The organism is Halorubrum lipolyticum DSM 21995, from assembly GCF_000337375.1.
GTDB classification, from domain to species: Archaea; Halobacteriota; Halobacteria; order Halobacteriales; family Haloferacaceae; genus Halorubrum; species Halorubrum lipolyticum.
On sequence record NZ_AOJG01000034.1, the window covers coordinates 1 to 55733 of the forward strand.

The window sequence follows — 55733 nt, forward strand, 5'->3', positions numbered from 1 at the left end:
CGCTCAGAGATGTGTATAAGAGACAGGCCTCCCGCTTCGCGTCCCGCGCCAGCGCCGCGATCATCGTTCGGTCGTCGTTGCCGGGGGGCGCGCATGTGTCTTGCCCTCCGGACGCACCGCGCCCGAAGACCTCTTCGCCGTGCCGCTCGTCCCGCGTTCGCGAGGCGGGACGCTTACGGACTCCCGGCGCGTCTCTCCGGGTATGACCACGGTCACGCTCATCGGCACGCGGCTCGCGGACACGGGTCGCGAGTTCGTCTATCAGGGGGAGTCGCCCGACTGCGAGGGGTGTCCCTACCGGAGCCAGTGTCTCAACCTCTCCGAGGGAACCCGGTATCGCGTGACCGGGATCCGCGAGAACGCGCAGACGCTCGACTGCGCCGTCCACGACGCCGGCGTCCGCGCGGTCGAGGTCGAGCCCGCGCCCGTCCCCGCGAACGTCCTCTCGAAGCAGGCGTACGCCGGCGGGCGCGTGTCGCTCGCCGGCCCGTGCCCGCACACCGAGTGCCCGAGCCACGGGTACTGCGTCCCCGACGGCGCCGACTTCGACGACGAGCGCGTGATCGACCAGGTGCTCGGCGAGCCGCCCCACGACACCTGCGCGCTCGACCGAGACCTGACGCTGGTGGAGTTCCGGGCGGAAGAGTAACCGACTCTCGCGATCGACGCCTACAGCGCGGTGACCGCGTTCAGCGTGATCAGGATCGCGCGTTCGACGTTGTCCTTGGCCTTCTCCGGTAGCTCGTCGTCCGAGTCGGCGCCCTTCTGGCTCCCGGCGACGAGGTTGCCGTCGACGGTGCAGATCGCGCCGGCCCGCAGCCCCTTGCGCCGCGCGAGCGCGAAGACGGTCGCCGCCTCCATCTCGATCGCGAGCAGGTTCGCGTCGTTCCAGTCGTCGACGTACGCGTCGCTCTCGTTGTAAAAGGCGTCGTCGGAGACGATCGGCCCGACGTGGATCTCCTCGTCGTTGTCCTCGGCGGCGCCGACGAGCTCGGTGAGCGCGTCGTAGTCGGGGACCGCGGGGTACTCGACCGACTCGTAGCGCTTGCTCGTGCCCTCCTCCTTGGCCGCGCCGGTCGCGACCACCATGTCGCCGACCTCCATGTCGGCCTGCAGCGCGCCGCAGGTGCCACACCGGAGGAACGTCTCGACGCCGACCCGCGACAGCTCCTCGACCGCGATCGCGGCCGACGGGCAGCCGATCCCGGTCGAGCAGATCGTGAGGTCCGTCCCCTCGTAGCTCGCGTTCACGACCTTGTACTCGCGGTTCTGCGCGACGAGCTCGCTCTCGTCACACAGGTCCGCGATCCGGTCCACGCGCCCCGGGTCGCCGGGGATGACCGCGATCTCGTGGACGTCGCCCTCCTCGACCAGCAGGTGCGGCTGTTTCGCCATACGCGCGGAGACACCCGCCGCGCGCAAAAACGGACCGGTCGGGAGTCGGGTTCGCGACCGCGATCCCGATTTGATATCGCGGAATTCGATTTATGCCGTGGGACCACCGATCGCTTTGGCGACCGCGACGACTCGACCGTCGCCGTCAGATCGCCCGGTTTATCGCTCGGGCGCGCCAGATTCGGCCATGAGCGACTCCGACGAACCCGCTGTCTCTCTCGCGTCGTCGATCGGCGCGCTCGTTGTCACGTTCCTCGTCGTCACGCCGGTCTCGGGGACGCTGCTCGGATTCAACTGGACCCAAGCCGTGTTGATCGGCGGGTTCGCCGGCTCCGTCGCCGTCGCGTCGGCGTGGCTGACGGCGCGACGGGCGGGCGGGAGCGACTGAACGTCGGGCCGGATTTCGGCCTCGATGGCCCGAGTGGTTATCGCGACTGAGAGCCCGGACGGAGGATTTTATATCCGTTCGGCGTCGACATCTCGTAATGCGCTTCAGTCGCGACCGTCGGGGCCAGTCGGTCGTGATCGGGACGGTGATCCTGTTCGGTTTCCTGATTCTGGCGCTCTCGCTGTATCAGGTGCAGGTGGTGCCACAGGAGAACAGCGACATCGAGTTCGATCACAGCCAGCAGGTCGAGGGCGAATTCCTCGACCTGCGGAACGCGGTCTTGAGCGCGAGCCGCACCGGTGCCGGTCGATCGACCTCGTTGAAACTCGGAACGCGGTACCCACAGCGGACGTTCGCGCTGAACCCGCCGCCGGCCTCGGGCCAGTTATCGACGACCGACCCCCGTGAGCTGCGTATCGAGAACGCCACGGTCGAGGGGGACGAGAACGTCGTCGCCTACTGGAACAATCGGACCGAGATGGACGACGCGATCGCGTTCGACACGCGCTCGCTGCGCTACTCGCCGGGGTACAACGAGTTTCGGAACGGTCCCGACCTCGTGTACGAGCACTCGCTCGTCGTCGCCGAGTTCGAGAATACGGTCCTCTCCCGGACCGGGCAGACCGCGGTGGACGGCGACAACCGGATTCGGCTGACCGCGCTGGACGGGAGCGTGGACGAGTCGGGCGTCGAACGGACGAGTCTGGATCCGGAGACGCTCTCGCAGAGCCGGCGTTCGGTGACACTGAACTCGACCGGAAACGACCCGATCGTCCTCGAACTGCCGACCGACGTGTCGACAGAGCGGGCCGGGGATCTTGAGTCAGAGTGGCGCGACCGACTTGGCGAAGACGATGCGACGATCGAGGATGTCACCGTCGCGGGCGGCACGGTTCGAGTCGAGCTTACCGGTTCATCGACGTACCGCCTCGAGCTTGGCAAGGTCGGACTCGGAGCCGGTGCGACCGCAACCAACGAATCGAACGGGTACATTACGAAGGTCTCGACTGAGAACCAAGCCGCGGTCGCGGAGGTTCGTGATCAGTTCAACAACCCGGTAGCGGGGGCAGCAGTCCAAGTCAACGTCAGCGGAAACGTCTCCTCACGACTCACCGACGACGACGGGCAGGTATCAGTCACACCGGAAGGAAGTCCGCGGGTGGATATGTCGATCAACGATGGTGCGGAGAACTGGGAAACAACCGTCTTTCAGGCTGGTACCGTCGGTAGCGGTAATAACGGTGACAGTATCAATCCAAGTGGGGAAACGGATGTGACGCTCACTGATGTCGGGTTGGATGGTAACGATGTTGCCCAGTTACAATTTAGAAACCAAGCGGATGAAGATAGAACGTTCCAATCGATGGAATTCACTCTGTACTACAGACCACAAGGAAACACTCGTGAGAATTTCAATATAACCGATCCCGGCGACGGGACTCAACGGTTAGAGCTCCGCAGTGGATTTCAGGAGCTCGAGACACCGATCAACATCCCCGCGGGTGCGACCAAAACGGTGACACTTGAGTTCGATAAGACCGTCAACGGTGACCTTCTCGGAGTTAGCTTCGAAGATGATCTCAACCGGCGATCATTGTATCTCGCGGGGCTTGAAGGAGAGATCGACCAACCAGATGGTGGCGGTGACGGCAGTACTAGTACCTCTGATATCGCAATGCGGGTTGACGATGTGACCCGAAGAAACACTGACAACCCGGAATTCTACGTGTCTTACGATACCGATGTCACATTTGACAATATAGAGGTATCTGCCACAAGTACGACATCAACCGCGAGCGACTCCATCTCGTCGACGGCCGGTCGCAATGGTGTCTTTCTGAGTCCCACTTTCGGGCAAGGACAAGAGTTTGAGATCACCGTGGAAGCACTGAACGGAGGTGAAGTCGTCGCTAATCGGACGATACTCACCACTGCCGACACGCAAAATCCGACTGAAAACGACGACCTCTCACAGGGAGGGAGTGCCGTTCTCGACTCATCAACGATACAAGATCGTACTCAGACGAATCGCGATAATGTGAGGTATCGGTTCACGTACGACGTGTCTGAAAATGGACCCTTCTCCGAAGTGCAACTCTACGCACTCAACAGGAACAATGACGGAGCGTCTGCGTCGGAAGCCCGCACAGGTCGGAGCGAAAATAATGTTGATGTGGAACCCGGCTTCGGTGCTAATACAGAATATAAACTCGCGATACTCGTCGTCGACGCAGATGGTGCCGTCATCGATGCCAGAATTATCGACGATCCTGCCGACGGCACCGATCCGGTTTGATTTGAGCGAAACTTTCCACGATCGACGTAAACGACCATCGACAAAACCATATGCCGGCCGCATGAACAACCGTTCATGACTGAAGTCGGCATCGACGCCGTCGAGATCTGGACCGGAAAGCTCAAGCTCGACTTGCCGGGCACGTTCGCGCCGGAGAAGGGCGACGACCCGGAGAAGTACACGAAGGGGCTCGGGCTCAACAACTCCTCGTTCCCGGACGTGTACGAGGACATCGTCACGATGGGCGCCAACGCCGCGAAGGGGCTGATGGACCGCAAGGGACTGGAGCCGGCCGACATCGGGCGGATCGACGTCGCCACCGAGTCGGCGTTCGACCACTCGAAGCCGGTGTCGACGTACATCGCCGGCTGCCTCGAACAGGTGTACGACGGCGACTTCACCCACGCTAACAAGGGCGAGCGCAAGTTCGCCTGCCTCGCCGGCACGCAGGCCATCGACGACGCCTACAACTGGATCCGGGCGGGGCGGAACCGCGGCCGTCCGGCGATCGTCATCACGACGGACACCGCGCTCTACGCCCGCGGCGACCCCGGAGAGGCGACGCAGGGCGCCGGCGCCGTCGCGATGCTGATCGACGAGAACCCCTCGATCGTCGCGCTCTCGACGGATCAGGGGTACGGATCGAAAGACGAGACGGACTTCCTGAAGCCGAACCAGCAGTTCCCGAGCGTGGACGGGAAACGCTCCGTGCAGGTGTATCTCTCCCGGATGCGCGAGGCGCTCGAAGACTACGAGTCGGTCACCGGCGACATCGAACTCGACGACTTCGAGTACGCCCCGTTCCACACGCCGTTCCCGGGCATGGTCCGGAAGGCGGCTCTGCTCGCGTACCGCCACGTCATCCGGGACACGGAACACGAGGACGCGCTCGCCGGCGAGATCGGCCGGCAGCCCCGCGAGGCCGACTTCGCCGACCGCGAGGCGTACGAGGGGGCCATTCGCGACTACATGGACGAGCTGAAAACCACCGAGCAGTACCAGACCTGGTACGACACCGTCGTCGAGCCGACGCTCGGGCTCTCGCGAGAGGTCGGCAACTGGTACACCAGTTCGGTCCACATCGCCCGGATCAGCGCGCTGCGAGACGCCCTGACCCGCGACCGCTCGTTCGTCGGCGACACCCTGCTCGTCGCCTCCTACGGCTCCGGCGCGCAGGCGGAGATCCACTCGGAGACGGTCCGCGAGGGCTGGCGCGCGGAGATCGAGGAGCTCGATATCGACGACCGGCTCGCCGCGCGCTACGACCTCACGTGGGAGGAGTACGAGGACGTCCACGACGTTCACGAGTACGATATGGACGTGGAACGCGAGATCGAGGAGTTCACGCAGCCGGAGGCGGAGTTCGTCTTCACCGGCTGGGGTCGGATGAACGAGCGGAAGTACGAGTACGTCGAGTGACCGGCGGCCGGTCGCGTTCGGTGGGGAGTCGACAACGAGATTTCGCCCCGCGATTCCGTTTCTGCGGCTCCGCTGCCCCGTGAAAACGGGTCACACGACGCTTCTCGAATACGATGGGTTTAAACGACGTTAGGCTGAAAATCACTGCAATGGTAACCATCTACGACGTGCCGGCCGACGCCCTCATCGAGGAGGTCGCCGCGCGACTCGAGGACCGGATCGACGAGCCCGAGTGGGTCGAGTTCGCCAAGAGCGGCGCCGGCAAGGAACTCCCGCCGGAACAGGAGGACTTCTGGTACGTGCGCTCCGCCAGTCTCCTCCGGAAGGTCGCCCAGAACGAGCCGATCGGCATCGAGCGGCTCGCCACCGAGTACGGCTCGAAGAAGCGCGGCTCGAACCGCTACTCCGTCCGTCCCGGCGAGCACGAGGGCGGCTCCCGCAAGCTCATCCGCGCGTCGCTGCAGGCCCTCGAAGACGACGGGCTCGTGACCACCGCCGCCGGCGAGGGACGCCGCGTCTCCGACGAGGGCGAGGCCTTCCTCTCCGAGGTCGCCGCCGACGTCTTCGAGGACCTCGACCGGCCGGAACTCGAACGCTACGCGTAGATCGCGATTCGCTTTTTCGCTTCGTCCGCCTCGTTGAGCTGCGCATCTCGATGACGCTGGGTTCGCCGAACTTCGAGCGAGTAGTACCCTTCTTCCGGCAGGTCTGCCAGCTGGTAGCTCACGACGGATCCGTCTGAATATATCCCATACCGCTATACGAAATGTGCTCGCGGAGTTTGTCTTTGTATTGAGTATATATCACTATTGTACCGTAACCTCCGACATAGCAGAATGTATATTTATTTACGGAAAATATATAATCTCTTTAAATAGCCTCCGCCAGCCGAACGTGATGGCAGATAAGACACGCCGTCGCGTGCTGCAGAGTACGGGCATAGGACTTACCGCCGGCCTCGCGGGATGTAGCTCAGACAGTTTGGGTGGATCCGAAGACGGATCTGCTGACGGGTCCGATAGCGATTCCGGTGCGACTGTGGGATCAGCGAGCGACGACTACGAGCCGGTCACGTTCCTAGAGACGCCGGGTGAGACTCCCGGAGACACCGAGGCGATGTGGGAGCCGTTCTCGGAGTATCTCCAGTCGGAAGTCGACGGGCTGGAACTGGACGTCGAATTCGCAGACAGCACCTCGGGAATCGGTCAATCGCTCCTCAACGACCAAGCCGAGTTGACGCGCAGCGACATCGTCATGCTCGCGAATCCCGAGGAACTCGACGTCGTCGGCATCGTCGAAGAGGGTGGTGCTGCGGTGTATTACGCCGGAATTGCGACGCGCCCGGAGTCCGATATCGAGGAGCTTGCCGACATCGAAGGGGAGAGCATCGCGTTCGCCGACCGACTCTCGACGAGCGGGTCGCTGTATCCCAACTACATGCTTCACCAGGCCGGACTCGACACCGGAGAGGCCCCGTACGGCGATCCGGTCGACTACGACGGCACGTGGACGAGCGGCCAAGCCGGCGCGATAGACTCATTCCTCAATCGGGACGAGTTCGTCGCCGTCGGCTGTGACATCGCGGTTCTCCTGGAGTACATCTCGGAAGACCAGTGGCCGGACCGAGTCCGCGAACAGTCCGGCCGATGGGACGAGGACGTCGGGTCGAGTTCGACGGAACTGGAACTGATCGAAGCGTCGCAATCGCTCCCCTTCTCGCCCATCATCGCGCGCAGCAACTGGGAACACCCGCTGCGCTCCGACATCGAAGAGGCGATCGTCTCGATCGAGGAGGGGACGCTTCGGGAGCCGGAGGGGGACGTGGACAACCCGATCAGCGCGGTCACACCGGGGAGTCAAGAGGATTACCAGCCCATTCTCGACGTGATCGATACGTTGGGCGTCGACCTGGGAGACCTCTAACCGTATATGGGCCTCCGTATACAGGATTTGACGAAGGAATACGGGGACACGACAGCCCTGTCAGGCGTGTCCTTCGAGATCCCCGACGGGAGCTTCGCTGTCGTGCTCGGTGAGTCCGGGGCTGGCAAGTCGACCCTGTTGCGGATCCTCAACGGGTTGACCGAACCCACCTCGGGGGGCGTGTATCTCGACGGTCAGGAGATCACCAACTCGCGGTCGGACGTCGGGATGGTGTTTCAGCAGCACAACCTCGCCGATGAGCTGAGTGCCTACGATAACGCCCTGACCGGGACGTTCAATCGAACCGGATTCGTTCGGAGCCTGCTCAACTTACAGCCCGTCGAAGATCGAGAACTCGCACTGGAGGCACTGGAGACGGTCGGGTTACTCGACGAGGCGGGCCAGAGGGTCGACCGGATGAGCGGTGGCCAGCAACAGCGCGTCGGGATCGCGCGCGCGCTGGTCCAACAACCCGCGCTCCTCCTCGCCGACGAGCCCGTCGCCAGTCTGGACCCTGCCAGCGCCGAGGCGGTGATGACGTGCTTTCGTGAGACCGCTAAGAAGCGCGATCTCACGACGCTGGCGAGCCTCCATCAGGTCAACATCGCCCGAGAGTTCGGCGAGCAGTTTATCGGTTTAAAAGACGGCGAGGTGATGTTCGTCGGTTCGCGCTCGGAACTTACGCCCTCGATTCTCGAGGAGATCTACGGTGAGATCCAGACGGAGGAACTCCGCGAAGGAACCGAGACTCCCGACTCGAACGAACCCACACAGACCAACGCGAGCGACATTGGTGCCAGATTATGAGTACGGATCCCGATCCCCTCGGCGAGAGACTCCGTCGACGATTCGTCGGCGGTAGCCGAGAAGATTCCGCCGTCAAACGACGGCACGGCGAGTTGAAGCGTGCCCGACTGGTGCGTCGACTGTCTCAATCGGCCCTCCTGGCTGGTATTGCGGTACTGTTATTCTGGTCACTGAACGCAGCCGGGTTCTGGAGCACCGAATGGGTACAGTACTGGCCTCAGTTCATCGACGCGCTCGCGCTGTACTTCCCGCCGAAGCTGTACTTCGACCTCGTTCCCTTCGTCGATGTCGGTCGCTACTACCAGTTCATGGAGGAGGCCGGACTGGTAGGGGAAGCAGGAATCACGCTGGCGATCGCCCTCGCGGGCACGATTATGGGCGCGCCGCTGGCGCTGCTGTTCGGTATCCTCGGCAACGAGCGGGTCACGCCGTTCCCACTCAATTTCCTCTTCCGGGGCGTGATGAGTATCATCCGGTCGATCCCGGCGCTCGTCTGGGCGCTGATATACGTCCCCCTGGGCGGTATCACTCCGGTAACCGCAACGCTCGCTCTCGGTACGGACACGATCGGAGAACTCGGTCGACTGCTCACCGACGAACTTGAAGAGGTCGATGACGGACCCATCGAAGGGATCAGGAGTACCGGCGCAGGCAAGCCACAGATAATCGCGTTCGGGATGATTCCTCAAATGGTCCGACCGTTCATCGCGTGGGCGATGTTCGTCCTGGAGAACAACGTCCGGTCCGCCGTCAGTCTCGGCATCATCGGTGCGGGCGGTCTGGGAGTGACGCTAACGATCGAGCAGCAAACCTTCCAGTTCACGAATATGATGGCGACGATTCTGTTTATCGTGGGACTCGTTATCTCCGTCGAGATGATCAGTCAGCGAACGCGGTCCTACCTCCGTGAAGGCGACGACGTGGAACGACTGAGCGTCTATCAGCTAGTCGTCGGCTTCCCGAGACGGATGTCCGACTCGCTGTTCAAGTGACATCCTCCTCGGCGTAAACGGCGAGGGGGATGTCACCCCGTGTTCTTCATCCCGGCGGCGATTCCGTTGACGGTGAGCCGGAGGGTTCGCTCCTCCTCTTCGGTGCGGTGGGTCCGCCCGAGCAGGTTCGCCTGCAGCAGGTTCAGGGGGTCGACGTAGGGGTTCCGTCGGTCGAGGCTCTCTTCGAGCCACTCGCGACGGATCAGGTCGTCGCGACCGCTGATCGCCAGGACGAGCTCGCGGCCGCGCTCGTACTCGCCGATCAGCTCGGGGAAGAAGCGCTCGCGGAGCTCCTCGTCGGCGAGGTCGGCGTACTCGGCGGCGATCTCGGGCTCGGTACGGGCGAGCGCGAGCGCCGCGTTGTCGAGGGTGGTCCGGAAGAACGGCCACTCCGCGTACATCTCGCGGAGGGTCTCGAAGCCCTCCTCCTCGCCGACCTCGTCGAGGTAGACGTCGATGCCGGACGCGAGCGAGTACCACCCCGGGAGGATGAGCCGGGTCTGCGTCCACGAGAACACCCACGGGATGGCGCGTAAGTCCTCGACCGTGCGCTCGCCGGAGCGCGAGGCGGGCCGGGAGCCGAGGTTGAGGTTCTCGACGACGGAGATGGGCGTCGCCTGCCCGAAGTAGGAGACGAAGCCGTCGGTGTTCAACAGGTCCCGGTACGTCTCGCGGGCCGCGGGCGCCATCGTCTCCATCGCGTCGACCCAGCTCTCGGGCACGTCCTCGGTGGGCTCCTCGTTGGCCTCCTGACGCGCGCGGATCTGCGCGTCGAGCATCTGCTCGAGTTCACGCTCGGCGATCCGCGGGTTGGCGTACTTCTCGGCGATCGCCTCGCCCTGCTCAGTGAACTTCACCTGTCCCGTGACGGTCTCGTTCGGCAGCGCGAGCAGCGCCTCGTTCATCGGGCCGCCGCCCCGCGAGATGGAGCCGCCGCGCCCGTGGAACAGCCGGAGGGTGACGTCCTCCTCGCGGCAGAACCGCGCGATCTGGCGCTGGTTCTCGTAGAGGTCCCAGTTCGCGGCGAGGAAGCCGTTCTCCTTGTTGGAGTCGGAGTAGCCGAGCATTACTTCCTGGATCTCGCCGCGGACCTCGAGGGCCGTCGCGTACGCCTCGTTGTCGAACAGCCCCCCGAGAATGCGCTCGGCGCCGTTGAGCGCGGACTCGGTTTCGAGCAGGGGGACCACGTCGAGCCCGCAGTGGTCCGGCAGCGAGACGACGCCGACCTGATCGGCCAAGAAGAGCACTTCGAGCACGTGGCTCGGCTCCTCCGTCATCGAGATGCAGTAGGTGTCGATCGCCTGCGCGCCGTACTCGTCCTGCCACTCGGCGAACTCCTGGAACCGGCGGAGCACGCGCTCGGTGGTCTCGGAGACGTCGCCGGGCTCGTCGGCGTCGACGACCGGGTCCTCCTGTAAGATTGCCTCGGTGAGGAACTCCTGACGGGCGTCCTCGTCCATCTCCCGGTAGTCGACGCCCTCGACGGCGACCGCCTCGGCGACGGCCTCGGTGTGGTTCTCCCGGTGGTCACGGAGGTCCAGCGACGCGAGCGTGAACCCGAACGTGTCCACCTGTCGGCGGAGCGGTTCGACGAACGATTCACGCACCGCGTCTTGGCCGTCGGTCGCCAGCGAGTCGGCGATCACGTTCAGGTCCGCGAGGAACGCGTCGCCGTCGGGGTACTCGCCGGGCCGCACGTCGTCGACGCGGTCGAGCCGCTCGCGCATCAGGCGGAGCTTCTGGCGGTACGGCTCGTCGGGGTAGCGCTCGCGCGCCTCCTCGACGACCGTCGGGAACCGATCGGCGTCGGCCGCCAGCGACTCGGCGAGCCGGTCGTCGACCGCGTAGCGCTCGCCGTCCTGGCTCAACACGGCCGAGAGCCGCTTGCAGCGGTCGCGGTACTTCTCGATGGCGACCTCGCGCTGGCGCGCCAGCGTCTCGTCGGTGACCTCCGGCGTGACGAACGGGTTGCCGTCGCGGTCGGAGCCCGCCCACGACCGGAACTCGAAGAGCTTGGGGCAGTCCACGTCGTCGTACTCCTTCGAGATGGTCTCCTCGAACTCCTCGTAGGCGTCGCCGACCACGTCGAAGAGGGTGTTCTCGAGGTACCACTGAACGTTGCGCGCCTCGTCTTCCGGCTCGGGGCTGCGCTGGCGCACTTGTCGGGTGCCCCAGAGGCTTGTCACCTCGGCGGTGACGTCGCGCCAGATCCCGTTGCGCTCGCGCTCGGTGAGGTTGCGCTCGTCGAGCGCTTCGAGGTGGTTGGCGATCGACCGGAGCTTCGCCTTCACGGTGGCGCGCCGGGCCTCGGTCGGATGGGCGGTGAACGTCGGCTCGATGAGCACGTCCTGTAACAGCTGCCGGAGCTCGTCGGCCTCGACGCCGGCCTCGGAGAACTCGGCGACCGTGGCGTCGAAGGAGTCGTGGAGCGACCCCTCCTCGTCGGCGTCTCGGATGGCGCGGACTCGCTCGCGCTCCTCGGCGAGGTTGATGAGTTCAAAGTACGTCGTGAACGCGCGAGCGACGATCCCCTCCCGAGTTGTCGACAGCTCGTCGACGGACTCGTGGAGGGCCTCCCGGCTCGCGGCGTCGCCGCGTCGGTAATCTATCGCCGCGTTTCGGAGGTCCTCGACGGTCTCGTACGCCTCGGTGGAGGCCTGCGCGGCGAGGACGTCTCCCACGAGCGCGCCGAGCTCGCGCACGTCCGTCCGCACGTCTCGGTTGTGCAACACCATACCACAGACACACCCGTCGGGACGGGTTAAAAGCGATGCCCGAACGAAGGTTTGCCTCGGTTTCGAGTAAACGTCTCGATCGATCGTTCGACACCGCTCGACCGGGTCGGGCCGTCGCCTCGGCCGCTGTCGTATCCGGCCGCTACCGCGTCGTCTCCCCGGTGACCCGCTCCGTTCTCGCTCGGGTGGAGGGTTCGTCACCCTTTTTACCGGTCCAACCCGAACGGCGAGTATGAGTGAGTCCGACAAGTATCCGGCCGAGTCCGGCCGGCGCCGCTTCGTGAAAGGCGTCGTCGGCGGCGCGGCCCTCGCGGGGGTCGGCGCGATGGGGTCGGCGACGGTGAACACCCTGACGACCTCGGGCGGCATCGGCGGGGGTCAGACCCAGGCGATGTCGATCGCGAAGACCGGCGGTCCGGCGCCGCGCGGCCTCCCGCAGATCCCGGTGGAGGTCACCGAAGACGGGTATATCCGCGGGATCTGGCCCGAGACGCAGACCGAAACTCAGGAGGGCCAGGAGATCGAGGTCGCAAAAGAGCAGCTCGGCGGCAAGATCTACACCGGCGCGTGGTTCCAGTACTGCGGCGTCGAGTCGCAGGAGAACCTCTCCCCGGGCTACGAGTCCGACAACCTGTTCCGCGCCGCGCCCGGGAAGTACGACTGGCAGGACGAGACGTACGACGCGGGCGACCAGATCCACGTCGACGATTTCGACGACTACACCGAGTGGGGTAACGGAATCGGCGACGACGGCGTGGGGAAGCCGGCGTCCGTCACGTGGCGGTCGCAGGACGCCGAAACCAACCTGAACGCGATCGTCATCCGCTCGCCGCGGATCGAGGAGGCCGTCGCGAACTCGAACAACGAGTGGCTGGAAGCGTCCACCGACCAGGGGTTCATCGCGTACCTCAACGTCTGTACGCACTTCTGTTGTATCCCCGATTACAAGGTCCTCGAGGAGTCGGCCCGGTACGACGCCGCCAACGGGACCTACTGCGTCTGCCACCAGTCCGTGTACGACCCGTTCACCCTCGAGGAGTCGCTGTTCATCGCTCGGCCCCGCCCGGACGAATAATTCGACCCGCGCGCGCAGACGGGCGCCGCGCTTTTCTCTCCGCTTCGCGTACGCGTTCCCATGAGCGACGACGAGGGTCCCGCAGACGGATCGGCAGCCGACGACGCGTTCGCCGCGGAGGTCGCCCGCGCCCGCGACCTCCTCGACGGGGAGGAGATCGAGGCGGTCCACGTCGGCGTCGTCCGCGACGGCGAGGTGGACACCACCTTCGCCCAGCGGAGCGACGGCGACGCGGAGAACGAGGGGCTCCGGGCGCTCGCGCTGCTGGCCGCGCACGTCCGGTTGGTGGCGAACGAGGCGGGCGCCGAGGCCTCCACCGTCGCGGGCGACGCGGCGACGCTCGCGGGACGGGTCGAGCGGATCCCGGCTCGCACCGACGACCTCCCCGAGGAGTAGACGCCGTCGGCGGTGCCCCGACCTCCGTCGCGTCGCTACTCGGACGCGTCGCCGCCCCGCTCGCTCCGGCGGATCCGGTAGAGCTGGTGAGCGACGCCGGCGAGCGCGACGAGCAGCACCGCGAGGTTGAACGCCGCGAGCGCGACGGGCTGGTAGGCCGGGTCGAGCCACGTCCGGATCGCCCGGCCGGCCTGACTGTAGAACCCCCAGCCGGCGATCAGCGCGAGCAGGAGCAGCGCCGCCAGCCCGATCCGGTCGATGAGCCCGCGGAGGTCGTCGGTGGAGAGGCGGCCGAACCGGCCGTCGCTCTCGGTCGCGTCGCCCTCGGAGTCGCCTCCGTGGACCTCGCGGTCGGTCGTGCGCGATGCGCGGTCGTCGGCGGTGTCGTCGGTGGCGGTGTCGGTCATGGGTTCGGTGGGTGTGTCGGTGGTGTTGTCGGGGCCGTCACGTGCATCCGAGGGAGCGCCGTCCGGGGGGTCGTTCCATCCCTCGCGGTCGCGCTCGTCGCTCATGGTCGCCTCCGCGCGACGAGGGCCGCGGCGGCGAGCGCGACGAGCGCGGCGAGGGGACCGAAGCCGGGCGTCGAGTCCCCGGCGCTGTCGCCGTCGGCGCCCCGGTCGGATCCGTCGGCGCCGTCCGCCGCGTCGTCGCCGCCCCGCGTGAAGTCCTCGACGGAGAAATCCACCTCTTCGACCGTCTCGTCCGCGCTGATCGTCTCGCGGGGGTTCAGGTTGGCGACGCCCTGCGTCTCGTCGATCAGCACGTCGTCGCTCCACAGCGCGGCGTCGACGTAGTAGTTGTAGTTCGCGGGCACCTCGACGGTCGTCGTCACGGTGTCGGTCCGGCCGGGCCGGACCTCGCCGACGGTCTCGCTCGCCTCGTCGGCGATCACGTTCGACTCCGACTGCCGGAGCAGCACGCGGAGGTCGAGCGGCTCCGAGACGGCGTCGCCGCGGTTCGTCACCGAGAGCGACACCGACAGCGTCGCGGTCTCGTTGTCCGCCTCGCGCACGCTGACGGCGACGGTCGGCCAGACGTCCCCCTCGGTGAAGCCGACGCGCGAGTCGGCGTAGTCGGGGGTGAGCGCCGCGACGCCGCCGACGCGGGTCGTCTGGCTCGTGCGCCGCTCGCCGTCGGCGAAGACGACGGTCTCGATCCGGTAGCCGCCCTCGCGCTCCACGTCGACGGAGCCGTTCACCGTCCGCTCGCCGCCGCCGTCCACGTCGCCGACGTCGACCGTCGTCTCGTCGACGAGCAGTCCCGATTCGGCGCCGATCGCGCGGTGGCGGACCGTGACGTTCTCGACGGTCGAGCCCCGGTGTCGGAGGTCGACTCCGAGCCGGAGCTCCGCCGTCTCGCCGCGCACCTCGCCCGGCGAGACGACCGTGTCGACGATGCGTACGTCGCCGGGGCGCTCGTCGGCCTGTCGGGGGTCGACGATCGCGTCCGGCGCGGCGACGGCGCCGATCGCGCCCGCGAGCAGGAGCGCGGCGGCGGCCGCCAGGAGGGCAGTTCGCGTGTCCATACCCGACACGTCTGAACGACGGCATAAGTGCTTTGTCGACGGATCGGCGGGGGAACCACCCCTCGGGTCGACTCCTCAGAGCGCCCGGTAGCGCCCGCCCGACTCGGAGAGCTCCCCGCGGCGCGCGAGCCGCGTCAGGATCTCTCGGGCCGTCTCGGCCGGGACGCCGCGCTCGCTCGCGTGCGCCACGACGTTCGCTTCGGTGGGGTCGTCGACCGCCGCGACCGCGTCGCGGACGATCTCGGTCCGGCTCCGCGAGCCCGACCCGCCGCCCTCGGCGCGGGCGCCGGCCTCGTCGACGGCGTCGGCGTCGATCCCGGACGACTCGAGGTACTCGCGGTCGTCGATCCCCGCCTCGTCGACGGCGCGTTCGAGCTCCGAGACGTGGTCGATCTCGGCGAACGCCGCGCTCTCGTCGCGCTTCTTCGCGAGCAGCGCGGCCCGGGCCTCGCGGGCCGCGTCGCGGTCCTCCGACTCGAAGAACCGCTTGAGCTTCGCCGTCCGGTGCGTCTTCCCGCAGCGGGGACACCGCGCGCTGTCGCTCGTCCGCGGGTCCGTGAGGAGCCACATCGCCGCGCACTCGTTGCAGCCGACGACCGCGTACATGCCGCGCGGTTCGTCGGCCCCGGATTTGAACCCTCGGACCCGCCTCGGATCGATCGGGGCTCGCTTTGATGCGCCACGCGGTATTGTGTCTTTCATCCAAAACCATTATCCGCGTGGAGCGCGTCGGACGAAGTGATGAGCTCAACCGACGCCGTCCCCACGGAACCGATTCAGCTGGCCGACCCCGACGAGTTCGACGACTACGTCGCCGACCACGACGTGGTCCTCGTCGACTTCTACGCGGACTGGTGCGGTCCGTGTCAGATGATGGAGCCGGCCGTCGAGGCGGTCGCGAGCGACACCGACGCGGCCGTCCTGAAGGTCGACGTCGACCGGCATCAGGGGCTGGCCGGCGAGTACGGCGTGCAGGGCATCCCGACGCTGCTCGTGTTCGCCGGCGGCGAACTCGCGGAGCGGATGGTCGGCGCGCAGACGGAGGCGGCGCTCGCCGGCGCGGTCGAGGAGCACACCGCCTGAATGACGGTGTCCGAGGCCGCTCACGAGATGACCCCGCGCGAGCTGCGCGCAGACGTGCCGGCGCTCGGCGAGGCCGCGTACTTCAACTTCGGAGCGCACGGCCCGAGCCCCGAGTACGTCGTCGAGGCCGCGTCCGACTACCTCGCCGACCACGAGTACGGCTCGGCGACGACGGACCCGTACGGCCGCGCCTTCGGGACGTACGAGACGGTCCGCGAGCGCGTCGCCGAGTTCGTCGGCGCCGAGCCCGAGGAGATCGCCCTGACCGAGAGCACGACCGACGGGATCACCCGGGTCGCGGGCGCGATCGACTGGGAGCCCGGCGACGTGGTCGTTCGGACCGACTTGGAGCATCCGGCGGGCGTCCTCCCGTGGAAGCGGCTCGAACGCGAGGGCGTCGAGGTGCGCGTCCTCGAGACCGAGGACGGCAGGGTGGACCGCGAGGCGTACGCCGAGGCCGTGGCGGACGCGCGGCTCGTCTGCTTCAGCGCGATCACGTGGACTCACGGGACGCGGCTCCCGGTCGCCGACCTCGTCGAGATCGCGGACGAGGCGGGCGCGTTCACGCTCGTCGACGCCGTCCAGTCGCCCGGACAGGTCGCGATGGACGTGTCGGCGTGGGGCGCCGACGCGGTGGCGGCGGCGGGCCACAAGTGGGTTCTCGGTCCGTGGGGGGCCGGGTTCCTCTACGTCGACCGCGAGGCCGCGGCCGAGCTGGCGCCGCGCGCGGTCGGCTACCGGAGCGTCGAGGACCCCAACGCCGACGAGATCGCGTTCAAGGAGGGCGCGAAGCGCTTCGAGGTCGGGACGACGACCCCGGCCGCACACGTCGGGCTCGTCGAGGCGCTCGACGCGATCGACGCGGTCGGGCTCCCGGCGATCGAAGACCGGATCGCGTCGCTCACGGACCGGTTCAAAGAGGGCGTCCCCGACGACCGCCTGCTGAGCCCGCGCGAGTACGAGTCCGGGCTCGTCACGGTCGACATCGACGACCCGGAAGCGACGGTCGAACGCCTCGCCGACGAGGGGATCGTGGTCCGCTCGCTCCCGCATCCGAACGGGGTCCGAGCGTCGATCCACGCCGTCTCCACCGAGTCGGAGGTCGACCGGTTGGTCGACGCCCTCGCCGCCGACTGGTGAGCCCTCGATCGGACGCGTTTTAGTGGTTCGCGCACAAGACCGCACATGGGATTTCACACGTTCGACGCCGAGAAGGCCGAGCAACTGGAGCGTCCCGGGGTCCGGTACCGCTGGGTGTCCGCCGAGGAGATCCTCGGCGCGCTGACGGCCGAGCGCGACGACCGCGCCGCGGCCGTCGTCGCCGACCTCGGGAGCGGCACCGGCTTCTACACCGACGACGTCGCCGCTCACGTCGAGCGCGTCCACGGCGTCGACGTGCAGGCCGAGATGCACGCGTTCTACCGCGAGAAGGGCGTCCCCGAGAACGTCGACCTCGTCGAGAGCGACGTGGCGACGCTCCCCTTCGACGACGGCGAGCTCGACGCCGCGTTCTCGACCATGACGTACCACGAGTTCGCGAGCGACGACGCCGTCGCGGAGCTGGCTCGCGTGATCCGGTCCGGCGGTCGGCTCGCCGTCTTCGACTGGTCGGCCGCGGGCGACGGCGACCACGGGCCGCCGGCCGACGAGCGGTTCGCCGCGAGCGACGCGGTCGAGGCGCTGGAGGCGGCGAGGTTCGAGGTGCTCTCCGCCTCCGAGCGCACCGAGACGTTCGCCGTCGTCGCTCGCGCGCCCTAGGGACGAACGACGCTCGCTGGAGGAGACGGGGTGTCGTCGATTTTGTTTACGCGGCGTCCAGTTCGTCCCGCAGGTCGCCCATCGTGACCTCTCGCTCGGCGTGGGCGTTGTGCTGGTGGATCGACTCGTCGTTCGACTGCTTCATGTGGATCACGGCGTCGTCCGGGAGGTGGTCGAACTCCTCGATCGTGCCCTCGGCGAGCGCGCGGACGCAGTCCTCGACGAACTTCGCGTCGGCGTGGGCCTCGTAGGTCATGTGGTCCTCGTCCGGCCGCTTCGCCATGTTGTAGATCCGGGCGCTCATCGAGTCGCGGGCGACGTCGATCAGGTCGCGGAGGTCGATGTCGGGGTGGCCGTCGGTGGTGACGGTCAGGGTGGCGTGGCCGCGCTGGGAGTGGCCCGGCTGCGGGACGGCCTCTAAGAACGCCTCGGTCGTCTCCTCGTCGACGCCCAGGTCGACGAGCTTGTCGCGGGCGCGGGACTCGCTCATCCCCTGCGAGCAGGGACAGACGGTCATGCCCGTGACCTCGGCGCCGATCTCCTCGCGGGTGCCCTCCTCGGTCGCCGTGGCGCTGGCGACGATCGTCGCCGTGCTCTGCGTCTCGATCCCGGACGCGGGGGTGTCCTCGCGGGTGACCAGCTCCGCCGACATCGACACCTCGGCGGTGGTGGTGTAGTCGTGCTTCTCCAAGAGCCGCTCCGCGGCGTCTCCGCAGACGTCTTCGACGCGGTACGCCTCCTCGCGGGTGATGTCCTCGAGGATCTCGTCGACCGTCGCGAGGTTCCGCGACATGTCGATCCCCTTGCGACCGCTCGGGAGGTCGACGAACACCTCGAACTCCGCCATGAGGACGATGGGTCGCTTGTCGCCCCGCGCGAGCTTGACGAGCTTCTCGACGCCGGTGACGCCGACCTGCGAGAGCCCGACAGAGACGTCGGGCGCCGACGCCTGGACGTCCGGCAGCTGGTGACTCATTACGAGTACGCTAGGGAGTCACGGGATTAGCACTTTCGAAAGGGGGAGTCGCGTGGGGTTGTTTGCGGGTCCCGTGCGGAGGCGGGGCCGGCGTCGGTGTGGTACCGGCTCTCGGTCGAAGGCCGTAACGCACCATTTATAACCGCGGCAGCGGAAGGACGCCCAAGACCATGCCGAGTTCCAATGGGCCCCAGAAGGCGACCCGCGACAAGCTCTCGAACAAACCTCGCGACCGCGGCACGTCGCCGCCGCAGCGAGCGATCCAGGAGTTCGACGAGGGGTCGCAGGTCCACCTCAAGATCGACCCGAGCGTCCAGAAGGGCCGCTTCCACCCGCGGTTCGACGGCCGAACCGGCACGGTGGTCGGCAAGCAGGGCGCCGCGTTCAAAGTCGAGATCCCGGACGGCGGCAAGACGAAGACGCTCATCGTCACCGCCGCCCACATGAGCGCACAGCACAACTGAACCGAGATGACGATATTTAAAGAGAAGATCGACGAGGAGTACGTCACCACCTCCGAAGCGAAGGAGATCCTCGTGGACATCGAAGCGGAGCGCGCGGACGACGAGGACCGCGACCTCCGCTACGAACTCGCCCGCGCGATCGAGCACGTCAACCGCTTCGCCCACCTCGACGCCGAGGAGTCCCGCGAGCTGGTCGAGGAGCTGACCGAGCTCGACCAGATCGACGTGCCGACCGCGGTGAAGATCGCGGACCTCCTGCCCGAGGACCGCACCGAACTGCGCTCGGTGTTCGCACAGGAGCGCTACTCCCTCGACGGCGACGAGCTCGACGACGTGCTCAACGTCGTCGCGAAGTACGCCTGAGACGGGTTACGGTTTCGGCGCACCGGTTCGGTTCTCCCGCTGTCTCACTGGTTCTCTCGCTGTGTCACTGATTCTCCGACAGTCACCGGTTCCGATAGCGTCGCTCACGGATCCACACGGGTGAGACCGCGGTTTCAATCGCGACTCGTCCGGTTCGGCGGAGTCGAAACCGCGCCGTCAGTCGTCCGCCGTCACCACTCCGTCACGCTCCCGTCGTCGTTCCGCCAGACGGGGTTGTGCCAGTCGACCGACTCTTCGGCCTGCCGTTTCACGTGCGCCTCGTCGACCTCGATCCCGAGTCCGGGTCCGGTCGGCAGGTCGACGTAGCCGTCGTCGTACTCGAACACCGTCGGGTCGGCGAGGTAGTCGAGCACGTCGCTCGTCTCGTTGTAGTGGATGTCCAGCGACTGCTCCTGGATGAGCGCGTTCGGCGAGACGGCGTCGACCTGCACGCACGCGGCGAGCGCGATCGGGCCGAGCGGGCAGTGGGGCGCCAGCGCCACGTCGTACGACTCCGCCATCGCGGCGATCTTCGTCACCTCGGTGATCCCGCCCGCGTGCGAGAGGTCCGGCTGGATCACGTCGACCGAGCCGTCCTCGAAGATCTCCTTGAAGTCCCACCGCGAGTACATCCGTTCGCCCGTCGCGATGGGGATGCTCGTCCGCCGGGCGATGTCTCCAAGTTCGTCGTTGTGTTCCGGCAGGACGGGCTCTTCGATGAACATCGGCTCGTACGGCTCCAGCGCGGTCGCCAGCCGCTTCGCCATCGGCTTCGAGACGCGGCCGTGGAAGTCGACGCCGATGTCGACCTCGTCGCCGACGCTGTCGCGGACCGCCGCGAGCCTGTCTTTCGCGGCCTGAACGGCCGCCGGATTATCGACGCGGCGGAGCTCCGACGTGGCGTTCATCTTCAGCGCCGTGAACCCGCGGTCCACCATCTCGGCCGCGGCGTCGCCGACGTCGGTCGGCCGGTCGCCGCCGATCCACTGGTACACGCGGATCCGGTCGCGGCAGCGCCCGCCCAGCAGTTCGTACACGGGCGCGCCGAGCTGTTTCCCCTTGATGTCCCACAGCGCTTGATCGACGCCGGCGATCGCGGACATCAGGACCGGGCCGCCCCGGTAGAACCCGCCCCGGTACATCGTCTGCCAGTGGTCCTCGATCCGGCTCGGGTCCTCGCCCAGCAGGTAGGTGTCCAGCAGCTCCTCGACGGCGCTTCGGACCGTCTTGGCGCGTCCCTCGACGACCGGCTCACCCCACCCGACGGTCCCGTCGCTCGTTTCGATGCGCAGGAACAGCCACCGCGGCGGAACCTCGTACAGATCGTAATCGACGATTTCGGTCATGGTAACTCAGTCGTGCCGCGCAGTCGACCGCCGGAGTGTGCACCCGGCGGAGACACGGATCACGTGGGTGATTCTCCCAGACACCACCTGATAAAATCACCGTCATCCCGGGTCTGCGTCCGGGTCACCGGCTCACCGGCGGTCGGCGATTCGGCGGAACGCCTCGGCGTTCTCGGTCAGTCGCTCGAAGTCGCCGTCGGCGACGGCCTCCGCGTCCACGAGCGAACTCCCGACCCCGAGCGCCGTCGCGCCGGCGTCGAAGTACGCCTCGGCGTTGTCCAGGGAGACGCCGCCCGTCGGCACGAGCGGGACGTGACCGAGCGGTCCGCTGACGGCTCGGAGGTGGTCGACGCCGCCGGTGGACGCGGGAAAGAGCTTCACGGCGTCGGCCCCGGCCTCGTACGCGCGGACCACCTCGGTCGGCGTGTACGCGCCGGGGAACGAGGGGGCGCCGTAGCGGTTCGCCAGCTCGATGACGTCGGGGTTCACCGTCGGCGTGACGACGAACTCCGCCCCGTTCGACAGGACCGCCTGCGCCGTCTCCGGGTCCAGTACGGTCCCCGCGCCGAGCAGCACCTCGTCGCCGAACGAGTCGCTCACGTCCCTGAGCAGTCGGGTGACTCCGTCGGTGTCGGCCGTGATCTCGACGACGTCGACCCCGCCGCGCACGAGCGCGTCGACGGTCTCGACGATCGCGTCGGCCGAGGAGCCGCGGACGATGCCGACGATTCCGCGATCGGCGATACGGGCCGCCAGGTCAGTGGATGCCATGATACACCCCTCGACCACCGCGTTGTTAATACCGCACCATCGTCGACCGATCCCCGGAACCCCTTTGAATTGGGGCGACGACTCTTCGGGTATGATCGACGAGACGGTCGCCGAGATCCGGGCGATGCGGACCCACAGCACGTCGGCGGTGGCCGTGAAGGCGACGCGGTCGCTCGCGGAGCTGCTCGACCGCGAGTACAGGACGGTCGACGAGTTCGAGCGCGACCTCGAACACAACGCGGGGGTGTTGCGGCGGTCGAACCCCTCTCACGCCGCGCTCCACAACGCGATGCGCGACGTGGAACGCTCCATCGTCGGCGAGGCGACCGGCGTCGAGGACGGCAAACAGCTGCTCGAAGAGACCATCGACCGCGTCGTCGACGACATCGAGACGGCGAAGGGAGAGGCCGCCGCTAACGCGGCCGAACACATCGAGGACGGCGACACCCTGCTGGTCCACGACTACTCGACGACGGTGCTGGAGTCGATCGAGAACGCGGCCCGCGGCGGCGCTCACCTGACGGTGTACGTCACGGAGGCGCGCCCGCGCACTCTCGGCCGGAAGACGGCCCGCGTCCTCGCCGGCATGGCGCGGGTCGACACCCGGATGGTGGTCGACAGCGCGATGGGGTACGCGCTCCGCGACTGCGACCGCGTCCTCCTCGGGATCACGTGTATGACCGGCGGAACGTACTACAACCGCGTCGGGACGTTTCCGGTGGTCGTCACCGCCCGCGAGCTCGGCGTGCCGGTGACCGCGGTCGGGTCGGGCGCGAAGCAGATCGAGGAGTTCCGGTTCGAAAACGAGTTCCGCGACGCCGTCGAGGTGATGCGCGAGCCCGTCGAAGACGTGACGATCGAGAACCCGAGCTACGACGCGACCCCGATCGGCATGATCGACACCGTGATCACCGACGACGGCGTCGTCGAGTAGCCGATCCCCGGGCCGGGAGACCGCGTCTCGGACCGCGCCGAACCGCCGCGATCGCCCGATCTCGGAAACCGTCGTATCAGGGACCGAGATCCGCCACAAGCGCTTTGTACGTGTGCCGTGTTAGCGCATACAATGAGCGCGAGACAGGGGGCAGGAATCTTCCGGATCCAGAGCGCGGAGCCGGCGGCGACGGAGTGTACTACCCTCTCCTGTGATCTCGCCGCTATCGCGAGCGAACCCGGCGCCGTCACCGCGGTCGTCCTCGCCGGGGTCGTCGCGTTCGTCGCGCTGGCGTACGTCCGGGACGCCAAGGCCGACTGTCGCGGCGAGCGGCGGCGGGTCCTCGACGAGCGCGACGCCTTCGAGGAGTTCGCGGACCGCGTCTCCGGGCTCGACCCCGCGCCCGCCTCGTCGACCGCGTCGTCGCTCGACGGGCCGGCGACCGCGGTTCGCACGGCCTCCGTCGTCAACGGCGGGAACGGGGCCGACGACGTCCGTCTCCGGCGCGTCCTCGTGGCGTACCGAGACACGGTGATGGCGCTGCCCCACTACAGGGAGGAGTACGACGAGACGGTCCCCGAGAGCCTCGCCGCCGAGCTCGGCCCCGACACGACCGCCGCGCTGGCCTCGAACGGGACCCTCTCGACCGGAGCCAAGTCGGCGCTGGTGCGGCGAAGCCGGCGAGCGGTCGACGCCCGCGAGTCGCTGGCGGACGCGATCGACGCGGAGATCGACGCGCTGTCCCGGTACGAGACCGATCTGAGCCGCATCGACCGTCGCCGCCGACGACTCCTCGAACACCTCGACGGTGTGAGGGGAGCCGGAACGGACGCCGCGATCGACGTCTGGGGGCGCCTCGACGAGCTCGAGTCCGAGTGCGACGAGGTCGCCGGCGAGCGCCAGCGCGCGCTCGACGACCCGCCGATGACGGTCGAGGCCCCCGCCGAGGCTCCCGGCGACGGGGAAGATCGTCGTCCGTTCCACGGGTACCTGTACGGGGCGACCGACGGGCCCCGCTACCCCGTGCTGGCCCAGGTCGCGGAGATCGCCGGGCGGATCCGGGCCGACCGCGACCGCGTCGCGAGCCGGGTCGCCGGTGGGGAGTGAGCCCCGCGCTTTCATCCGTCTCCGCCGCGTGACCACGCCATGGGCAGAAGCTGGCTGTTCGCGTGGGGTCTCGCGGCCGTGGCGTTCGGCGGCGCATCGCTCGTCGTTCCCCTGTACGTCGTCGAACTGGGCGGCGGCGCGGCCGTCCTCGGCGCGCTCTTCGCGACGGCGTCGTTCGTCGGCGTTCCGGGCGCCCTCGTCTTCGGCAACCTGGCGGACAGGACCGGGAAGCGCCGGCCGTTCGTCCTCGGGGCGCTCGCGGTCGCGACCGTCACGACGGCCGTCATTCCGACCCTCGAGAGCGTTCCCCTCGTCATCGCCGCCAACGCGGCGCTGTGGCTCGGGTTCGCGGCCGCGGGGCCGGTGCTCACGCTGCTCGCGGTCACCGGCGAGCCCGAGGACCGGTGGACGGCGGTCATCGCTCGACTGAACGAGTACCAGGGAATCGGCTGGGCGGCCGGCCTCGGACTCGGGTTCCTCGTCACCGCCGCCGTGTCGCTGCGGTACGACGCGATCACCGCTCAGCGCGCGTTCCTGTTCGTGTGCGCCGCGAGCGCCGCCGCCGGCCTCGCGCTGGCCGCGCGGTCTCTCCCGCCGGACTCCGGGTCGGCCTCGGAGCCGAGTCCCGCTCGGCTCCGCCGTCGAGTCCGGGAGGCGGCGCGGTTCAACGTCCGCGGCGCCGCCTTCCCGTTCACCCTCGCCCGGTTCGACCCGCGGGGGCTCCACCCCCGGGCGCTCGTCGACCGCTTCTCGCCGGCGCTGGCGACCTACTTCGCGGCCGTCCTCGTCGTCTTCACCGGTTTCGGCGTCTTCTTCGCGCCGCTTCCCGCGTACCTCGCCGGCGTCGGCTACGGGTCGAGCGAGACCTTCGCGCTGTACTTCGCGCTGAACGCCGCGGCCGCCGTCTCCTACGGTCGCGCCGGTCGCCTCGCCGAGGCGTACGGCGTGTACGAGGTCCACGCCGGCGCGCTGCTCGGGCGAGGTGTCGCGCTGCCGACGGTCGCGGTCGTCGGCGTCGCAGGCGGTGGGACCCTCCTGGCGCTCGGCGCGACCGGCGCCGTCTTCGCGGTGATCGGCCTGACGTGGGCCGCCATCGCGGTGACGGCGGCGGCGCTCGTCACGCGGCTCGCGCCGCCCGCGATACGGGGCGAGGCGCTCGGCGCGTACGGCGCCCTCGTGGCTGTCGGCGGCGGACTCGGCGGGATCGTCGGCGGGTGGCTCGCGTCGTCGGGGTACCCGGTCACGTTCGCCGCGGCCGGGGGGACCGTCGTCGTCGGAGCGGGGATCGTCGCCGCGCTCGCGCGACGGACGGAGCCCCGATCGGAGCGGCAGTCGGATCAGCGGCACGGGACCGGCGAGGGGACGGGGCAATGACCGATCCCGACGCGGGAGAGCACGAGGGCCACGCCAACGCCGGCTTCCGGCGCCTGTTCGGCGACGACGGGCTCACGCTCGGGCTCGGATTCCCGCTGACCGGCGAGCGGCGCGGCACGCCGGACCCGGCCGAGGAGGTCCGGCTCGCGGAGCGCGCCGAGACCCTCGGCTTCGACGGGCTCTGGGCGCGGGACGTGCCGACCTACTGGCCCGCGTTCGGCGACGCCGGCGGCGCGTTCGACCCGTGGGCGCTGCTCTCGCACGTCGCCGCACACACCGACGAGGTCGCGCTCGGCACGGCGAGCGTCGTCCTCCCCCTCCGACACCCGATCCACCTCGCGAAGTCCGCCGCGACTCTCGACCGCCTCTCCGACGGGCGAGCCGTCCTCGGCGTCGCCTCCGGCGACCGCGACCCCGAGTACCCGGCGTTCGGCGTCGATCCCGACCGCCGTGGCGAGATGGTCCGCGACCGGATCGCGGCGATGCGCGCGTGCTGGCGCGAGGAGTTCCCGGAGATCGACGGCGAGTGGGGAGAGCTCGCCGGCGACCTCGACGTGCTCCCGAAGCCGACGACCGAGACGCTCCCGGTGCTGCCGACGGGCAACGCGCGGCAGTCGACCGAGTGGATCGCCGAGCGCGGGGACGGCTGGCTGTTCTACCACCTCCCGGACGAGACGCTCCGGAGCTACGTCTCGGAGTGGCGCGAGCTGGCGGGCGGGAAGCCGTTCGCCATCGCCGTCGGCGTCGAGTTCGCCGACGACCCGACCGCGGAACCCGAGCACCGCCACCTCGGCTACCGCGCCGGAGCCGAGTGGTTCCGCGACTACTTCCGGCGGCTCGACGAGTTCGGCGTCGACCACGTCGTCGTCGGACTGCGCGATGACGACCCCGAGGCGGCGATGGAGACGTTCGCGGAGGAGGTGAGCGGGGAGTTTTGAGTCCGGAGTCGGACGCCGTCCGCTCCATCGCGGGAGGTTTATACCCGACGACGGCCACGCTGCAGACGGTGGCCATGACGACGTGTTACCCCCACTGAGCCCCTTGTGACGAGGGTTTTCCACCGAGCCACCACTTCCGAAATCCCGAGCGACGGCGCTCTCGCTTCCCCCGGACCCGGCTGCGGACGGAGAGCGCCGTGTGTCGGGTCGCGGTGAAAGTGTATCCGAGTCTCGAGAAGTCTCCGCAGTCCGGCGGTCTCGACGAGAAACGGGCGGGTCGACCCGTCAGTACGACGCGGCGCGCTTGTCGAGGCCGGCGGCCTCGATGTCCTCGCCGTCGACGGAGGTCCGGAGAACGTCCATCCCGTCGTCGCGGTCGATATCGAAGTTGCGCGCGTACAGCTCGTCGACGCGGTCGTACTCGGCCTCGGAGAGCGGCGGTACGTCGCTCGCCGCGCTCCACGCGGCGATGTCGTCGCCGTCGCGGAAGGTCGGCGTGACGGAGGCGACCTCGTCGTGCGCGAGCAGCCAGCGGATCGCCGCCTGCGCCATCGTGCGGGTGCCCTCGCCGTGGTCGGGTTCTTCGAGGAAGCGGATCGCCTCCACCTTCTCCCAGCCGGTCTCGTACCACTCCTTCGGGCGGTGCGAGCGGTGGTCGCCGTCCTCGAGGACGGTGTCGGGCGTCACCTGCTCGTTGAGCAGCCCGGAGGAGTGCGGGACGCGGGCGATGACCGAGGTGTCCGAGCCCGTCTCGCGGATGGTGTCGACGAAGTGGCGCCCGGGCTCCTGCTCGAAGAGGTTGAAGACGGTCTGGACCGCGTCGAACTCCTCGTACTCGACGGCGGCGTCGCCCTCGGCGAGCCAGCCGATCGAGGGGCCGAGCGCCCAGCCGAGCGCGCGGACGCGCCCGTCGGCCTTCCACTCGCGGAGGAGGTCGCGGACCTCGGGCGTGACGTCGTCGACGTTCGCGTTGTGGAGCTGGAGCAGGTCGACGTAGTCGGTGTCGAGCCGGTCGAGCGAGCGCTCGAACGCGGTCTCGAGGTACTCGCGGTCGAGCTCCTTCGGGAGCTCGCCGTGGCCCGCCTGCGGGTTGTTATAAAAGTCGTACCCGATCTTCGTCGCGAGCGTCACTTCGTCGCGCCGGCCGGCGATCGCGCGGCCGATGATCTCCTCGCTGTCGCCGTGGCCGTACACGTCGCCGGTGTCGACGTAGGTGACGCCCGCGTCGAGCGCGTCCTCGACCATCCCGACCGCCTGTTCGTCCGAGCGGTCGCCCCACCAGTCGGTGCCGACGACCCACGCGCCGAAGCCGATCTCAGAGACCTCGACGCCGGAGTTCCCGAGTTCGCGGTGCTGCATACCCCGAATTGGGGATCGGGACACTTAGCGAGTGCGGTCTCCACCACGCGGTGGGACCGAGACCGGAATTTATAAGATCGACGGCGAGCGCGGAGCGCCCCGGTCAGTGGCTCAGCGCCCACGGGTAGCCGCCGTCGCGGCCGCCGCCGCTTCCGCGCCCGTCGCCGTGGGCGTGAGCGTGACCGTCGCCGTGGCCGTGGCCGTCGCCGTGAGCGTGGCCGTGACCGTCGCCCCCGGAGTGACCGGTCCCGCGGTGACCGTCGCCGTCGGCGCCGGATCCGTCGATCGGCTTCGCGTCCAGCGTCTCGTCGACGCGCAACACGAGCCCCGCGGTCCGGACCGCGGTCTCGAGACAGCGCGCGGGGACCGCGACCGGTTCGACGACGCCCGCGTCGAACATGTCGCGGACCGCGCCGGAGCGGGCGACGCCGGCCGCCGTCTCCCCGTCGTGGTGGCGGTTGCGGAGCGCGACCAGCGCGTCGATCGGGTCCGCGCCGGCGTTCCTCGCGAGGGCCCGCGGGATCACCGTCACCGCCTCCGCGAACGCGTCGAGCGCGAGCGCCGAGCGGTCGTCGACGCTCGACGCGCGGTCGGCCACGGCGCGGAAGACGGCCGTCATGCCGGCGCCGCCGCCCGGAACGACGCCGCCCCCGCTGGCGGCGTGGCGCGCGACCGCGAGGCAGTCCTCGACGATCCGTTTGGTCTCCTCGGCGACGTGCGGCGTTCCGCCGCGCAGGAGCAGCGACTCGTGCGACTCGCCCGGGAGCCCCGAGAGCTCGACCACGGTGCCGCCGCCGACCGATCGACGGCGAACCGATCCGGCCCTTCCGAGCTCGTCGCGCTCGAGGTCGGCGACCGCGGTCACCGGGGTCGCGTCCGCGGCGCGGGCGATCGCGTCGAACTCGTCGCGCCTCGTTCGCTCGACCGGGAGCACGCCGGCGCGCGCGAGCTCGGTCTTCGCCGCGTCGTTGATCGACTTCTGACACACGAGCACGTCGACGTCGCGGTCCGCGATCGACCGGACCAGCTCGCTCTCGGCCGCCCGTTCGTGCTCCCTGACGGCCGCGAGGTCGTCGGGACTCCGGACCGTCACGGTCCCCGACGCCTCGGCGGTGGGAGTCGTCACCTCGCCGTCGACGAGCGCGACGGTCGGGTCCGCGAGCGTTCGGCGGCCGTCGGTCCCGAACCCGTCGACCGTCGTCGACGACCCGTCGAGGTCGACGAGGATCCCGGTCACCCGCTCGGAGTCGGCCAGCTCGCCGCCGGGGTACGCGTGAAGCGTGAGCCGGGCGGCGTCGAAATCGACCGAGCGCAGCGCGTCGACGGTGATGTCGGCGAACCGCCGGGCCGACGCCGCGTCCCAGCGCCCGGTGACCGCCGTCGACGCGACCTCGCGGACCCGCTCGTCGCCCGGATCGACCGGCACGGTGAGTTCGTCGAGCGCGTCGCGGGCGTGCGACATCGCGCTGGCGTACCCGTCCACGACCGAGGTCGGGTGGAGCCCCCGCTCGACGAGCCCGTCGGCCGCGTCGAGGAGTTCGCCGACGAGCAGCGCCGTCGTGGTGGTCCCGTCGCCGACGTGCCGCGCGTGCGTCCGGATCGCGTCCCGGATCACGCGACCGATCGGAGCGTCGATCTCCAGTCCGTCGAGGACGGTCGCGCCGGTGTTCGTCACGACGACGCTTCCGCTCCGGTCGATCACCATCTTGTCCAGCCCGTTGGGGCCGAGCGTGCCCCGGAGCGTCGCCGCGATCGCCCTCCCCGGTCCGAGAAGATCGTCGGCTCCTCGTTCGGTACTCGATTCCTCGGTCGCTTCGGTCGTGAATGCCATATGGTATCGTGTCGCGTCGATCGCAGCGCGGCGCGCCTCTCGGAATCGATCTCGACGGGTCGGTCGGCCCGATCGGTCACCCGAGCGGGTCGTCGGTGACGACGAGGTCGCCGCGGTCGGCCCGGTTGTCCAGGTTTCCGGGGGAGATGTCGAACTCGAAGACGCCCTTCGGGACCGCCAGCGTCGAGCACGCGTTCGGCACGTCGACGACGCCGCTCTGGCGCCCCTCCGCGGGGACGGTCCCGAGGATGTGAAGCGCCTGTTGGCCGGTGTAGCCGAACTTCTTGAGGTAGTCGATCGCCTGCAGACACGCCCGGCGGTAGGCGGTGTGCGAGTCGATGTAACGCTGCTCGCCGTCCTCGGTCACGGAGTAGCCGCAGAACGTGATGTAGTCCTCGAAGTTGGGGCCGCGGTGTCCGGGCTCGAAGATCGGGTGGTCGACGCCGTGCTCCTCCATGCCGTTCTTGATCAGGTCGAACTCCACGTCCGCGTAGCCCGCCATCTCGATCGCGCCGCAGAAGGTGATCTCGCCGTCGCCCTGCGAGGCGTGGAAGTCGCCGAGCGCGAAGTTCGCCCCCTCGACGTAGACGGGGAAGTACACCGTCGAGCCGATGGAGAGGTCCTTGATGTCGTGGTTCCCGCCGTGCTCGCGCGGCGGGACGGTTCTGGCGGCCTCCTCGGCGGCCTCCTCCGCCTCGTCCGGATCCATCTCGCCCATCTGCGCGCCCTCCGTGGTCGGCGGGTTCGCGACGCCCGGCTCCGCCTCCCCGGTCGGGTGGTTCGGGATCGAGCTCGGGTCTTCCGCGTGTTTGTCGATCAGCTCCTGTTCCCGCTCGTTCCACTCCTCCAACAGCTCTTGGCTCGGCGCGCACCCCGCGAGCCCGGGGTGGATCTTCCCCTCGTACCGAACGTCGGGGACGTGCCGAGAGGAGACCGTGTACCCGTCGATCTCCCAGATCGACTTCGCGGCGTCGGGGAAGTGGTCGGTGAGGAACCCGCCCCCGTTCTGCTGGGAGAAGGTCCCGGTGAAGCCGAACTCGGACCGGTCGTTCAGCGGCCCCATGTCGTGGAACTCGACTTTCAACAGGTCGCCGGGCTCCGCTCCCTCGACGCGAACGGGACCGGCGAGGTAGTGGACCTGCGTGAGGTCCACGTCTCTGACCTCGTTCGGGTCGTCGTTGTCCGTGATCTGTCCGCCGGTCCAGTCCAACGCTTCGAGCCGGATCGTCTCGCCGGGCTCCGCCTCCACGACGGCCGGAATGTCCGGGTGCCACCGGTTGAACGGCTTGGCCGTCGGCTGCTCGTCCGGCGGACTGTCGACGTCGACCTCGAATTTCACTTCTGGCATATGGTACCACGGAACAATACAAAGAACTGAAACAAGAGTGTTGCTGAAACAATAAGTATTTTGAGACAACATGAGCGCAGACGGGGTTCGACCCCGTTCGACGGCGTCGAGGCGAGCGGTCGGTGCGCACACGTCGCACAACCGAATCCCTTTGAGGGACGGCGACGAAGGAGCGACGATGACAAAGCGACACGTCTCCCTGCCCGACGGTGCGGAGGCCGGGGTCCGAGGGTTTATCGACGAGGTGGACGAGCGCCTCTCCTCGGCGGAGGACACCTGCGAGGTCGTCCGAGACACGCTGATCGATCTCCACGGCGACCGCGAGCGCTGGGAGGCGTGGCAGGACGGCGAGTCGGTGTCGAAGGCCGAGCGGGTCCGGCTGCAGGGGTACGACCCGTGCAACGCCACGCTGGAGTCGGAGTACTACGCCGAGAAGGACGAGGAGAAGTTCCAGCGCTCCAAACACCTCCAGTGGCTCTGGCGCCAGTTCGACGCCACGCCGATGGCCGACAACGTCGAGTTCGCGCTCCGGTTCCGACAGATGCTCGGCAACCACCTGTTCGCCGAGTGCGGCGACGACTGCCGCTTTTTTAAGGGAATCTCCGTCACCTACGGCCACAACATCGAGATCGGTGACAACGTCGTGATCCACGACGGCGTCCATCTCGACGACCGCGGGAAGCTGACGATCGGCGACCGCGCGTCGGTCTCGGACGGCGTCCACCTCTACAGCCACGACCACGACCTCGTCGACCAGACCGAGGTCCGGAACTTCCACACGGTCGTCGAGGACGACGCCCGCGTCACCTACGACGCCATGGTCCGCGCCGGCTGCCGGATCGGCGAGAACAGCGTCGTCGGCGCGCGCTCCGTTGTTCAGGGCGACGTACCCGACCACCACGTCGTCGTCGGCTCCCCCGCCCGGAGCGTCCGCGTGAAGCCGGGGTGGGAGGAGGCCGCCGACGAGCTGGAGGACGGTCGGCTCCCCGACAACCAGGACGAACGCGAGATCGAGTACGAGCTCCCGGACGACCTCGACCAGTTCGACGAGTTCCAGCGCGACCTGCGGCCGCCGAGCCCGCCGCGGTGAGCCGGGCGCGGTTTCGGCGTCGGCGCTCCGGTCAGAGACCCATTCTTAAGTCCCGGTCGCACCCACGTCCGGTATGCACGTCGACCTCGGCAACGCCCTGGAGACGACACCGGGACTCACGGAGGAGACCCTGGAACGACTCGACTCGCGCGTCGCGGACGCGCACGACCGGATCGCCGCCGGCATGGCCGACGACGAGTTCGGCTACGCCGCCCTGAACCTGCCGGAGACGGCCGACCCGGCGGCGATCCGCGACGCGACCGACCGGTTCGAGCGCCCCGAGGCGGTCCTGACGGTCGGTATCGGCGGGAGCGCGCTCGGCGCGGCGACGATCTCGAACGCCCTCGAGAGCGAGGTGGACGCGTACTTCCTCGACAACGTCGACCCCGACGCGGTCGACGCGCTCCTCGACGACCTCCCGCTGGACGAGACCGTCGTCAACGTCGTCTCGAAGTCCGGGACGACCGCCGAGACGCTCGCGAACTTCCTCGTCGTCCGCGAGGCGATGGAAGAGGCGGGCGTCGACTGGACCGAGCGCACCCTCGTCACGACCGGCGAGGAGGGGAACCTCCGCGCGCTCGCCGACGCCCACGACCTCCCCGCGCTCGACGTGCCGGACGGGGTACCCGGGCGCTTCTCCGCGCTCTCGACGGTCGGGCTCGCGGTGCCGGCCCTGCAGGGCCACGACGTCGAGGCCGTCCTCGCGGGCGGCCGCGACGGGATGGAAGACCTGTCGGGCTCGCTGTTCGAGTCGCCCGCGTACGCCTACGGCGCGGCGACGTACGCGCTCGCGGAGCGCGGCGCGCTCACCAACGCCGTGATGCCCTACGCGGAGTCGCTGGAGACGTTCGCCGAGTGGTTCGCCCAGCTGTGGGCCGAGAGTCTCGGGAAGGACGGGCTCGGGCAGACCCCCGCGCGGGCGCTCGGCGCGACCGACCAGCACTCCCAACTCCAACTGTACCGCGCCGGCCCGCCGGACAAGCTCGTCTCGCTGATCCGGCCGACGGAGCGCGCCGAGACCGAAATTCCGGAGACCGACCTCGACGGGCTGGCGTACCTCGGCGGTTCGTCGCTCGGTGACCTGCTCGACGCCGAGTTCGAGGCGACCGAGGCGAGCCTCGCGGCCGCCGACGTGCCGAACCTGCGCGTCGAGATCGACCGCGTCGACGAGCGCGGCCTCGGCGAGCTGCTGTACGCGATGGAGGCCGCCTGCGTGCTGTACGGCGAGCTCGCGAGCGTCTCGACGTTCACGCAGCCCGCGGTCGAGTGGGGGAAGAAGGCGGCTCGGGGGCTGCTCGGCGGCGGCGACTTCCCGGAGGCCGACGCCGTGGCCGACAAGCGCGAACTGCGGATCGACGGATCCTAGCCGCGACCGGTCGATCCGATTCCCGGGCCGCGAGCTTCCGGAGCGACTAACACGCCGTGCGCCCAACGACCGTCGATGACAGACGACCTCCCGGTCTCGCTGCCGGTCGATCGACTGGTCCACGCCGCCAGCGCCGTGTTCGCGCTCGTTTTCGCCCTCGTCGTCTCCAGCCTGATCGCCCAGCTGGCCACCTCGGCCGCGGTCGGCGTCGGCGTCGTCGCGCCCGACACGAACGCGTTCGCGATCCTCCAGTTCGTCGCCAGCTTCGTCGGCTTCCTCCCGGCCGTGGTCGGCTACCTCTTGATCACCGACCAACGGGATCTGGTTTCGGCCTCGATCCCGTCGCTCCGCGAACTCGGGCTCATCGTGGGGTCCGCGATCGTCCTCTACGGGCTCCAGATCGGACTCCTCCTCACGCTCCGCGAGTTCGGATTCCGGACCGGAGAGAACCCGGCGACGATGGCCGCCGGCGACCCGGTGGTCTACTACGCCGCGATGATCGCCGTCTCGCTGTTCGTCGTGGGGCCGGCCGAAGAGCTGCTGCTCCGCGGCGTCGTCCAAGGTGGGCTCCGGCGCTCGTTCGACGCCGCACCGGCGATCCTCATCGCGGCCCTCATGTTCGGAATACTCCACGGGAGCGTCGAGGGGACCGCCGTCGAACAGGCCGCGTACATGGGCGTGACGGTGATCCTCGGTGCGATCCTCGGCGTCCTCTACGAGAAAACCGAGAACGTGCTGGTTCCGGGGTTCGCGCACGGGCTGTACAACGCGATCATCTTCGCAGGGCTCCTGTGGGGCGTACTGTGACCGCTCGCTGAGCGGGGCGGAGTTCACCCGGACTAATACGGCTCCTTCCCCCACCGCCGGTCGTCGTAGGTCGCCTGCTGGTCGCTGTCGAAGCGCTCCTCGAACTTCCGGCGGAGCGCCGCCTTCTCCGTCGCCGAGATCCGCGCCAGCTCGTCGGCCTTCCCGACCGCCTCCGGCGGCCCGCGCGTGGTCGCCACGTCGGCGAGGACCTGCCGGGTGAGCCGCTCGCGGACCCCTTCGTCGCGGGCGAACGCGTACGGCGCCTCCAGCTTGTAGGTCACGTCGGTCCGGGGGTCGTACACGACCATGAACGCCGGTTCGTACAGCTCCGGGTCGAGTTCGCGCTCGATCCCGAGCGCGTCGCCGTCGGCGGCCATCGTCGCGTCGGCGCCGCCCCGACTCCGGAACCACGTGGTGAAGGTGAGCTCGTCGTCGACGCGGTCGCCTCGACCGCCGCGGGCGTCGCCTTCGCCGGCGAAGGCGCCTCCCCCGCCGCCCTCGCGCCGTTCGAGGAGCCGGGTGAAAAGCGCCGTGTCGTCGGGCCACGGCGGCTCGACGCCCTTCCGGGCCAGCGCGCGGACGACCGTCCCGCTGGAGGGGTTCTTCACGAAGCCGGCCAGCGGCACGTCGCGCTCGACGAACCGCTCGACGAGCCGGACGTACTTCTCGACGACGGCGCGGGGCTTCGCCTCGCGGGCGAGCGCGCCGAGCTCGGGGTTGCGGTCGTCCCACGTGAACAGCTCCTTCGGGTAGATCGGGCCGTCCAACACGAGCAGGTCGTCGACCTCGTCGGCGTGGTCGAGCGCGTGGGTCCCCTCGGCGAGGTATAAGGCGAGCGCGTGGACGACCCCCTCGGCGTACCGGTTCACTCGGGGGGCGTGGAGCACGCGCTGGCGGGTGTGGCCGTCGTCGCGCTCGCGCCACTCGTCGTCGAAATCAGCGGTCGAGTCGCCGGCGTGGACGGTCGCGACGATCGTCCGGTCGCGGTGGAGGTCCAGGTCCGTCGGCGCGCTCGCCATCGCGGCGTGAGCCACGTCGACGACGAGTCCGTTTTTAAATGTTGTCGGGTTGATCGTGCCGGAGTCGAGCCCGTGAACGGTCTCGAACGGGCGGTCGGTGAGGGCGGCGTCGTCGATGGGGGCCCGCCGGCGCTCGTGCGCGTCGACGGGCTCGATCACGACTCGCCCGTCGCGGCGGAGCTCGGGGAGCCACTCGCGCCACACCCCCTCCGCGAGGTCGTCGTGATCGGTCGTGTCCACGTCGCCCGCGATGCCGTACGCGAGCCGCGCGATGTTCTCGACGTGGATCGGATCGAGCGTCACGCCCGTACCGCGGTTCGGAGGGATATAAAACGCGTCGGCTCGGGAGGGCGTCGAGCGCTACTCCTCCCCGCCGTCCTCACTGCCGCGTTCGGCCACGATTTTGCTCTGCAGTCGGTCGAGTCCGAGCGTGAGGAGAAAGAAGCTGCCGCCGACGTACAGGAGCGACTGCGGCTCGGCGACGAGCCGGCTGATCAGGCCGTTCCCGTAGCCGATCACGGTGCTCAGATACCCCAGTACCGACGCGGTCCATCCGAGCCCGGTGAGCCCGGTGAGCTGGTCGAGTAGGTCCGTGTCCGACTCGCGTATCGCCTTCGGAATTACGGCGGTTATCATCACCTTAACCCGAGTACTCCGCGATGGTATATAAGATATTTTCACAATATTGAGAATGTACTTTTTCTGTGACTGTACGGCTTTCACCGATGTCCGGCTCGCGACCGCGGCCGGCTTGTCGTTCCGTAGGAGGCCGTCTTCGCTCGTTTCGAGCCGTCTTCGTCCCGTTACGGAGCTATTACCGGGAGATCGACGCGATTGCGCGCGGCTCTCCGTTGCGGAACCGCTCATCTGACGGTAGCGGGCCGCTCGAGCGACGATCAACAGTATCAGGGGTAATATTCGGAGGGGATATTCTTTTAAATGGTGCGACAAGGTTCGATCATGACCGAATCAGCGACCGGGTCGGCGATAGACGCGTCCGGGCCGTCCGGAGTGGCGCACACGCTCCGCGAGATCGTCCGGTACATTCCGGACGGGACGACGATGCCGGAGGAGATGTGGCGGCCGCGCCACCGGAACATCCTGATCGCGATCGCGGTGCAGGTCCCGTTTCTGATCGCGCTGGGACTGTACAGCGGGACCGAGTCGATCACCGGCGCGGAGATCCCCGTGACGCCGATGTGGATGCTCGGCGGGTTCGGCGCCGTCATCCTCGGCACCGCGGCGCTAGCGAACGTGTCCCGGCTCGGTCGCCGCCAGCGGACGGTGCTCGCGGCGTTCAGCGCGATGACGGTGTCGATGGCGCTGGTGAAGTTCTCCGGCGGCTACATCGAGGCGCACCTCCACTTCTTCGTGTTCATCGCCGTCCTCGCCCTGTACGAGGACTGGCTGCCGTTCGCCGTCGGCATGCTGTACGTCGCGATCGGTCACGGCGCGTTCAGCCTCGTCGACTCCAGTCTCGTCTACAACCACCCGGCCGCGATCGCCAATCCGATCGTCTGGGGCGGGATCCACGCGGCGTTCATCACGGCGCTGGCGCTGGCGCTGATGGTCAACTGGTACTCCATCGAGAAGTCGCGCGAGGAGGCGCAGCGCCAGCTCGACCTCGTCGCCGAGCAGAAGGCCGAGATCCAGGACGTCGAGGAGGCGAAGGCGGAGGTCGAGCAGCGCCGCGAGGAGGTCGAGTGGCTGAACCAGCACCTCGAGACGACCGCCGACGACTACAGCGCGACGATGGACCGCGCGGCCGACGGCGACCTCACGGTCCGGTTGGACGCCGACAGCGAGAGCGAGGCGATGGAACAGATCGGCGCCGCGTTCAACGAGATGATGGACGACATCGAGGCGACAATGCGGGACGTGCAGTCGTTCGCCGGCGAGGTGTCCGCGGGGAGCGAGAAGACGGTCGCGGGCGTGGACACGGCCGAGGCGCGCAGCGAGGACGTGAGCCGGTCGATCGCCGAGATCGCCGAGGGCGCCGACGACCAGCGCGAGATGCTCGAACAGGTCTCCGGCGAGATGAACAACCTCTCGGCGACGATCGAGGAGGTCGCCTCCTCGACGGAGACCGTCGCGGACGCGGCCCAGGAGACCGCCTCGATCGCCGACGAGGGACAGGACACCGCGGGCGAGGCGATCGACAGCGTCCGGGAGTCGAAGGACGCGATCGGCGCGACGGCGGAGAAGGTCCGCGTCCTCGACGAGCGGATGGCGGACATCGGCGAGATCGTCGACCTCATCGGCGACATCGCCGAGCAGACGAACCTGCTCGCCCTCAACGCCAACATCGAGGCGGCACGGGCCGGCAGCGGCGGCGGCGGGAGCGACGGGTTCGCGGTCGTCGCCGACGAGGTGAAACAGCTGGCCGAGGAGACCCAGGACGCGGCCGGGGAGATCGAGGAGCTCATCGCCGGCACGCAGGCGCAGACGCGGGCGGCGGTCGAGGAGGTCCGGACCGCCGAAGAGCACATGGAGGAGGGCGCCGACGCCGTCGGCGACGCCGCCGACGCGTTCGCCGAAGTGGCGGCCAACGCGGGCGAGACCGACGACGGGATCCGCGAGATCAGCAAGGCGACCGACGATCAGGCCGCCAGCACCGAGGAGACCGTGTCGATGGTCGAGGAGGTCGCGGGGATCAGCCGGTCGACCGCCGGCGAGGCGGACGAGGTCAGCGACGCGGCCGACGAGCAGCTCGCCGCGATGTCGCAGGCGACCGCCGAGGCGGGCTCGCTCGCTGAGCAGGCCGAGCGGCTCCGGGCGCTGCTCCGGAACTTCGAGGTCGGTGAGCGGTCGCCCGACGACCCGTCGGCGGCGGGGGCGCGCAACGTCGCCGTGGGCGACGGCGGACGGGTGAACTGACGGACGACCGCGAACCGACCGCGTTTCTTTTTAAATAGCGACGACGGCTTCGAACACCGAGAGCGCGCGCTTCACCTGCGCGCCGTCCTCGACGAACACGAGCGTCCGCGGCGGTCGGACCGCCTTCGGCCTGACGCGGAGCCCCGCGTCGCCGGCGGCGTCCGCGGCGATCTCGGGGCGGTCTGGCGCGTCGTCCGTCCCGTCCCACCCCGACTCGGCGACGAACTCGAGCCGGAGCCGGTCCGGCTGGACGAAGGCCTCGGCGACGGGGTCGTCTCCGTTTCCGTGGCCGCCGCGGACCACCCGATACGCGAGCGCGCCGTCCGGGGTCGGCTCGACGTCGGGGTCGGCGTCGGTCAGCGCGAGGTCTCGCAGGCGCCCCTCGTCGCCGGTGATCTCGGAGGCGAGGAGCTGGCCGATCCGAAGCCCGTCGGTCAGGCGCTCGGCGACCATCACTCGGCCTCCGCGGCGCCGGTCGCCGCGTCGTCCCCGCCTCCCTCACCGGTCGCGTCGCCGGCGGCGGCCAGCTTCTCGCGAACGTCGGCGGCGAGGTGGTCGACGGCGGCGCCGTGCTCCTTCGCGACGAGGACCGCGGCCGCCTCGATGCTGATAGCGAGCGCGCGCTGGCGCTCGTTGATCGCGGCGACGGCGCGCTGCTTCTCGACGCCGGCGGCGACGATCGCGTCGAGCGCGGTCTCGAAGGTGGACTGCTCGCGGAGGATCGAGTCGTCGGGGACGAACCCCTCGGGGACGGTCACGTCTGCCGGGTCGAACCGGGCGACGAGGTCGCCGTCCTCCTCGGCCACCAGTCCGCGGCCGACCGCGACGTCGACGAGCCGCTTCGCCTGATCGGGGGAGAACCAGTCCCGATCGAGCGACAGCGCGACGACGAACTCCCCCTCGCCCAACCGCTCCGTCGCCCGCTGTTTGAAGGGCACGGCGACGGCGACCTCGAGGCTCATGTGCGAATCGGGGGGCGTCGACGGCGGTAAACCTACCGGACCGCGAGTCGCCCCCCGTGACCGTCTCGACTTCGGCTCGCGGCCGGCAACCGTTATGCCGCGCCGGCGTGATGGCGTACGCATGGAGACCCGCCCGCTCGGCGACACCGGCCACGACAGCACCGTCGCGACGTTCGGCGCGATCGCGCTCAACTGGCTCGAACAGGAGGGAGCGAACCAGCTGGTCGAACACGTCCTCGACTACGGCGTCAACCACTTCGACGTGGCGCCGGAGTACGGCGACGCGGAGCTGAAGCTCGGTCCGAAGCTCCGCCAGCACCGCGAGGAGATCTTCCTCGGCTGTAAGACGCAGGAGCGGACCTACGAGGGCGCGTGGCGCAAGCTCGACCGATCGCTGAATCGCCTCGGCGTCGACACAATCGACCTGTATCAGGTCCACGGGCTCGAGTACGAGGAGGAGTTGGACGCGATCACGGACGACGACGGCGCGCTCGCGGCCTTCCGCGAGGCCAAAGAGGAGGGGCTGATCGACCACGTCGGCCTGACGAGCCACGGCGACCCGGGCCTCATCCTCGACGCGCTCGACCGCATCGACGACCTCGAGTCGGTGATGTTCCCGCTGAACCCCGTCGTCGCCGGCAAGGACGACGACGAGTACGACTACGAGGCGGTCCTCGCTCGCGCCGACGAGCGGAACGTCGGCACGCTGGGGATCAAGGCGTTCGCCGGCGGCACGTGGCCGCCGACCGACGAGCTCCCAGAGGCGGACCGGCCGTTCGCGAACTGGTATCGGCCGGTCACCGCGCCAGACGAGATCAGCGAGCGGTTCGACTTCGCCGCCGCACAGGGGCTCACCAGCGTCGTCAGCGCCGGCGACCCGAAGCTCGTCACCATGATCCTCGAGGCCGCCGCCGACTACGACGGGATGGACGAGGCCGCCCAGCGGTCGCTGATCGAACGGGTGCGCCACGACGACAGCCCGGTTCCCGAACAGCTCCATCACTGAGCGAGACCCATGGACGTTCCGCGCACGGTCGCGACCGCGCTCGCCGATCGGCCGGTCGCCGGGAAGCGCTGTCTGGAGGCCGGGGCGGGCGCCGGGAACGCGACCGCCGGACTGCTCGCGAACGGCGCCGCCCGGGTGTACGCCGTGACGAACGACCGGGACCACGCGCGGACGACGCGCCGGCGCGTCGGTGACGAGGGCAACAGGAGTAGCGACGGCGACGGAAACGACGAGGGCGGCGACGACCACGCCGACCGACTGGCGGTGCTGGAGGCGGACCTCCGGGCAGTCCCGCTGCCCGACGACGCCGTCGACGTGATCACCGCGCACGGGCTCTGTAACGTCCTCGATCCCGCGTCGCTGTCGGCGGTCGCCGAGGAGCTCTCGCGGGTCGCCGCCCCCGGCGCGCACCTCGTCGTCGACGACTACGACCCGGTGCCCGACGGCGCCGCGATCGGGGAGCTGTTCGCCGTCGAGAACGCCGCGTCGGAGCTGAGCCGCGGCCGCCCGGCGCTCACCTTCTACCCGGCGGCGTTCCTGCGGCGGTTCTTCGCGGGCCACGGCTGGGAGTTCGAGCGGGAGCGGACGCTGTTAGAGCCGGTGCCATGGACCGAGAGCCACGTCGCCGCACACGCCGACCAGGCGGTCGACGCGGCCAAGGAGGGCCCCGGTGAAACGGGCGACGCGCTGGCGGCGGCCGCCCGCCGGCTCGAGAGCGAGATCGGGTCGGAATCGGTCGGCCGGATGTACGGGCTCGCGTTCCGGCTGCCGGACTGACGGTCTCGAAAAAGGCGGCGCTGGTGAAACCGGCCGGCGCCGAGAGCGGCCCCGCCCGGAACGCAGAGCGTGTCGTCAGCGGAGGGAGTCACGCCGAGCCAGTTTGCCAGCCGATGAATCTCTCGAATCCGTACGTGAATCCGAGGAAGACGACGACGAACACGAACCACCGGAAGACGTCGAACGTGCCCGTGAAGGCGAGGACGTTGAAGATGTACGATAGCGACGCTCCGACGAACGCGGCGACGTAGAGGTTGCGCCGGGTGTTCATGACGAACGGTCGACAGCGCGTGAATTAGTTCTTTGCCCGGCCGCGCCGTCCCAGAGGCATCCGATCGAGGTCCGCCGCCGTCGGTCGCTCAGTCGTCGTCGGTCGCGGGCGCGTCGCCGGCCGTCGTCGATGCGGGCGCCACGGCCGCGTCGGTCGGCGTCGCGTTCAGCGAGTAGCCGGTCGCGGCCATGACGAACAGCACGAGCGGCGACAGGAACGCGAACAGGTAGTACGGCGCGTACTCCAGCGTCGGGACCCCGGTGACGCCCGCCATGTAGACGGCGCCCGCGTGCCACGGGAACAGCGCGCCGGTCGGGGTCCCGGCGGCCTCGACCGCGCGGGAGAGCTGGTCGGTGTCCATCCCGAACTCCTCGTAGGTGTTCCGGAGCGTGACGCTCGGGAGGACGATGCTCATGTACTGCTGGGCGGTGAGCGCGTTGATGGCGATCGCCGAGACGCCGGTCCCGGCGACGAGCGCGCCAGGGCTCTTCACGGACGAAGTGAACGCGTGCGCGATCACCGCGAGGACCCCCGTACGCTCCAGAATCCCTCCGAGCGCGAGCGCGGCGACGACGACCGTGATCGTCCACGCGGAGCCGGTGAGCCCGCCCGTAGCGAGCAGTTCGTTCACCAGGTCGGAGCCCGACTCCGGCGCGGTGCCGTACATGAACGTCTCCCACGCGGCAACGAAGCCCGCGCCCTGCACGAGGAGCGTCGTGAGGACGCCGGCGAACACGCCGGCGACGAGGGTCGGGAGCGCGGCGTAGCCGCGCAGTGCCAGCCCGAAGGTGACGACGAGCGGAATAAAGGCGAGCAGCGTGATCGCGTACGTCTCGGTCAGGCCGCCCTGGATCTCCGCGATCCGGCCCGCCGGGATCTCGCCGCTCGCGCGGAGCCCGAGCGCGAGGAAGCCGAACACCGCGATCCCGAAGGCGATCGCGGTGCCGGTCCGCATCCGGCGGATGTGCGCGTACAGGTCGGTGTTGGTGACCCCGGCCGCGAGGTTCGTGGTGTCGGAGAGCGGCGACTGCTTGTCGCCCGCGTACGCGCCGGAGAGGACGGCCCCGACCGTCATCGGGGCGGGAACGCCGAGCCCCGCGCCGATGCCGACGAAGGCCACGCCGAGCGTTCCGACGGTGGTCCACGACGAGCCGATCGCGAACGCGACGACGGCGGCGACGACCGCGGCCGCCGGCAGGAACGTCGTCGGCGAGAGGATCTCCAGCCCGTAGTACATCAGCCCGGGGATCGTGCCGGCGCTGACCCACGTCGCGATCAGCCCGTAGATGGTGAAGATGATTAAAAGCGCCTGCAGCCCCATCACGAGCCCGTTGGCGATGCCGTCGAACAGCTCCTCCCAGTCGTAGCCGAGCCAGAGGCCGAAGCCGCCGACGAAGGCGATACCCCAGAGGAGCGGCGGGTGCGGGTCTAAGCCGAGGACGGCCGAGCCGATACCGAGGAACGCCACGACGGCGAGGACCGGGACCAGCGCCGCCGCCAGCGTCGGGCGACGGTCCGGGTCGAGGTCCTCGTACGTCGTGGGCGTGAACGAGCGTGCCATGACCACGTGTATTCCCTTGAAGCATAAATATAGCTCGAAATATGCACGAGAAAGATAACGATCGTTCATCGGCGTCCGCGGCCGACGGGGTCGTCGGGCGTCGTTCGTCGTCGGCGACCGGCGCCTCCGACCGTGTGCCGCCGTGTCGCGGGGGTCACCGAACGGACGGTCTTATACGGGTCGGCGGCCAAGTCGGGGCAACATGATATTTGAGGGCCTCCCGACGACTCCCCGCTCGGAGGAGCTCGTCGACAAGGCGTTCTCGCGGGCGGCGCGCGCGGGGCGCGCCAAACACGGACACGAGGCGCAGGAGTCGATGCTGCGGACCGCCGGCAACGTGCTCTCGGACAACCTGGAGAACGTCGTCGTCTCGTGGCCCGACTTCGGCTTCGACGTTGAGCCGTTCTACTACGAGCTCGCGGACGCCATCGTCGACGTCGACCGCCTCCGGCAGGCGCTCTCGCAGGTGATGTGGGCCAGCCGCCAGATCGAGGACCTCCGCGACGAGTACACGACGAAGGTCCGGAACTCGGACGTGGACACCGCGCGGAAACACCGCAAGCAGGCGTTCGCGCGCATGGCCGACGTGATGGACCAGATCGAAGACGACCTGCGGTACATCGGCGACTCGCGCGACCAGCTGAAGGTGCTCCCGGACGTGAAACCCGACGAGCCCGCCATCGTGATCGCCGGCTACCCCAACGTCGGCAAGTCGTCGTTCGTCAACCGGGTCACCCGCGCCTCGAACCAGATCGCGGAGTACCCGTTCACCACGAAGGGCGTCCAGATCGGCCACTTCGAGCGCGACCGCGTCCGGTACCAGATCGTCGACACGCCCGGCCTGCTCGACCGACCCGCAGACGAGCGCAACGACATCGAGCGGCAGGCGGTCAGCGCCCTCGAACACCTCGCGGACGTGGTCGTGTTCGTGCTCGACCCCTCCGGCGACTGCGGCTACCCCCTCGACGTGCAGCTCGAGCTCCGCGAGGAGGTCCGCGAGCTGTTCGGCGAGGCCGTCCCGTTCCTCACCGTGGCGAACAAACACGACCGCTTCGAGGCGGTCAAGGCGGAGTCCGTCGACGCGACGATGAGCGTCACCGAGGACGAGAACGTCGAGGACGTGCTCGACATGGCCGTCGAGGCGGCCGCGTTCGAACCCGACCTCCCGACGCGCGACGGCGGCGAGTGAGCGGTCGCTTATAAGCGATTCGTGGCTATTTATAAACGGCGAGCGCCGCTCAGACCTGTTCGGCGGCGTAGACGACGTTGACGCTGACCTGCACGCTCACGTCACCGGTCTCGACGCCGGTGGCGGCGCCCGCGTCCGCGCCGTCGCTCTCGGCGGCCATGGCCGCGTCCGACACGCGGTACGGCGTCACGCCCGCGTTGGCGGTGGAGACGCTGTAGGCGCCGGCCAGCTCCAGCCCGCTGGAATTCGCGAGCACGGTCGCGTCGTCCTCGGCGTTCGCCATCGCGTTCTCGATGGCGATCTCGCGGACCTCGCGCTCGCGCTCCTCGCTCAGTCCGAACTCGATCCGCTGGACCTCGTCGGCGCCGGCGTCGACCGCGACGTCGATGACCTCGCCGACCGCGTCCACGTCGTCGAACGAGATCGCGTAGCGGTGAACGCCTTGGTACTCCGTCCGCTCGGGGTCGTCGCGCGTCTCGTAGGACTCCCGCACGTCGTACTGTTCGGTCCGGATGTCGTCCTCGTCGAGCCCCCACTCGGTGAGCGCGGCTTCGAGGTCGTCGCCGCCGGCGGCGAGCTCGTCGCGGACGGCCGCGGAGTCGTTGCCGGTGGCGGTCACCGCGACGCTGATGGTCGCGCGGTCCGGCTCGGCCGTGGCTTCGCCCTCCGCAGTCACCTCGATGTTCCTGTCGAGCGCCGACTCGTCGCCCGCGTCGACGCCGGTGCTTCCGGTCGAGCCCGCGAGCCCGGAACAGCCCGCGAGCCCGACGAGCAGCGCGACGCCGACGGCGGTTACCAGTTTCCTGTTCATACCCGCCCCGTCGACCGGAACCGTCAAATAAGTCGCCGAAAGGACAAAGAGCCGTTTGCGCTATCGGACGCCGGCGAACCCGATCGCGGCGGTCAGGCGGAGCCGGGCTCGTCTCTGTCCGGGGCGTCATCGTCCGGCGCGTCGCCGTCCGCCTCCTCGCCGCCGTCTTCTCCGTCCGAGTCGTCCGAGTCGCCTGAGTCCTCGTCCGAGTCGTCCGATCCCTTCGAGTCGTCCGATTCCTCCGAATCGTCGTGATCCGTTATCACCGCCGGTTCCGGCGGGCGGTCGTCGTCGGGCTCTGAGCCGCCCTCCTCGCGCTCGTCGGGGTCGTCGGGGTCGTCGAGGTCGTCCGCTCCCCCGTCGGGGTCGTCGTGGTCCGCGATAACCGTCTGATCCGCGTCCTCGGCGTCGATTTCGCCGTCGTCCCCGTTTCCGTCTCCCGACGCGAGCGCATCGGAATCTGCTCCTCCGTCGCCCCGCTCGCCGCCGGCGCCGATCGCCGCCCCGCTCGACGCGTCCGGGTCGCGCTCGACGCCGCCGTCCGGCGGGCCGGACACGCGCCGACCGGAGCCGAAGAGCCGCTCGCGGAGCGTACGCCGGCTGGGGCGCTCGGCGAGCAGCAGCGAGCAGTCCACGTCGTGGATCACGTCGAGGTGTAGCGAGTCCGAGACGAGCCGCGAGAGCAGCCCCTTCTCCGTCGCGCCGATGATGACGAGGGTGTTGTCCGCGGCCTCGCGAGCGATGGCGCCCTCGACGTCACCGGTGTCGTCGACGATCCGCTCGGCGTCAGAGAGCCCGTGATCCGCGGCCCACGCGGTGAGGAACCCCTCGCCCTCGGCGCGTCCCTCGGGGTCGTCGACGACGTGGAGCAGGCTCACCTCGGCGCCCGCGGTCCGGGAGAGGACGCTCGCGACCTCGGCGCCCAGCGCCGAGTCCGGACCGCCGGAGGTCGGCAGCAGGATCCGAGAGGTGTCGAGGTCGCTTTCGCTCAGGATGAGGAAATCGCAGGGGAGCTGGTTGGTGAGCTCGTCGATCGGCCGCTCGGCGCGGGCGGCGTTCCACAGCTGGTCGTCGCCCCACCCCATCAACACGGCGTCGGGGCGGGTCCGACGGGCCATGTTGAACACCTCCTCGAAGGAGCGGTGCGAGATCACCGTCGAGGTAGAGACGTCGACGTCGTACTCCTCGGCGGTCTCGCGGAGCCCGGCCATGCCCTCCTCGGAGACGTCGGCGATCCGGCCCGCGCCCGCCGCCAGCGACATCCGTTCGGGCGCCTGCACGACGTGGACGATGTGGACGAGCCCGTCCTCGTGGTCGCTGGCGAGCCGGCTCGCGAGCTCGACGATCGGACCGTCGGTCCGCGGGTTCGTGATGGGGACCATGATCCGGTAGCCCTCGTTGGCGAACAGCGTCGCCTCCGTGGCGTCCAGGATCGGGACGTACGAGCGCCCGGCGGCGCGACCGAGCACCCACTCCGGCACCGTGAGCCGGCGGGTCATCCCCTCGAAGCGCGCCTCCTCCAGGCGCTCCTCGCTGGTCTGGAAGTAGTTCACCAGCGTGACCAGGACCACCCCGCCGATGGTGTTCCCGAGCAGCACCGGGACCACGAAGCCGACGATCCCGGTGTAGAGGCTGATCTCCGCGCCGTACAGCGGGATGTTGTACTCGAAGAACAGGTAGAGAACTTCGGTGAAGGAGACGACGACGTGGAACAGGTCGCCGAGCGGGATCGCGAGGAACGCGAGGTAGACGACGAGCATCCGGCTCACGGAGTCCGTGGAGGCGAAGCCGACCCAGACGACCCCGGCGACGATCAGCCCCGCCATCGCGGCCTTGAAGAACAGCGGGACGAAGCCGACGGCGAAGCCGCCCTCGGAGATGTACCGCGCCGCGTCGACGGTGTCGCCCGTGAAGACGCCGCCGTACGAGAGGACGAGCGCACCGATCCCGCCGCCGACGAAGTTGCCTGCGAGCACGATGCTCCAGTGGCGCAGGAGCGTGGGAAAGCTCGCGAGCCGTTCTAAGGTCAGCGCGACCGGCGGCAGGGTGTTCTCGGTGTACAGCTGGTAGCCGCCGATGATGATGTAGATGAACCCGAGCGGGTACAGCATGACGCTCAAGATCGGATGGGAGTCGGTCGCGGCCGTCAGCGAGGCGTACAGCATGAAGGTGATCGTGATCGCCAGCCCCGCCGCGAGCCCGCTGAAGAAGAGCTCTCGGCTCCCGGAGGTCACCTCCTCGTCCGCGGCGGCGATAATCCGCTGGAACACCTCGTCGGACGAGAAGCGGTCCCGGACGGCCTCGCCGACCGCCGGGGCGCCGCTGCGGGAGCGCTCGACGACCTCGCGCATCGAATCGTCGTCGGGTCGCGTTGAATCGGTCACTGCCGGATCACTGAGGGCGGAGTTAAAAAGTAATTCCTCTTTCGGCGTGCGGCGAAGAAACCCCAGCTTCGCCGATTCTATCCGGAATCGGTGAGCTGTTTTCCGACGGAAGTCCAATTTTCGGAACGGTCGTTTCGTTCCGTCTGCGTAGCGCCCCCCGCCGCTCGGAGATGGTGACGAATCAGCGCGTGACCGGACTCACGCGCGCTCGACGGTCACGATGCGGACTTCGATCCGAACGTCGCTCCCGATCGTCGCCTCGACCCGCCCGTCGAGGGCGTCGGCGAGTCCCGTCAGATCGCTGCCCGGCGGCGCGCCGACGATCACGGACACCCGTTCGGTTTCGAGCGGGGGAACGGTCCCGGTCCGCTCGATATCCAGCTCCAGCAGTTCCACGTTCGAGTCGAGCGCGGCCAGTTCGTCGCCGACGGCGGTTCTGATGTCCGCCTCGGCCGTCGAAACGGCGTACGACTCGTAGGTGACGCCGCCGAGGAACACCGAGAGCACCGCGATGGCGACCGCGAGCACGGCCGCCCGCTTCAGGAACGCCGCGCGCGCGTCGTCCTCGCGGAACCAGCGCTGCGGGCGGTACCCCTCGTACCACAGCACGACCAGCGCGGAGAGGTTGATCGAGAGGACGTTCACCGCGACGATCACGCCCGCACCGAGCACGAGCCGCGGGATCTGGAACGCGATCCCGATCCCGACGGCGGCCGCGGGCGGGATGAGCGCCACCGCGATCATCACGCCGACCAGCGTCGCGGAGACGCCCGTCATCAGCGAGACGATGCCGGCGACGCCCGCGCCGATCGCCACGACGAGCACTAAGACGTTCGGCGCGAGCCGCTCGGAGACCTCCGCCAGCTCCAGCGGGTCGAGCCCCGGCGGGACGAGCGCGAGCCACCGCAACGCGAGCGCGAACAGCGTCGCGGCCGCGACCGCGACCGCGACGCCGAGAATCTGCATCCGGACGCCCCGCCGGAACATTTCCTCGTCGTCGACGACGGTGCCGACCGCGGCCGACATCGCCGGCCCGATGAGCGGCGCGATCACCATCGAGCCGACCACGGTCGCGGGCGAGTCGAGCAGGAGTCCCGCCGTGGCTATCACCGCCGAGATGACCGTCATCAGCACGTACGTCCCGAGCCCGGAGGCGAGGCTGTCGGCCTTCGCCTGGAGCTCCTCCCGGGAGATCCGGTCGCCTCCCCGCTCGGCGTCCTCCTCGTACTCGTCTTCGAGCGCCTCGAACCGGCGGGAGATGACCGTCTCGGCCGCGACGATGACGGTGTAGGTGCTCTCGTCGATCCCCGCCTCCCGGAGCCGTTCGAGCACGGGCTCGACGGCGGCGGTCGGGAGCGGGAACATCGCGACCGCGGTGTACTCGCGGCCGCTCGTCTCGTCGGTGACGACGTAGTCGATCCCCTCGTCGTCGAGCGCGCGGATCACCGCCGCGCGCTTCCCCGCCGGAATCATGACCTGAACGAGTCGCACGCTCGGTCGTCTCGCCGGCGGGACTTATAAGAGGCGGTGGCCGCGGGCGACGGCCGCGAACGGCGGCCGCGGCGGGGGAGCCACGCGATCGCGGCGACCGATCCGGAGGGCGAGACCGCCGCCCGGCCCGCGTGAAACGGAACTTTAATGCGCGAATCCCTCGCACGTCCAGACAAGAATGCTCTCGCCGCTGTTCATCGACACGTTCCTGCTCGATTACCACCTCGGGCACGTCATACTGCTCGGGTTCGTCGTCTCGCTGTTGGCGGCCGTACCCCTGAAGTCCCAGAAGGTGATCGCGTCCGTCTTCGCCGGCTTCGGGACGATCTTCCTGGTCGCCCCGTACACGACGATGCCGCAGACGTACGTCCTCGCGGGCATTCCGCTGATCCTGATCGGCGCGCTGCTGTGGACGATGGCCGGCAGCTGACGCGAGCGCGCCCCGACCCGTCGATTTCTGCGTCCCTCCGTTCCGCGGTTCTCGCTCCGGTCGAGAGCCCCGCCGTTCCGCCTCGCCGCGCCGTTGCTCGATCCCGCCTCTTTTTGCACCCCGAGCGACACTCCCCGCCATGGTCACGGTACGGGCACCCGCCACGAGCGCCAACCTCGGCAGCGGGTTCGACGTGTTCGGAGCGGCCCTCACGCGGCCGGCGGACGTCGTCACCGTCGAGAAGGCGGCGGAGACGACGATCGAGGTCACCGGCGTCGGCGCGCAGTACATCCCCGAGGACCCCGAGAAGAACACGGTCGGCGCCGTCGTCGAGGCGCTCGACGCGCCCGCGCGCATCCACATCGACAAGGGCGTTCGCCCGGCGTCCGGGCTCGGCTCCTCGGCCGCCAGCGCCGCCGGCGCCGCCGTCGCGCTCAACCGGCTGTACGACCGCGGGCTCTCCCGGTCGGAGCTGGTCCCGATCGCCGCCGAGGGCGAGGCAGTCGTCTCCGGCGTCGCGCACTCCGACAACGTCGCCCCCTCGATCCTCGGGGGGTTCACGGTGACGACGAGCGAGGGGACCCACGCCGTCGACGCCTCGATCCCCCTCGTGGTCTGCCTCCCCGACGTCGCCGTCTCCACGCGCGACGCGCGCCGCGTCGTCCCGGAGACGGCCTCGATGGAGGACCTCGTCGAGACGGTCGGCAACGCCGCCACGCTCGCGGTCGGGATGTGCCGCTCCGACCCCGACCTCGTGGGCGCCGGCATGAGCGACCCCGTCGTCACCCCCGAGCGCGCCCGGCTGATCACGGGGTACGACGAGGTGTGCGACGCCGCCTTCGACGCCGGCGCGACCGGCGTCACCGTCAGCGGCGCCGGCCCCGCGGTCCTCGCCGTCTGCCGCGACGGGCGGCGGCGGGGGGTCGCCGCCGCGATGCTCGACGCCTTCTCCGAGGCCGGCATCGACGCCCGCGCCTACCAGAGCCGTATCGGGCGGGGAGCGACGGTGCTCGAGGAGTGAGACGATCACGTGGAGGTGCCTGGCGTTTCAGTCGGTCGTGTATAACTCGTTCAGTTATGGAAGTTGCAAGGCTAAAACCCCGCCCTGAAGGGCGGGGATACAGCCGACAACACCTCCACGAACTACGTTCGATGGCACTTCCGGATATTCTGCGCCTAGTCCTTAGTTTTAATATACAATTTCCATAACTGGTTATGAACACAGTCGAATGCTGGAGACAACCCGCACCTATCGAGCGAAAATCGTCAATCACCAACAGGTGAGCGACGAGCTCGACCAGTGCGGGTTCTCCGCGTCGAAACTGTGGAACGTCGCCCGATACTACTCGCAAGGTCGATGGGATGAAGACGGGGAGATCCCCGACGACGGCGAACTCAAATCCGAACTCAAGGAACACGAACGATACAGTGACCTTCATTCTCAGTCAAGTCAGCGAGTTCTCGAAGAGCTTGCTGAGTCGTTCACCAGTTGGTACAAAGCGCGCCAACGCGGAGACGAGGACGCCAACCCACCCGGCTACCGCAAACACGGCGACGAACACCCGCGCTCCACCGTGACGTGGAAGCAGAAGGGTATCAAGCACGATTCCAAACACAACCGACTCCGCCTGAGCAAGGGTTTCAACCTGAAGAATCACCGTTCGGACTTCATTCTCGCAGAGTACGAGACGCGACCGGACGTGACCGTGGAGAACATCCAGCAAGTCCGAGCCGTCTGGAACGGCGACCGCTGGGAACTCCACATCGTCTGCAAAGTTGAAATCCCCGTCGAGGACGCACCGGGCGACAACACGGCGGGCATCGACGTCGGCATCAAGAACTACCTCGCCATCGCCTACGACGACGGTGATGCCGAATTGTACCCCGGAAACGTGCTGAAACAGGACAAGCACTACTTCACTCGTGACGAGTACGACACCGAAGGCGAGAACGGCCCATCACGCGGTGCGCTTCGCGCCCGCCAGAAACTCTCGCGGCGGAAAGACCACTTTCTACACTCACTCGCCAAGCACATCGTTGAGCGGTGCATCGACCACGAGGTTGGTCGCATCGCCATCGGTGAGTTGAGTGAGATTCGTGAAGACGAGAACGGTGACTCACGGAACTGGGGCAAGCAGGGGAACAAGAAACTCCACGGATGGGAGTTCGACCGGTTCACCATGTTGCTGGAATATAAGGCCGAAGAACACGGCATCGTCGTAGACCGCAAGAGCGAGCGAGACACGTCAAAGACGTGTTCGTGCTGTGGGCGGAAGCGTGACGCGAATCGCGTGGAGCGTGGCTTGTACGTCTGTGAATCGTGCGGAGCGACGATGAACGCAGACGTGAACGGTGCAGTGAACATTCGCAGAAAGATAACTCAGAATCCTCCGACGGAGGATATGAGTAACGGTCGTTTGGCACGGCCAGTAGCCTACCTGTTCAACCAAACCTCTGGGTCGTTCCACCCGAGGGAGCAGGTAGGTTGTAAACCGTAATATCCCAACGCTTGGGAATCCTCGCCCTTTAGGGCGGGGAGGATGTCAACCCTGATCGACTGTTCCCCGGTGAACCCCTCGAAAAGCCCCAGCCTCGTCGCCCGACTGCGTCCGGCCGCCCGTGGCGCGACGCGCCTCTTGCAGCCGGCGGCAAGCCGCCGGCGACGCCACCGCCCGTTCGTTTATAAACGACCGTCGCCGCCGCTCGCGCTTTTTAAATATTCTCTCACCGCTACCGATCTACGACGCCTACTCCCGCCATCGATCACCGCGACTCCTGTACTCACCGGACTTGGGACGGAACGCGGTTCTCGCTGAGGTCGCAGCGAGTTCTCACCCGAACGTCAGCGGCTCCGCCTCCCCCCATTGCGGCTCGAACTGGTCTTTCACGCTCGCCGCGAACTCCGCGTCCTTCACGTCGATCATCGCGAACGGCTCGTCGCCGGAGAGCGGGTGCGGCACCTCGATACACACCTCGATGCCGTCGAAGACGGAGAAGGTCCCGTCGACGCCGGCGGTGGTCCGCACCTCGAACCCGTCCATATCCGAGAGGTCGGCGGTGTACCGCCGACCGACGCTCCGCGGGAGCGCGTCTACCGTCTCCGGCGACAGCAACACGCGGATCTCCACCCCTCGGTCCAGCGCCGCCTCCAGCTCGTCGGTCACCTGCTCGCCGATCGTTCCGAGGTCGAAGCCGGTCGCGGGCGCGCCGGCGACGACGACCATCCGGCGCTCGGCGGCCGCGATCCGCTCTAAGAGCAGGTCGGTGGCGTCCTCCGCGCCGACGGCCGCGGTCCAGAACTGCCCGTCGACGGGCTCGCCCGCGTCGAGCTCCGTCGAGAGGTCCGAAACGACCTCCTCGTACTGCTCCGCCTGCGTCTCCAGCTCTCGCTTCTTCTCATCTAACAGCCGGTCGAGCGCGGCGTCCGGCTCCACCGCCGCGTACTTCTTCGGTCGGCTGGCCGCCTGACTCCGGATCAGGTTGTGCTGCTCCAAGCTGTTGAGCACGTCGTACACCCGTCCCATCGGAACCTCGCTGGCCCGCGAGAGGTCCTTCGCCGTCGTCGGCCCGGTACGCAGGAGCGCGCGGTACGCGCGGGCCTCGTACTCGGAGAGCCCCAGATCGCGGAGAGATGCCATACCGTCTCATCCGTCGGGACCCGTATAAACACGTCGCCGGTTTACACGAGGTGTCGGTGGTCGTCGGACGAGACCGCGTGCGACACGGGGAGACGGTACCGGAGCGTGTCGCCGGTTTCGAGCGGTCGACTCCCGTTCCCGGACCGTCACTCGACCGTCTCGGCGACTCGCGTCATCAACTCGTCCGGTGTTTCCGCGGGCTCTGAGGCGGCGTCTCCGGCGAGCACGACCGCCGACCCCGCCGGGACCGACCGGGGGGCCGGCGCGTCCTCCCGGTGCGCGTTCGGGACGACGACCTTCTCGTGGTCCGCGACCCGCCACGCGGCGCGGTGGAGGTCGCTGCCCGGCTCGTCGCCGACCGCGACGACGGCGGTACCGCGGAGGAGCCGTCCCGCCAGGCTGCCGTACCCGGCGACCTGCACGCTCAGGCGCTCGGTCGCGCCGGCGAACGACTCGGCCGTCTCGCGGGCGACCGCCTCGTAGCGCTCCTCGCCGGTCAGCGCCGCCAGGTCGAGCAGCGCGGTCGCCATCTCCACGTTGCCGTCGAGCGGGCGGAAGGGGCGGTCGAGTAACCCCGCGCCCGACCGCGGCCCGTCGACGAAGGAGCCGTCGACGTGGAGCCGGTCGATCGCCCGGTCCGCGACCGCGCGGGCGACCTCGGCGCCCTCGCCGAGCACGCCGGCGGCGCGGGCGTACGCGCTCACGACGCGGGCGGAATCGGCGAGGATGTCCGTCTCGCCGACCTCGTCGCTCCCGCGGTAGCGGGTCACCTCGCCGGAGTCGGCGTCGATCAGGTCGCGTTCGAGCCCGTCGAGGATCCGTCGGCCGTACTCGCGGGCGCGCCCGTCGTCGGTGTAGGCGGCCACCGCCAGCAGCGCGTCGGCCGCGAGCGCGTTCCCGCCCGCGAAGACGGTCAGGTCGCGGCGCGGCGAGTCGAGCTCCTCGCGGTCCGCGGCGGAGGCGGCGTAGTAGGCGCGCCCGAGCCCCGGGCCGACGCTCCCGCCGACGCCGTAGCCGGTCCAGAGGTCGTCCGTGAGGAACTCCACCGCGTCGGTCGCGGGGGCGAGGTACGCCTCGTCGCCCGTGTAGAGGTAGGCGTTCGCGAACGCGCGGGTGACGGCCGCGTTCGTGTCGATCGGCTTCTCGTAGGCCACGTCGCCCCAATCGGGCGTCCCGGCGAATCGGAAGAAGCCGCCGGCCACGTCGTCGGCGAGGTGGTCGCGCACCGCGTCGAGCGTCCGGAGGGCGCGGTCGCGGTCGCGCTTCAGCGCGAACTCGACGGTGCGCGGAAGCGGGAACTTCGCGTCCGACCCCCAGCCGGCGTGCGCCTCGTCGTACTTCGCCTCGATCTGGCCGGCGAGGTGGCTTTCGATCGCGTCCGTCAGCTCCCCGCTCGGCGGGAGGTCGGCGTCGAGCGCGCGGGGTACCCGTCCCGCGTCTCGGCCCTTGTCGGCCCACATCCCCCGGACCGATTCGAGCACCTGCCGCATCCCGTCCACGTCGAGGTAGCCCGCGCCGGTGAGCAGCTCCCCCTCGGGCGTGAGGAAGGCGGTGGTCGGGAACCCGCCCATGTTGTACCGCTCGCGCACCCGCGGGTGGCGGTCGACGTCGACGCGGACCGGGACGAATCCCTCGTTGACGTTGGCGGCGATCCGCGGCTCCGCGTAGGTGATCGCGTCCATCTCGTGACAGCCCTCACACCAGGTGGCGGACAGCGAGAGCAGGACCGGACAGTCCCGCTCGTCGGCCTCGGCGAAGGCCTCGGCGCCCCAGTCGCGCCACTCGACGTGCGTCTCGTCGGTCATACCGACAGTCGGGCCGGGCGGTGGGTAAGCGCTTCGAGACCGGGCGGTGGACGAGCGATTCGTCGGGCGGTGGACGAGCGATTCGTCGACGGACGGAAGACTAATCGACCGGAGAGGTCGGGCGGAGGAGGAGGAGGGCGTCGGGCGGCTTGCGGTGCGATCTCGAGGGGCGCCGGCCTCAGCGCTTGTAGTCGTGGCCGATCGCGAGCGCGAGAGCGTTCGCGAACAGCAGGCCGACGAACAGCAGCCCGGGAGTACCTTCGAGCCCCATGTAGAGGAGCACGGGGTACGTGGCCGGGATGGCGATCGCCGCCCAGAAGGCGGCGGCCTTCACCGTGCCGGTCATCAGCCCGGCAACTTGCCGGCCGGAGGCGAGACGCGTGGAAGCGGGGGTTGACATGGACACTTCTCCGTACGACGGGTACCCCCATATAGCCCGCAGAGGGTTCGGACGATTTCACCACGTTTTCCCGCGGGTCGGCGACGTTTTAAAACGGTCTTAGAACCGGTTTAATTCTTTATTGCGTCTTCTCACGCCTTTTTATACGATCGACGACGATCGTCGATGTGAGGATTCGATCGGCCGCGAGAACAGGTGGCGGCGGGAGCCGGCGACGAGCGGTATACTCCCGACACGAGCGGCACGATACCGACGGCCGATCGCGGGCGGCGCCCGACCGGCGACGACGCCGGCGTAACACAGAGAGGTCTTTGCGCCTACAGGAAGCCCTTATGTAGGGCCGTCGTAGCGACGCCCGTCATGACCGAACTCACGCGTCGCACGGCCGTCTACGGCATCGGAACCGGAAGCGTCGTCGCGCTCGCCGGCTGCGTCGACGATGTCGATCCCGGCGCGGGAGACGGGAGCGACGGCGACGACAACGGAACCGGCGACGACGGTGACGACGGTGGCGGCGACGCGGTCACGACCGCCGTCCAACAGGTCGGCACGGCTCTCTCGGGGCCCGCGTGGGACCGAAGCGAGCGACGCGGGGTCTGCGTGCTGATCGCCGATGAGAGCGGGGACGCCTCGCGGCTGCTCGGCGACGCGCCGGAGGCGGCCCGCGCGTTCGTCGAGGAGACGGACTTCGCGGAGTCGGTGCTCGTCTACGTGGAGTCAGTCGGGCCGACCACCTGTCACGACGAGATCACGCTCGATAGCGCCGGTATCGGCGTCGAAGACGGGACGTTCGTCGCGGACGCGACGGTCCGAGGGGCGGACAGCGACGAGGCGGTCTGCGGCGAGGCGATCACCTACTCGGCCGCGTTGATCCGTGTCACGAGCGACCCGCTCCCCGACGCGGTCCGGCTCTCGGTCACCGACGGCTGGGGAGAGACGGGGACCGTGCGCGACGCGGACTGGGTCCGCGACCCGGAGGGGCTCGCCGGCGGCGTCCGCCCCGACGGCGACCCCCCGAACGTCCCCGCGTCGTTCGACTGCGACGTCGAGGGATTCGAGCGCCATCCCCGAGCGTACGAGGGCGAGGTCAACTGGGGCGGCGGAGGCGGGACCGGCAGCGACGCGGGCGGCGACGGCCCGCTCGCGCTCCGGGTCGTGACCGACACGAGCGACGACGGCGGGAGCGACGACCTCGCCGTCGCTCGCGGCGACCGGTTCCGGATCGAGCTGACGAACGTCTCCGGGC

At 68.9% G+C, this 55733-nt stretch carries 54 protein-coding genes (1 of these 54 running past the window's edge); 30 read left to right on the forward strand and 24 right to left on the reverse strand.

The features are described from left to right. Positions 1–202: 202 nt before the first annotated feature. Entirely contained in the window at positions 203–649 is a 447-nt protein-coding gene (locus tag C469_RS12395; protein ID WP_008007066.1) for a UPF0179 family protein, read from the forward strand. A 20-nt stretch (positions 650–669) separates the two neighbouring features. Here the strand turns inward: C469_RS12395 and C469_RS12400 are convergent, their stop codons facing one another. Next, complete coding sequence (locus C469_RS12400) at positions 670–1395, reverse strand: nucleoside phosphorylase (protein WP_008007068.1); 726 nt, start codon at positions 1393–1395, stop codon at positions 670–672. Between the two features lie 187 nt (positions 1396–1582). On the opposite strand from C469_RS12400, the gene C469_RS12405 reads away from it, so the two are divergent. From C469_RS12405 to C469_RS12420, 4 genes are all read left to right on the forward strand, one after another. After that, positions 1583–1783 carry a hypothetical protein gene (locus C469_RS12405; protein ID WP_008007070.1) on the forward strand — a complete coding sequence of 67 codons (201 nt, stop codon included), beginning with the start codon at positions 1583–1585 and terminating at the stop codon, positions 1781–1783. Positions 1784–1880: 97 nt separating this feature from the next. Beyond that, a complete protein-coding gene (locus C469_RS17530) occupies positions 1881–4079 on the forward strand; it encodes an Ig-like domain-containing protein (protein ID WP_008007073.1) in 2199 nt (732 codons plus the stop codon). 75 nt (positions 4080–4154) lie between these two features. Further along, the gene (gene hmgB, locus C469_RS12415; RefSeq protein ID WP_008007075.1) at positions 4155–5498 is read left to right on the forward strand and encodes a hydroxymethylglutaryl-CoA synthase; all 1344 of its coding nucleotides are present in this window, start codon (positions 4155–4157) and stop codon (positions 5496–5498) included. Between the two features lie 149 nt (positions 5499–5647). Beyond that, on the forward strand, positions 5648–6103 hold the full coding sequence (locus C469_RS12420) for a 30S ribosomal protein S19e (RefSeq protein WP_008007077.1): 456 nt from the start codon (positions 5648–5650) through the stop codon (positions 6101–6103). Here C469_RS12420 and C469_RS17635 read toward each other — a convergent pair. Beyond that, complete coding sequence (locus C469_RS17635; RefSeq protein ID WP_261797450.1) at positions 6094–6225, reverse strand: hypothetical protein; 132 nt, start codon at positions 6223–6225, stop codon at positions 6094–6096. The two genes, C469_RS12420 and C469_RS17635, sit on opposite strands and share 10 nt — an antisense overlap. A gap of 311 nt (positions 6226–6536) precedes the next feature. Between C469_RS17635 and C469_RS12425 the strand changes: the two genes are divergently transcribed. Genes C469_RS12425 through phnE form a run of 3 tightly spaced genes read left to right on the forward strand, consistent with a single transcriptional unit; the run spans position 6537 to position 9220 of the window. Next, entirely contained in the window at positions 6537–7421 is an 885-nt protein-coding gene (locus C469_RS12425) for a PhnD/SsuA/transferrin family substrate-binding protein (protein WP_008007079.1), read from the forward strand. A 6-nt stretch (positions 7422–7427) separates the two neighbouring features. Then, positions 7428–8228, forward strand: coding sequence for a phosphonate ABC transporter ATP-binding protein (locus C469_RS12430; RefSeq protein ID WP_008007081.1), 801 nt, complete (start codon positions 7428–7430; stop codon positions 8226–8228). Beyond that, positions 8225–9220, forward strand: a complete 996-nt coding sequence (gene phnE, locus C469_RS12435) for a phosphonate ABC transporter, permease protein PhnE (RefSeq protein ID WP_082230147.1) — start codon at positions 8225–8227, stop codon at positions 9218–9220. The genes C469_RS12430 and phnE overlap by 4 nt, the downstream gene beginning before the upstream one ends. Positions 9221–9252: 32 nt before the next feature. Here the strand turns inward: phnE and ppc are convergent, their stop codons facing one another. Continuing rightward, on the reverse strand, positions 9253–11955 hold the full coding sequence (gene ppc, locus C469_RS12440) for a phosphoenolpyruvate carboxylase (protein ID WP_008007085.1): 2703 nt from the start codon (positions 11953–11955) through the stop codon (positions 9253–9255). A gap of 232 nt (positions 11956–12187) precedes the next feature. Here ppc and C469_RS12445 point away from each other — a divergent pair, with 232 nt between their 5' ends. Together C469_RS12445 and C469_RS12450 are read left to right on the forward strand one after the other, a co-directional pair. Then, positions 12188–13030: a hypothetical protein gene (locus C469_RS12445; RefSeq protein WP_008007087.1), complete on the forward strand. Its 843-nt coding sequence runs from the start codon at positions 12188–12190 to the stop codon at positions 13028–13030. Between the two features lie 60 nt (positions 13031–13090). After that, the gene (locus C469_RS12450) at positions 13091–13426 is read left to right on the forward strand and encodes a hypothetical protein (RefSeq protein ID WP_008007089.1); all 336 of its coding nucleotides are present in this window, start codon (positions 13091–13093) and stop codon (positions 13424–13426) included. 35 nt (positions 13427–13461) lie between these two features. Here C469_RS12450 and C469_RS12455 read toward each other — a convergent pair whose 3' ends face one another. From C469_RS12455 to C469_RS12465, 3 genes are all read right to left on the reverse strand, one after another. Continuing rightward, positions 13462–13938: a hypothetical protein gene (locus C469_RS12455; protein WP_008007091.1), complete on the reverse strand. Its 477-nt coding sequence runs from the start codon at positions 13936–13938 to the stop codon at positions 13462–13464. Then, a complete protein-coding gene (locus tag C469_RS12460) occupies positions 13935–14951 on the reverse strand; it encodes a DUF7490 domain-containing protein (protein ID WP_008007093.1) in 1017 nt (338 codons plus the stop codon). Before C469_RS12460 ends, C469_RS12455 begins: the two co-directional genes overlap by 4 nt. A gap of 75 nt (positions 14952–15026) precedes the next feature. Then, complete coding sequence (locus C469_RS12465) at positions 15027–15557, reverse strand: DUF5817 domain-containing protein (RefSeq protein ID WP_008007095.1); 531 nt, start codon at positions 15555–15557, stop codon at positions 15027–15029. Positions 15558–15692: 135 nt separating this feature from the next. On the opposite strand from C469_RS12465, the gene trxA reads away from it, so the two are divergent. Genes trxA through C469_RS12480 form a run of 3 tightly spaced genes read left to right on the forward strand, consistent with a single transcriptional unit; the run spans position 15693 to position 17792 of the window. Beyond that, positions 15693–16034: a thioredoxin gene (trxA, locus tag C469_RS12470; protein WP_008007097.1), complete on the forward strand. Its 342-nt coding sequence runs from the start codon at positions 15693–15695 to the stop codon at positions 16032–16034. Beyond that, positions 16035–17174 carry an aminotransferase class V-fold PLP-dependent enzyme gene (locus tag C469_RS12475; protein WP_008007100.1) on the forward strand — a complete coding sequence of 380 codons (1140 nt, stop codon included), beginning with the start codon at positions 16035–16037 and terminating at the stop codon, positions 17172–17174. A gap of 45 nt (positions 17175–17219) precedes the next feature. Then, on the forward strand, positions 17220–17792 hold the full coding sequence (locus C469_RS12480) for a class I SAM-dependent methyltransferase (protein WP_008007101.1): 573 nt from the start codon (positions 17220–17222) through the stop codon (positions 17790–17792). 46 nt (positions 17793–17838) lie between these two features. Here the strand turns inward: C469_RS12480 and mptA are convergent, their stop codons facing one another. Further along, complete coding sequence (gene mptA / locus C469_RS12485; RefSeq protein ID WP_008007103.1) at positions 17839–18768, reverse strand: GTP cyclohydrolase MptA; 930 nt, start codon at positions 18766–18768, stop codon at positions 17839–17841. Positions 18769–18938: 170 nt separating this feature from the next. On the opposite strand from mptA, the gene C469_RS12490 reads away from it, so the two are divergent. Then, the gene (locus C469_RS12490; RefSeq protein WP_008007105.1) at positions 18939–19232 is read left to right on the forward strand and encodes a 50S ribosomal protein L21e; all 294 of its coding nucleotides are present in this window, start codon (positions 18939–18941) and stop codon (positions 19230–19232) included. A 6-nt stretch (positions 19233–19238) separates the two neighbouring features. After that, positions 19239–19595, forward strand: a complete 357-nt coding sequence (locus tag C469_RS12495) for an RNA polymerase Rpb4 family protein (protein ID WP_008007107.1) — start codon at positions 19239–19241, stop codon at positions 19593–19595. A 191-nt stretch (positions 19596–19786) separates the two neighbouring features. On the opposite strand, the gene dgoD is transcribed toward C469_RS12495, so the two are convergent. Together dgoD and C469_RS12505 are read right to left on the reverse strand one after the other, a co-directional pair. Next, positions 19787–20941 carry a galactonate dehydratase gene (gene dgoD, locus C469_RS12500; RefSeq protein WP_008007109.1) on the reverse strand — a complete coding sequence of 385 codons (1155 nt, stop codon included), beginning with the start codon at positions 20939–20941 and terminating at the stop codon, positions 19787–19789. Between the two features lie 132 nt (positions 20942–21073). After that, on the reverse strand, positions 21074–21712 hold the full coding sequence (locus C469_RS12505; RefSeq protein WP_049911411.1) for a bifunctional 4-hydroxy-2-oxoglutarate aldolase/2-dehydro-3-deoxy-phosphogluconate aldolase: 639 nt from the start codon (positions 21710–21712) through the stop codon (positions 21074–21076). A 91-nt stretch (positions 21713–21803) separates the two neighbouring features. Here C469_RS12505 and C469_RS12510 point away from each other — a divergent pair, with 91 nt between their 5' ends. The 4 genes from C469_RS12510 (at position 21804) to C469_RS12525 (ending at position 26065) form a co-directional block, all read left to right on the forward strand. Then, entirely contained in the window at positions 21804–22646 is an 843-nt protein-coding gene (locus C469_RS12510; RefSeq protein WP_008007113.1) for a translation initiation factor eIF-2B, read from the forward strand. A 132-nt stretch (positions 22647–22778) separates the two neighbouring features. After that, a complete protein-coding gene (locus tag C469_RS12515; protein ID WP_008007115.1) occupies positions 22779–23753 on the forward strand; it encodes a DUF7260 family protein in 975 nt (324 codons plus the stop codon). A gap of 39 nt (positions 23754–23792) precedes the next feature. Beyond that, positions 23793–25127 (forward strand): MFS transporter, encoded by a 1335-nt coding sequence (locus C469_RS12520; RefSeq protein WP_008007117.1) that lies wholly within the window; start codon positions 23793–23795, stop codon positions 25125–25127. Further along, positions 25124–26065: an LLM class oxidoreductase gene (locus C469_RS12525; protein WP_008007119.1), complete on the forward strand. Its 942-nt coding sequence runs from the start codon at positions 25124–25126 to the stop codon at positions 26063–26065. The genes C469_RS12520 and C469_RS12525 overlap by 4 nt, the downstream gene beginning before the upstream one ends. Positions 26066–26350: 285 nt before the next feature. Here the strand turns inward: C469_RS12525 and C469_RS12530 are convergent, their stop codons facing one another. From C469_RS12530 to fmdA, 3 genes are all read right to left on the reverse strand, one after another. Further along, on the reverse strand, positions 26351–27424 hold the full coding sequence (locus C469_RS12530; RefSeq protein ID WP_008007120.1) for an aldo/keto reductase: 1074 nt from the start codon (positions 27422–27424) through the stop codon (positions 26351–26353). A gap of 103 nt (positions 27425–27527) precedes the next feature. Next, complete coding sequence (locus C469_RS12535) at positions 27528–29255, reverse strand: TCP-1/cpn60 chaperonin family protein (protein WP_008007122.1); 1728 nt, start codon at positions 29253–29255, stop codon at positions 27528–27530. A gap of 76 nt (positions 29256–29331) precedes the next feature. After that, the gene (gene fmdA, locus C469_RS12540) at positions 29332–30603 is read right to left on the reverse strand and encodes a formamidase (RefSeq protein ID WP_049911412.1); all 1272 of its coding nucleotides are present in this window, start codon (positions 30601–30603) and stop codon (positions 29332–29334) included. Positions 30604–30781: 178 nt separating this feature from the next. Between fmdA and C469_RS12545 the strand changes: the two genes are divergently transcribed. The 3 genes from C469_RS12545 to C469_RS12555 all read left to right on the forward strand — a co-directional run bounded on the left by C469_RS12545 (position 30782) and on the right by C469_RS12555 (position 33866). Continuing rightward, positions 30782–31693, forward strand: coding sequence for an acyltransferase (locus C469_RS12545; protein WP_008007126.1), 912 nt, complete (start codon positions 30782–30784; stop codon positions 31691–31693). 73 nt (positions 31694–31766) lie between these two features. Next, positions 31767–33059 carry a hypothetical protein gene (locus C469_RS12550; RefSeq protein ID WP_008007127.1) on the forward strand — a complete coding sequence of 431 codons (1293 nt, stop codon included), beginning with the start codon at positions 31767–31769 and terminating at the stop codon, positions 33057–33059. Positions 33060–33134: 75 nt separating this feature from the next. Then, on the forward strand, positions 33135–33866 hold the full coding sequence (locus tag C469_RS12555; protein ID WP_008007130.1) for a CPBP family intramembrane glutamic endopeptidase: 732 nt from the start codon (positions 33135–33137) through the stop codon (positions 33864–33866). Positions 33867–33898: 32 nt separating this feature from the next. Here C469_RS12555 and C469_RS12560 read toward each other — a convergent pair whose 3' ends face one another. Together C469_RS12560 and C469_RS12565 are read right to left on the reverse strand one after the other, a co-directional pair. After that, complete coding sequence (locus tag C469_RS12560; protein ID WP_008007133.1) at positions 33899–35188, reverse strand: DNA double-strand break repair nuclease NurA; 1290 nt, start codon at positions 35186–35188, stop codon at positions 33899–33901. 57 nt (positions 35189–35245) lie between these two features. Beyond that, positions 35246–35521: a hypothetical protein gene (locus C469_RS12565; RefSeq protein ID WP_008007135.1), complete on the reverse strand. Its 276-nt coding sequence runs from the start codon at positions 35519–35521 to the stop codon at positions 35246–35248. A gap of 324 nt (positions 35522–35845) precedes the next feature. Between C469_RS12565 and C469_RS12570 the strand changes: the two genes are divergently transcribed. Beyond that, positions 35846–37762, forward strand: a complete 1917-nt coding sequence (locus tag C469_RS12570) for a methyl-accepting chemotaxis protein (RefSeq protein ID WP_008007138.1) — start codon at positions 35846–35848, stop codon at positions 37760–37762. A gap of 30 nt (positions 37763–37792) precedes the next feature. On the opposite strand, the gene C469_RS12575 is transcribed toward C469_RS12570, so the two are convergent. Both C469_RS12575 and C469_RS12580 read right to left on the reverse strand, forming a co-directional pair. Next, entirely contained in the window at positions 37793–38215 is a 423-nt protein-coding gene (locus C469_RS12575) for a hypothetical protein (protein WP_008007140.1), read from the reverse strand. Continuing rightward, a complete protein-coding gene (locus C469_RS12580) occupies positions 38215–38724 on the reverse strand; it encodes a DUF2240 family protein (RefSeq protein WP_008007141.1) in 510 nt (169 codons plus the stop codon). Before C469_RS12580 ends, C469_RS12575 begins: the two co-directional genes overlap by 1 nt. A 121-nt stretch (positions 38725–38845) precedes the next feature. Here C469_RS12580 and C469_RS12585 point away from each other — a divergent pair, with 121 nt between their 5' ends. Continuing rightward, entirely contained in the window at positions 38846–39730 is an 885-nt protein-coding gene (locus C469_RS12585) for an aldo/keto reductase (protein WP_008007144.1), read from the forward strand. Between the two features lie 9 nt (positions 39731–39739). After that, the gene (locus tag C469_RS12590; protein WP_008007146.1) at positions 39740–40507 is read left to right on the forward strand and encodes a class I SAM-dependent methyltransferase; all 768 of its coding nucleotides are present in this window, start codon (positions 39740–39742) and stop codon (positions 40505–40507) included. Between the two features lie 88 nt (positions 40508–40595). Here C469_RS12590 and C469_RS12595 read toward each other — a convergent pair whose 3' ends face one another. After that, positions 40596–40778 (reverse strand): hypothetical protein, encoded by a 183-nt coding sequence (locus C469_RS12595; RefSeq protein WP_008007148.1) that lies wholly within the window; start codon positions 40776–40778, stop codon positions 40596–40598. Positions 40779–40866: 88 nt separating this feature from the next. Beyond that, positions 40867–42339: an arginine/ornithine antiporter ArcD gene (gene arcD / locus C469_RS12600; protein WP_008007150.1), complete on the reverse strand. Its 1473-nt coding sequence runs from the start codon at positions 42337–42339 to the stop codon at positions 40867–40869. Positions 42340–42541: 202 nt separating this feature from the next. Here arcD and C469_RS12605 point away from each other — a divergent pair, with 202 nt between their 5' ends. Then, positions 42542–43528, forward strand: a complete 987-nt coding sequence (locus C469_RS12605; RefSeq protein ID WP_008007152.1) for an NOG1 family protein — start codon at positions 42542–42544, stop codon at positions 43526–43528. Positions 43529–43577: 49 nt separating this feature from the next. Here the strand turns inward: C469_RS12605 and C469_RS12610 are convergent, their stop codons facing one another. The 3 genes from C469_RS12610 to C469_RS12620 form a co-directional block, all read right to left on the reverse strand. After that, positions 43578–44339, reverse strand: a complete 762-nt coding sequence (locus C469_RS12610; RefSeq protein ID WP_008007154.1) for an SIMPL domain-containing protein — start codon at positions 44337–44339, stop codon at positions 43578–43580. Between the two features lie 92 nt (positions 44340–44431). Continuing rightward, a complete protein-coding gene (locus C469_RS12615; protein ID WP_241430025.1) occupies positions 44432–46723 on the reverse strand; it encodes a formate/nitrite transporter family protein in 2292 nt (763 codons plus the stop codon). 198 nt (positions 46724–46921) lie between these two features. Next, positions 46922–48196 (reverse strand): TIGR00341 family protein, encoded by a 1275-nt coding sequence (locus tag C469_RS12620; RefSeq protein ID WP_049911417.1) that lies wholly within the window; start codon positions 48194–48196, stop codon positions 46922–46924. Between the two features lie 196 nt (positions 48197–48392). Here C469_RS12620 and C469_RS12625 point away from each other — a divergent pair, with 196 nt between their 5' ends. The 3 genes from C469_RS12625 (at position 48393) to C469_RS12635 (ending at position 51142) form a co-directional block, all read left to right on the forward strand. Beyond that, entirely contained in the window at positions 48393–48644 is a 252-nt protein-coding gene (locus C469_RS12625) for a hypothetical protein (protein ID WP_049911413.1), read from the forward strand. A 139-nt stretch (positions 48645–48783) separates the two neighbouring features. Then, the gene (locus tag C469_RS12630; RefSeq protein WP_008007160.1) at positions 48784–49665 is read left to right on the forward strand and encodes a homoserine kinase; all 882 of its coding nucleotides are present in this window, start codon (positions 48784–48786) and stop codon (positions 49663–49665) included. A gap of 208 nt (positions 49666–49873) precedes the next feature. Then, on the forward strand, positions 49874–51142 hold the full coding sequence (locus C469_RS12635; protein WP_008007161.1) for an RNA-guided endonuclease InsQ/TnpB family protein: 1269 nt from the start codon (positions 49874–49876) through the stop codon (positions 51140–51142). Between the two features lie 333 nt (positions 51143–51475). Here the strand turns inward: C469_RS12635 and C469_RS12640 are convergent, their stop codons facing one another. The 3 genes from C469_RS12640 to C469_RS12650 all read right to left on the reverse strand — a co-directional run bounded on the left by C469_RS12640 (position 51476) and on the right by C469_RS12650 (position 54487). After that, entirely contained in the window at positions 51476–52282 is an 807-nt protein-coding gene (locus tag C469_RS12640) for a TrmB family transcriptional regulator (RefSeq protein ID WP_008007163.1), read from the reverse strand. Between the two features lie 146 nt (positions 52283–52428). Next, the gene (locus tag C469_RS12645; protein ID WP_008007165.1) at positions 52429–54087 is read right to left on the reverse strand and encodes a DUF255 domain-containing protein; all 1659 of its coding nucleotides are present in this window, start codon (positions 54085–54087) and stop codon (positions 52429–52431) included. Between the two features lie 178 nt (positions 54088–54265). Beyond that, complete coding sequence (locus C469_RS12650; protein WP_049911414.1) at positions 54266–54487, reverse strand: hypothetical protein; 222 nt, start codon at positions 54485–54487, stop codon at positions 54266–54268. Between the two features lie 360 nt (positions 54488–54847). Here C469_RS12650 and C469_RS12655 point away from each other — a divergent pair, with 360 nt between their 5' ends. Further along, on the forward strand, positions 54848–55733 hold the 5' portion of the coding sequence (locus C469_RS12655; protein WP_008007169.1) for a hypothetical protein. Its footprint extends 296 nt past the window's final position; 886 of the gene's 1182 nt are visible here — the first part of the coding sequence; the start codon lies at positions 54848–54850; its stop codon lies off the right edge, out of view.

Excerpts from the sequence above, each read along its gene's own strand:
- C469_RS12455 (WP_008007091.1), bottom strand. The coding sequence starts at position 13,938 with ATGAGCGACGAGCGCGACCGCGAGGGATGGAACGACCCCCCGGACGGC.
- C469_RS12620 (WP_049911417.1), bottom strand. The coding sequence starts at position 48,196 with ATGATTCCGGCGGGGAAGCGCGCGGCGGTGATCCGCGCGCTCGACGAC.
- C469_RS12585 (WP_008007144.1), top strand. The coding sequence starts at position 38,846 with ATGGAGACCCGCCCGCTCGGCGACACCGGCCACGACAGCACCGTCGCG.
- C469_RS12555 (WP_008007130.1), top strand. The coding sequence starts at position 33,135 with ATGACAGACGACCTCCCGGTCTCGCTGCCGGTCGATCGACTGGTCCAC.
- C469_RS12420 (WP_008007077.1), top strand. The coding sequence starts at position 5,648 with ATGGTAACCATCTACGACGTGCCGGCCGACGCCCTCATCGAGGAGGTC.
- C469_RS12595 (WP_008007148.1), bottom strand. The coding sequence starts at position 40,778 with ATGAACACCCGGCGCAACCTCTACGTCGCCGCGTTCGTCGGAGCGTCG.
- C469_RS12640 (WP_008007163.1), bottom strand. The coding sequence starts at position 52,282 with ATGGCATCTCTCCGCGATCTGGGGCTCTCCGAGTACGAGGCCCGCGCG.
- C469_RS12405 (WP_008007070.1), top strand. The coding sequence starts at position 1,583 with ATGAGCGACTCCGACGAACCCGCTGTCTCTCTCGCGTCGTCGATCGGC.
- C469_RS12445 (WP_008007087.1), top strand. The coding sequence starts at position 12,188 with ATGAGTGAGTCCGACAAGTATCCGGCCGAGTCCGGCCGGCGCCGCTTC.
- C469_RS12510 (WP_008007113.1), top strand. The coding sequence starts at position 21,804 with ATGATCGACGAGACGGTCGCCGAGATCCGGGCGATGCGGACCCACAGC.
- C469_RS12590 (WP_008007146.1), top strand. The coding sequence starts at position 39,740 with ATGGACGTTCCGCGCACGGTCGCGACCGCGCTCGCCGATCGGCCGGTC.
- arcD (WP_008007150.1), bottom strand. The coding sequence starts at position 42,339 with ATGGCACGCTCGTTCACGCCCACGACGTACGAGGACCTCGACCCGGAC.
- C469_RS12605 (WP_008007152.1), top strand. The coding sequence starts at position 42,542 with ATGATATTTGAGGGCCTCCCGACGACTCCCCGCTCGGAGGAGCTCGTC.
- C469_RS12535 (WP_008007122.1), bottom strand. The coding sequence starts at position 29,255 with ATGGCATTCACGACCGAAGCGACCGAGGAATCGAGTACCGAACGAGGA.
- C469_RS12475 (WP_008007100.1), top strand. The coding sequence starts at position 16,035 with ATGACGGTGTCCGAGGCCGCTCACGAGATGACCCCGCGCGAGCTGCGC.
- phnE (WP_082230147.1), top strand. The coding sequence starts at position 8,225 with ATGAGTACGGATCCCGATCCCCTCGGCGAGAGACTCCGTCGACGATTC.
- C469_RS12465 (WP_008007095.1), bottom strand. The coding sequence starts at position 15,557 with ATGTACGCGGTCGTCGGCTGCAACGAGTGCGCGGCGATGTGGCTCCTC.
- C469_RS12610 (WP_008007154.1), bottom strand. The coding sequence starts at position 44,339 with ATGAACAGGAAACTGGTAACCGCCGTCGGCGTCGCGCTGCTCGTCGGG.
- C469_RS12480 (WP_008007101.1), top strand. The coding sequence starts at position 17,220 with ATGGGATTTCACACGTTCGACGCCGAGAAGGCCGAGCAACTGGAGCGT.
- C469_RS12645 (WP_008007165.1), bottom strand. The coding sequence starts at position 54,087 with ATGACCGACGAGACGCACGTCGAGTGGCGCGACTGGGGCGCCGAGGCC.
- fmdA (WP_049911412.1), bottom strand. The coding sequence starts at position 30,603 with ATGCCAGAAGTGAAATTCGAGGTCGACGTCGACAGTCCGCCGGACGAG.
- ppc (WP_008007085.1), bottom strand. The coding sequence starts at position 11,955 with ATGGTGTTGCACAACCGAGACGTGCGGACGGACGTGCGCGAGCTCGGC.
- C469_RS12505 (WP_049911411.1), bottom strand. The coding sequence starts at position 21,712 with ATGGCATCCACTGACCTGGCGGCCCGTATCGCCGATCGCGGAATCGTC.
- C469_RS12460 (WP_008007093.1), bottom strand. The coding sequence starts at position 14,951 with ATGGACACGCGAACTGCCCTCCTGGCGGCCGCCGCCGCGCTCCTGCTC.
- C469_RS12430 (WP_008007081.1), top strand. The coding sequence starts at position 7,428 with ATGGGCCTCCGTATACAGGATTTGACGAAGGAATACGGGGACACGACA.
- C469_RS17530 (WP_008007073.1), top strand. The coding sequence starts at position 1,881 with ATGCGCTTCAGTCGCGACCGTCGGGGCCAGTCGGTCGTGATCGGGACG.
- C469_RS12395 (WP_008007066.1), top strand. The coding sequence starts at position 203 with ATGACCACGGTCACGCTCATCGGCACGCGGCTCGCGGACACGGGTCGC.
- C469_RS12570 (WP_008007138.1), top strand. The coding sequence starts at position 35,846 with ATGACCGAATCAGCGACCGGGTCGGCGATAGACGCGTCCGGGCCGTCC.
- C469_RS12545 (WP_008007126.1), top strand. The coding sequence starts at position 30,782 with ATGACAAAGCGACACGTCTCCCTGCCCGACGGTGCGGAGGCCGGGGTC.
- C469_RS12550 (WP_008007127.1), top strand. The coding sequence starts at position 31,767 with ATGCACGTCGACCTCGGCAACGCCCTGGAGACGACACCGGGACTCACG.
- hmgB (WP_008007075.1), top strand. The coding sequence starts at position 4,155 with ATGACTGAAGTCGGCATCGACGCCGTCGAGATCTGGACCGGAAAGCTC.
- C469_RS12450 (WP_008007089.1), top strand. The coding sequence starts at position 13,091 with ATGAGCGACGACGAGGGTCCCGCAGACGGATCGGCAGCCGACGACGCG.
- C469_RS12515 (WP_008007115.1), top strand. The coding sequence starts at position 22,779 with ATGAGCGCGAGACAGGGGGCAGGAATCTTCCGGATCCAGAGCGCGGAG.
- C469_RS12580 (WP_008007141.1), bottom strand. The coding sequence starts at position 38,724 with ATGAGCCTCGAGGTCGCCGTCGCCGTGCCCTTCAAACAGCGGGCGACG.
- C469_RS12520 (WP_008007117.1), top strand. The coding sequence starts at position 23,793 with ATGGGCAGAAGCTGGCTGTTCGCGTGGGGTCTCGCGGCCGTGGCGTTC.
- C469_RS12635 (WP_008007161.1), top strand. The coding sequence starts at position 49,874 with ATGCTGGAGACAACCCGCACCTATCGAGCGAAAATCGTCAATCACCAA.
- mptA (WP_008007103.1), bottom strand. The coding sequence starts at position 18,768 with ATGAGTCACCAGCTGCCGGACGTCCAGGCGTCGGCGCCCGACGTCTCT.
- C469_RS12575 (WP_008007140.1), bottom strand. The coding sequence starts at position 38,215 with ATGGTCGCCGAGCGCCTGACCGACGGGCTTCGGATCGGCCAGCTCCTC.
- C469_RS12495 (WP_008007107.1), top strand. The coding sequence starts at position 19,239 with ATGACGATATTTAAAGAGAAGATCGACGAGGAGTACGTCACCACCTCC.
- C469_RS12650 (WP_049911414.1), bottom strand. The coding sequence starts at position 54,487 with ATGTCAACCCCCGCTTCCACGCGTCTCGCCTCCGGCCGGCAAGTTGCC.
- C469_RS12630 (WP_008007160.1), top strand. The coding sequence starts at position 48,784 with ATGGTCACGGTACGGGCACCCGCCACGAGCGCCAACCTCGGCAGCGGG.
- dgoD (WP_008007109.1), bottom strand. The coding sequence starts at position 20,941 with ATGACCGAAATCGTCGATTACGATCTGTACGAGGTTCCGCCGCGGTGG.
- C469_RS12490 (WP_008007105.1), top strand. The coding sequence starts at position 18,939 with ATGCCGAGTTCCAATGGGCCCCAGAAGGCGACCCGCGACAAGCTCTCG.
- C469_RS12530 (WP_008007120.1), bottom strand. The coding sequence starts at position 27,424 with ATGCAGCACCGCGAACTCGGGAACTCCGGCGTCGAGGTCTCTGAGATC.
- trxA (WP_008007097.1), top strand. The coding sequence starts at position 15,693 with ATGAGCTCAACCGACGCCGTCCCCACGGAACCGATTCAGCTGGCCGAC.
- C469_RS12625 (WP_049911413.1), top strand. The coding sequence starts at position 48,393 with ATGCTCTCGCCGCTGTTCATCGACACGTTCCTGCTCGATTACCACCTC.
- C469_RS12565 (WP_008007135.1), bottom strand. The coding sequence starts at position 35,521 with ATGATAACCGCCGTAATTCCGAAGGCGATACGCGAGTCGGACACGGAC.
- C469_RS12525 (WP_008007119.1), top strand. The coding sequence starts at position 25,124 with ATGACCGATCCCGACGCGGGAGAGCACGAGGGCCACGCCAACGCCGGC.
- C469_RS12400 (WP_008007068.1), bottom strand. The coding sequence starts at position 1,395 with ATGGCGAAACAGCCGCACCTGCTGGTCGAGGAGGGCGACGTCCACGAG.